53 protein-coding genes and 1 tRNA gene (1 of these 54 only partly in view) are annotated in these 55653 nt (G+C 71.9%); 28 read left to right on the top strand and 26 right to left on the bottom strand.

From position 1 onward, the window contains the following. Together ACWGQ1_RS07860 and ACWGQ1_RS07855 are read left to right on the top strand one after the other, a co-directional pair. Positions 1 to 960 carry the 3' portion of a kynureninase gene (locus tag ACWGQ1_RS07860; RefSeq protein WP_136035429.1) on the top strand. It extends 282 nt beyond the left edge of the window, so only the last 960 of its 1242 coding nucleotides appear in the window; its start codon lies beyond the left edge, outside the window; the stop codon is at positions 958 to 960. Continuing rightward, complete coding sequence (locus tag ACWGQ1_RS07855; RefSeq protein WP_452312721.1) at positions 950 to 1822, top strand: PaaX family transcriptional regulator C-terminal domain-containing protein; 873 nt, start codon at positions 950 to 952, stop codon at positions 1820 to 1822. The genes ACWGQ1_RS07860 and ACWGQ1_RS07855 overlap by 11 nt, the downstream gene beginning before the upstream one ends. A gap of 27 nt (positions 1823 to 1849) precedes the next feature. On the opposite strand, the gene ACWGQ1_RS07850 is transcribed toward ACWGQ1_RS07855, so the two are convergent. Further along, complete coding sequence (locus ACWGQ1_RS07850) at positions 1850 to 2341, bottom strand: FBP domain-containing protein (protein WP_452312720.1); 492 nt, start codon at positions 2339 to 2341, stop codon at positions 1850 to 1852. A gap of 293 nt (positions 2342 to 2634) precedes the next feature. On the opposite strand from ACWGQ1_RS07850, the gene ACWGQ1_RS07845 reads away from it, so the two are divergent. Next, entirely contained in the window at positions 2635 to 2982 is a 348-nt protein-coding gene (locus ACWGQ1_RS07845; protein WP_136034834.1) for a hypothetical protein, read from the top strand. A 19-nt stretch (positions 2983 to 3001) separates the two neighbouring features. Here ACWGQ1_RS07845 and ACWGQ1_RS07840 read toward each other — a convergent pair whose 3' ends face one another. Then, a complete protein-coding gene (locus tag ACWGQ1_RS07840) occupies positions 3002 to 3403 on the bottom strand; it encodes a hypothetical protein (RefSeq protein WP_136036669.1) in 402 nt (133 codons plus the stop codon). 192 nt (positions 3404 to 3595) lie between these two features. On the opposite strand from ACWGQ1_RS07840, the gene ACWGQ1_RS07835 reads away from it, so the two are divergent. Beyond that, a complete protein-coding gene (locus ACWGQ1_RS07835; protein ID WP_136034830.1) occupies positions 3596 to 3802 on the top strand; it encodes a CsbD family protein in 207 nt (68 codons plus the stop codon). A 70-nt stretch (positions 3803 to 3872) separates the two neighbouring features. On the opposite strand, the gene ACWGQ1_RS07830 is transcribed toward ACWGQ1_RS07835, so the two are convergent. Beyond that, positions 3873 to 4037, bottom strand: a complete 165-nt coding sequence (locus ACWGQ1_RS07830) for a hypothetical protein (protein ID WP_017829325.1) — start codon at positions 4035 to 4037, stop codon at positions 3873 to 3875. Between the two features lie 121 nt (positions 4038 to 4158). Here ACWGQ1_RS07830 and ACWGQ1_RS07825 point away from each other — a divergent pair, with 121 nt between their 5' ends. The 5 genes from ACWGQ1_RS07825 to ACWGQ1_RS07805 all read left to right on the top strand — a co-directional run bounded on the left by ACWGQ1_RS07825 (position 4159) and on the right by ACWGQ1_RS07805 (position 8366). Then, the gene (locus tag ACWGQ1_RS07825; RefSeq protein ID WP_136034827.1) at positions 4159 to 4425 is read left to right on the top strand and encodes a DUF7218 family protein; all 267 of its coding nucleotides are present in this window, start codon (positions 4159 to 4161) and stop codon (positions 4423 to 4425) included. Positions 4426 to 4431: 6 nt separating this feature from the next. Beyond that, positions 4432 to 5508 carry a carboxylate-amine ligase gene (locus ACWGQ1_RS07820; RefSeq protein ID WP_136036668.1) on the top strand — a complete coding sequence of 359 codons (1077 nt, stop codon included), beginning with the start codon at positions 4432 to 4434 and terminating at the stop codon, positions 5506 to 5508. A 38-nt stretch (positions 5509 to 5546) separates the two neighbouring features. After that, the gene (locus ACWGQ1_RS07815) at positions 5547 to 6962 is read left to right on the top strand and encodes an MFS transporter (RefSeq protein ID WP_452312719.1); all 1416 of its coding nucleotides are present in this window, start codon (positions 5547 to 5549) and stop codon (positions 6960 to 6962) included. A gap of 130 nt (positions 6963 to 7092) precedes the next feature. Beyond that, positions 7093 to 8136: an iron-containing redox enzyme family protein gene (locus ACWGQ1_RS07810; RefSeq protein ID WP_452312718.1), complete on the top strand. Its 1044-nt coding sequence runs from the start codon at positions 7093 to 7095 to the stop codon at positions 8134 to 8136. Then, complete coding sequence (locus tag ACWGQ1_RS07805) at positions 8133 to 8366, top strand: CDGSH iron-sulfur domain-containing protein (RefSeq protein WP_136034818.1); 234 nt, start codon at positions 8133 to 8135, stop codon at positions 8364 to 8366. Before ACWGQ1_RS07810 ends, ACWGQ1_RS07805 begins: the two co-directional genes overlap by 4 nt. Here the strand turns inward: ACWGQ1_RS07805 and ACWGQ1_RS07800 are convergent. After that, complete coding sequence (locus tag ACWGQ1_RS07800; RefSeq protein WP_136044787.1) at positions 8348 to 9127, bottom strand: YggS family pyridoxal phosphate-dependent enzyme; 780 nt, start codon at positions 9125 to 9127, stop codon at positions 8348 to 8350. The two genes, ACWGQ1_RS07805 and ACWGQ1_RS07800, sit on opposite strands and share 19 nt — an antisense overlap. 76 nt (positions 9128 to 9203) lie before the next feature. On the opposite strand from ACWGQ1_RS07800, the gene gabT reads away from it, so the two are divergent. Beyond that, positions 9204 to 10547 (top strand): 4-aminobutyrate--2-oxoglutarate transaminase, encoded by a 1344-nt coding sequence (gene gabT, locus ACWGQ1_RS07795; RefSeq protein ID WP_452312717.1) that lies wholly within the window; start codon positions 9204 to 9206, stop codon positions 10545 to 10547. A gap of 28 nt (positions 10548 to 10575) precedes the next feature. After that, positions 10576 to 11295: a glutamine amidotransferase gene (locus tag ACWGQ1_RS07790; RefSeq protein ID WP_452312716.1), complete on the top strand. Its 720-nt coding sequence runs from the start codon at positions 10576 to 10578 to the stop codon at positions 11293 to 11295. A 43-nt stretch (positions 11296 to 11338) separates the two neighbouring features. Here the strand turns inward: ACWGQ1_RS07790 and ACWGQ1_RS07785 are convergent, their stop codons facing one another. Beyond that, entirely contained in the window at positions 11339 to 11884 is a 546-nt protein-coding gene (locus ACWGQ1_RS07785; RefSeq protein ID WP_136034809.1) for a carboxymuconolactone decarboxylase family protein, read from the bottom strand. Between the two features lie 119 nt (positions 11885 to 12003). On the opposite strand from ACWGQ1_RS07785, the gene ACWGQ1_RS07780 reads away from it, so the two are divergent. Continuing rightward, positions 12004 to 12855, top strand: a complete 852-nt coding sequence (locus ACWGQ1_RS07780) for an AraC family transcriptional regulator (RefSeq protein ID WP_136034807.1) — start codon at positions 12004 to 12006, stop codon at positions 12853 to 12855. Between the two features lie 2 nt (positions 12856 to 12857). On the opposite strand, the gene ACWGQ1_RS07775 is transcribed toward ACWGQ1_RS07780, so the two are convergent. From ACWGQ1_RS07775 to ACWGQ1_RS07755, 5 genes are all read right to left on the bottom strand, one after another. Beyond that, entirely contained in the window at positions 12858 to 13970 is a 1113-nt protein-coding gene (locus ACWGQ1_RS07775) for a DegT/DnrJ/EryC1/StrS family aminotransferase (RefSeq protein WP_206252763.1), read from the bottom strand. 42 nt (positions 13971 to 14012) lie between these two features. After that, a tRNA-Cys gene (locus ACWGQ1_RS07770) sits at positions 14013 to 14086 on the bottom strand. Positions 14087 to 14100: 14 nt separating this feature from the next. Beyond that, positions 14101 to 15333 (bottom strand): aminotransferase class I/II-fold pyridoxal phosphate-dependent enzyme, encoded by a 1233-nt coding sequence (locus tag ACWGQ1_RS07765; protein ID WP_136044791.1) that lies wholly within the window; start codon positions 15331 to 15333, stop codon positions 14101 to 14103. Continuing rightward, positions 15330 to 16685 (bottom strand): aminotransferase class I/II-fold pyridoxal phosphate-dependent enzyme, encoded by a 1356-nt coding sequence (locus ACWGQ1_RS07760; RefSeq protein ID WP_136036659.1) that lies wholly within the window; start codon positions 16683 to 16685, stop codon positions 15330 to 15332. Before ACWGQ1_RS07760 ends, ACWGQ1_RS07765 begins: the two co-directional genes overlap by 4 nt. A 42-nt stretch (positions 16686 to 16727) precedes the next feature. Beyond that, on the bottom strand, positions 16728 to 16877 hold the full coding sequence (locus ACWGQ1_RS07755) for a hypothetical protein (RefSeq protein WP_168387185.1): 150 nt from the start codon (positions 16875 to 16877) through the stop codon (positions 16728 to 16730). Positions 16878 to 17047: 170 nt separating this feature from the next. Between ACWGQ1_RS07755 and ACWGQ1_RS07750 the strand changes: the two genes are divergently transcribed. Further along, positions 17048 to 17737 (top strand): DedA family protein, encoded by a 690-nt coding sequence (locus tag ACWGQ1_RS07750; protein ID WP_136034800.1) that lies wholly within the window; start codon positions 17048 to 17050, stop codon positions 17735 to 17737. A gap of 18 nt (positions 17738 to 17755) precedes the next feature. On the opposite strand, the gene ACWGQ1_RS07745 is transcribed toward ACWGQ1_RS07750, so the two are convergent. From ACWGQ1_RS07745 to ACWGQ1_RS07710, 8 genes are all read right to left on the bottom strand, one after another. Then, complete coding sequence (locus ACWGQ1_RS07745) at positions 17756 to 18844, bottom strand: alkene reductase (RefSeq protein WP_136036658.1); 1089 nt, start codon at positions 18842 to 18844, stop codon at positions 17756 to 17758. 39 nt (positions 18845 to 18883) lie between these two features. Beyond that, positions 18884 to 19378 carry a MarR family winged helix-turn-helix transcriptional regulator gene (locus ACWGQ1_RS07740; protein WP_136036657.1) on the bottom strand — a complete coding sequence of 165 codons (495 nt, stop codon included), beginning with the start codon at positions 19376 to 19378 and terminating at the stop codon, positions 18884 to 18886. A gap of 61 nt (positions 19379 to 19439) precedes the next feature. Continuing rightward, positions 19440 to 19895: a MarR family winged helix-turn-helix transcriptional regulator gene (locus ACWGQ1_RS07735; RefSeq protein ID WP_136034793.1), complete on the bottom strand. Its 456-nt coding sequence runs from the start codon at positions 19893 to 19895 to the stop codon at positions 19440 to 19442. A gap of 1 nt (position 19896) precedes the next feature. Continuing rightward, the gene (locus tag ACWGQ1_RS07730) at positions 19897 to 21525 is read right to left on the bottom strand and encodes an MFS transporter (RefSeq protein WP_372490598.1); all 1629 of its coding nucleotides are present in this window, start codon (positions 21523 to 21525) and stop codon (positions 19897 to 19899) included. A gap of 173 nt (positions 21526 to 21698) precedes the next feature. Then, the gene (locus ACWGQ1_RS07725; protein ID WP_136034789.1) at positions 21699 to 22067 is read right to left on the bottom strand and encodes a hypothetical protein; all 369 of its coding nucleotides are present in this window, start codon (positions 22065 to 22067) and stop codon (positions 21699 to 21701) included. 56 nt (positions 22068 to 22123) lie between these two features. Next, on the bottom strand, positions 22124 to 22288 hold the full coding sequence (locus tag ACWGQ1_RS07720; protein ID WP_168442898.1) for a hypothetical protein: 165 nt from the start codon (positions 22286 to 22288) through the stop codon (positions 22124 to 22126). A gap of 128 nt (positions 22289 to 22416) precedes the next feature. After that, entirely contained in the window at positions 22417 to 23736 is a 1320-nt protein-coding gene (locus ACWGQ1_RS07715; protein WP_452312715.1) for an FAD-dependent oxidoreductase, read from the bottom strand. A 91-nt stretch (positions 23737 to 23827) separates the two neighbouring features. Continuing rightward, positions 23828 to 25303, bottom strand: a complete 1476-nt coding sequence (locus ACWGQ1_RS07710; protein ID WP_136044799.1) for an MFS transporter — start codon at positions 25301 to 25303, stop codon at positions 23828 to 23830. A 159-nt stretch (positions 25304 to 25462) separates the two neighbouring features. On the opposite strand from ACWGQ1_RS07710, the gene ACWGQ1_RS07705 reads away from it, so the two are divergent. The 6 genes from ACWGQ1_RS07705 to ACWGQ1_RS07680 all read left to right on the top strand — a co-directional run bounded on the left by ACWGQ1_RS07705 (position 25463) and on the right by ACWGQ1_RS07680 (position 34962). Next, a complete protein-coding gene (locus tag ACWGQ1_RS07705; RefSeq protein WP_247982153.1) occupies positions 25463 to 26089 on the top strand; it encodes an RNA polymerase sigma factor in 627 nt (208 codons plus the stop codon). Further along, positions 26076 to 27212, top strand: coding sequence for a hypothetical protein (locus ACWGQ1_RS07700; protein WP_452312714.1), 1137 nt, complete (start codon positions 26076 to 26078; stop codon positions 27210 to 27212). The genes ACWGQ1_RS07705 and ACWGQ1_RS07700 overlap by 14 nt, the downstream gene beginning before the upstream one ends. 122 nt (positions 27213 to 27334) lie before the next feature. Further along, positions 27335 to 27769: a redox-sensitive transcriptional activator SoxR gene (gene soxR / locus ACWGQ1_RS07695; RefSeq protein WP_136034779.1), complete on the top strand. Its 435-nt coding sequence runs from the start codon at positions 27335 to 27337 to the stop codon at positions 27767 to 27769. 332 nt (positions 27770 to 28101) lie between these two features. Further along, positions 28102 to 32223, top strand: coding sequence for a DUF7927 domain-containing protein (locus ACWGQ1_RS07690; RefSeq protein WP_452312713.1), 4122 nt, complete (start codon positions 28102 to 28104; stop codon positions 32221 to 32223). A gap of 259 nt (positions 32224 to 32482) precedes the next feature. Continuing rightward, positions 32483 to 33511, top strand: a complete 1029-nt coding sequence (locus tag ACWGQ1_RS07685; RefSeq protein WP_136034775.1) for a fatty acid desaturase family protein — start codon at positions 32483 to 32485, stop codon at positions 33509 to 33511. Positions 33512 to 33561: 50 nt separating this feature from the next. Next, positions 33562 to 34962: a threonine/serine exporter family protein gene (locus tag ACWGQ1_RS07680; RefSeq protein ID WP_136036643.1), complete on the top strand. Its 1401-nt coding sequence runs from the start codon at positions 33562 to 33564 to the stop codon at positions 34960 to 34962. Between the two features lie 15 nt (positions 34963 to 34977). Here ACWGQ1_RS07680 and ACWGQ1_RS07675 read toward each other — a convergent pair whose 3' ends face one another. After that, positions 34978 to 35493, bottom strand: a complete 516-nt coding sequence (locus ACWGQ1_RS07675; protein ID WP_136045644.1) for a GNAT family N-acetyltransferase — start codon at positions 35491 to 35493, stop codon at positions 34978 to 34980. A 68-nt stretch (positions 35494 to 35561) separates the two neighbouring features. On the opposite strand from ACWGQ1_RS07675, the gene ACWGQ1_RS07670 reads away from it, so the two are divergent. After that, positions 35562 to 36395, top strand: a complete 834-nt coding sequence (locus ACWGQ1_RS07670; RefSeq protein WP_136034769.1) for a zinc-ribbon domain-containing protein — start codon at positions 35562 to 35564, stop codon at positions 36393 to 36395. 77 nt (positions 36396 to 36472) lie between these two features. Then, on the top strand, positions 36473 to 37267 hold the full coding sequence (locus ACWGQ1_RS07665; protein WP_452312712.1) for an alpha/beta hydrolase fold domain-containing protein: 795 nt from the start codon (positions 36473 to 36475) through the stop codon (positions 37265 to 37267). A 611-nt stretch (positions 37268 to 37878) separates the two neighbouring features. Here ACWGQ1_RS07665 and ACWGQ1_RS07660 read toward each other — a convergent pair. After that, positions 37879 to 39195, bottom strand: a complete 1317-nt coding sequence (locus ACWGQ1_RS07660; RefSeq protein ID WP_452312711.1) for an MFS transporter — start codon at positions 39193 to 39195, stop codon at positions 37879 to 37881. A gap of 105 nt (positions 39196 to 39300) precedes the next feature. On the opposite strand from ACWGQ1_RS07660, the gene ACWGQ1_RS07655 reads away from it, so the two are divergent. The 6 genes from ACWGQ1_RS07655 to ACWGQ1_RS07630 all read left to right on the top strand — a co-directional run bounded on the left by ACWGQ1_RS07655 (position 39301) and on the right by ACWGQ1_RS07630 (position 45975). After that, positions 39301 to 39726, top strand: a complete 426-nt coding sequence (locus ACWGQ1_RS07655; protein WP_452312710.1) for a VOC family protein — start codon at positions 39301 to 39303, stop codon at positions 39724 to 39726. A 68-nt stretch (positions 39727 to 39794) separates the two neighbouring features. After that, positions 39795 to 40799, top strand: coding sequence for a substrate-binding domain-containing protein (locus tag ACWGQ1_RS07650; RefSeq protein ID WP_452312709.1), 1005 nt, complete (start codon positions 39795 to 39797; stop codon positions 40797 to 40799). A gap of 140 nt (positions 40800 to 40939) precedes the next feature. After that, positions 40940 to 42637: an alpha-amylase family glycosyl hydrolase gene (locus tag ACWGQ1_RS07645; protein ID WP_452312708.1), complete on the top strand. Its 1698-nt coding sequence runs from the start codon at positions 40940 to 40942 to the stop codon at positions 42635 to 42637. 39 nt (positions 42638 to 42676) lie between these two features. Continuing rightward, a complete protein-coding gene (locus tag ACWGQ1_RS07640) occupies positions 42677 to 44047 on the top strand; it encodes an ABC transporter substrate-binding protein (RefSeq protein ID WP_447653209.1) in 1371 nt (456 codons plus the stop codon). A 6-nt stretch (positions 44048 to 44053) separates the two neighbouring features. Continuing rightward, on the top strand, positions 44054 to 45019 hold the full coding sequence (locus ACWGQ1_RS07635) for a carbohydrate ABC transporter permease (protein ID WP_205812595.1): 966 nt from the start codon (positions 44054 to 44056) through the stop codon (positions 45017 to 45019). Further along, on the top strand, positions 45016 to 45975 hold the full coding sequence (locus ACWGQ1_RS07630; RefSeq protein ID WP_452312707.1) for an ABC transporter permease subunit: 960 nt from the start codon (positions 45016 to 45018) through the stop codon (positions 45973 to 45975). The genes ACWGQ1_RS07635 and ACWGQ1_RS07630 overlap by 4 nt, the downstream gene beginning before the upstream one ends. A gap of 36 nt (positions 45976 to 46011) precedes the next feature. Here ACWGQ1_RS07630 and ACWGQ1_RS07625 read toward each other — a convergent pair whose 3' ends face one another. The 6 genes from ACWGQ1_RS07625 to ACWGQ1_RS07600 are packed head-to-tail and all read right to left on the bottom strand — an operon-like array spanning position 46012 to position 53279. Next, complete coding sequence (locus tag ACWGQ1_RS07625; RefSeq protein WP_452312706.1) at positions 46012 to 46539, bottom strand: hypothetical protein; 528 nt, start codon at positions 46537 to 46539, stop codon at positions 46012 to 46014. A gap of 30 nt (positions 46540 to 46569) precedes the next feature. Continuing rightward, the gene (locus ACWGQ1_RS07620; protein WP_247982165.1) at positions 46570 to 47727 is read right to left on the bottom strand and encodes an ROK family protein; all 1158 of its coding nucleotides are present in this window, start codon (positions 47725 to 47727) and stop codon (positions 46570 to 46572) included. Between the two features lie 3 nt (positions 47728 to 47730). After that, positions 47731 to 48618: a carbohydrate ABC transporter permease gene (locus ACWGQ1_RS07615; RefSeq protein ID WP_247982166.1), complete on the bottom strand. Its 888-nt coding sequence runs from the start codon at positions 48616 to 48618 to the stop codon at positions 47731 to 47733. Next, entirely contained in the window at positions 48611 to 49549 is a 939-nt protein-coding gene (locus tag ACWGQ1_RS07610; RefSeq protein WP_452312705.1) for an ABC transporter permease subunit, read from the bottom strand. Before ACWGQ1_RS07610 ends, ACWGQ1_RS07615 begins: the two co-directional genes overlap by 8 nt. Next, positions 49546 to 50799, bottom strand: coding sequence for an extracellular solute-binding protein (locus ACWGQ1_RS07605; protein ID WP_452312704.1), 1254 nt, complete (start codon positions 50797 to 50799; stop codon positions 49546 to 49548). The genes ACWGQ1_RS07610 and ACWGQ1_RS07605 overlap by 4 nt, the downstream gene beginning before the upstream one ends. A 44-nt stretch (positions 50800 to 50843) precedes the next feature. Continuing rightward, positions 50844 to 53279: a glycoside hydrolase family 97 catalytic domain-containing protein gene (locus ACWGQ1_RS07600; protein ID WP_452312703.1), complete on the bottom strand. Its 2436-nt coding sequence runs from the start codon at positions 53277 to 53279 to the stop codon at positions 50844 to 50846. A gap of 118 nt (positions 53280 to 53397) precedes the next feature. Between ACWGQ1_RS07600 and ACWGQ1_RS07595 the strand changes: the two genes are divergently transcribed. Then, a complete protein-coding gene (locus ACWGQ1_RS07595) occupies positions 53398 to 55539 on the top strand; it encodes an alpha-galactosidase (protein WP_452312702.1) in 2142 nt (713 codons plus the stop codon). The last annotated feature ends 114 nt before the right edge of the window (positions 55540 to 55653 follow it).

Here is a 55653-nt window from a genome sequence, read left to right as displayed (position 1 = left end):
GCCGCCGGGCAGACCGTGGTGGCCGACTCGACCAGCGTGCTCATCTACAAGCTCATGCGCGCCGCGGCCGCCGCCGACCCCGCCCGCACGGAGCTCGTGATCGAGACGGGCAACTTCCCCACCGACCGGTTCCTCGCCGAGGGCGTCGCCGCCGAGACGGGGCTGACCATCCGCTGGCTGGAACCCGACCCGGTGCACGGCGTGACGGTGGACGACGTGACGGCCGCGGTGTCCGACCGCACCGCGCTCGTGTCGCTCAGCCACGTGGACTACCGCTCGGGCGCGCTGGCGGACATGCCGGGCATCACGGCGGCGGCGCACGAGGCGGGGGCGCTCATGATGTGGGACCTGTGCCACTCGGCCGGCGTCGTGCCGATGCAGCTGGACGCGTGGGGCGTCGACCTCGCGGTCGGCTGCACCTACAAGTACCTGAACGGCGGCCCGGGCTCCCCCGCGTTCGCCTACCTCCGCCACGGGCTGCAGGGCGTGCTCCGGCAGCCGATCCACGGGTGGTGGAGCGCGGAGGACATCTTCGCGATGGGGCCGGAGTACGTGCCGAGCGGCGACATCCGGCAGCTGCTCAGCGGCACGCCGCCCGTCACCTCGATGCTCGCGATGCAGGGGATGCTCGACCTGATCGAGCAGTCGACGATCGCGGGGGTGCGGGCCAAGTCGCAGTCGCTGACCGATCTCGCGGTGCGCGCGTACGACGAGGTGCTCGCCCCGCTCGGCGTGCGGCTGCTGAGCCCCCGCGACTCCGCGCGACGCGGCGGGCATGTGACGATCGGCCACCCCGACTTCCGCGACGTCACCCGCCGGCTCTGGGCGGACGGCATCATCCCCGACTTCCGCTTCCCCGACGGCATCCGCCTCGGACTCTCCCCGCTCAGCACCTCGCACGTCGAGACGATCACGGGCGTGCTGGCCGTGCGCGACGCCCTGGAGTCCGATGACGACTGAGGCGGCGGCGACCGCCGTGCGCGACGACATCGATGCCCGCCCCGGCAGCACGGCGTCGCTGCTGCGGACGCTGATCGGGCTGTATCTGCGGCGCCTCGGCGGCTGGATCTCCGCCGCGCATCTCGTGCACCTCGCGGGCGAGCTGGGGATCCCGGCCGCCCAGGCCCGCACGGGCGTGACGCGCCTGAAGCAGAAGGGGCTGCTGCTGGCCGAGCGCGGCGAGACCGCGGGATACCGCCTGAACCCGGAGGCGCTGCCCATGCTGGAGCGCGGCGACCGGCGCATCTTCACCATGCGGCAGATGGGCGACACCGACCTGTGGTGCCTGGTGTCGTTCTCGATCCCGGAGAGCGCCCGCAGCGTGCGGCATCAGCTGCGTCGCCGGCTGCAGTGGATCGGCGCGGGCGTGGTGTCGCCCGCCCTGTGGATCTGCCCCGGTCACCTGCGCGACGAGGCGACGCAGATCCTGGAAGAGCTCGGCGCGCGGCAGTGGGCGACGCTGTTCGACGCCGTGGCCCCCGCTCCCGCCGGCACCCTCGTGGAGGCGGCAGCGCAGTGGTGGGACCTGGGTGCGCTGCGGACGGAGCACCTCGCCTTCCAGGCGTCGCTCAGCACGCTGCCGCCCGAGCCGTTCGCCGCGTATGTGCACCTGCTCGACCGGTGGCGCGTGCTGCCCTACACCGACCCCGGGCTGCCCGCGTCGATGCTGCCGGCGGACTGGCCCGGCGCCCGCAGCGTGGAGCGCTTCACGGCGCTGTCGGCCGAGCTGTCCGCGCCGGCGCTGGCGCACGTGCGCGCCGTCACGGCGGCCGGGGTGGCTCGGGCGGACACCCCGGACCCGGCGGTGGCGGACCGGCGCTGAGGACGCACCGGCCCGCCGCCCACGGCCTCAGGCGGTCCCGGCCACCTCGGCCAGGAACCCGGTGACGTGCTCCTGCAGCCGGATGATCCGCAGGTCGCGCGCGAGCTCCCGGTCGTAGCCCTGGTACGCGAGGGGCGGCAGCATCCGCACCGAGCGGTTGCACTCGAACCCGGCGCAGGCCAGCACGCCGACCGAGTCGCCCTTGCGTCCGGCCGGACCGGCCTTGCGGGCGACGAACAGCTGCACGTCGTTGCGGAGGGTCACGTCTTCGCACCACGAGCACTGGGCGCGGGCGAGCACCCGCTGTTCGGCGCGCTGCAGCAGCACGCCCACCGGGGCATCGTCGACCCAGGTCACGACGTAGGCGCGACGGGGCTGCTTGGGGTCGGTCCAGCCGAGGAAATCGAGCCGATCGAAGTCGATGTCGGCGAAACCGGCGGGCAGGGTGAGGTCGGAGACCTGCTTGCGGGAGGCGTTGAGGAAGGAGGCGCGGATGTCGCGCTCGTCGAGGGGACGCATGGGTGTGTGCTTTCGGACGGTCGCCGTGCGGCGAGTCGGTTCAGGTGGAGGACCCCGGACAGGAGCCGGGTACGGTGCAGCACCGGGGACGGGGGTTCCGCCTCCGGCCGGTCCTCAGCCTCTGCCCGCGGCGCTGAACGCGCCTGCGGCTCCGCTCCGCGCCCCGAGGGCGCTCATCGACGACAGCACCCGGCGAGCCTACACCCGATTGTTTCGCCCGATGTCGCCCGCCCTCGCGTCCCGCCGCCCGCGCCGCCTACTGTGGCCGGAACGCCGAACCGAAGGAGACCACCGTGTCCACGTCGCCCCACCGCCTGTCACCCCTCGAGGTGAGCGAGCGTGCGACGTGCATGTGCCGCGCGGGTGGCCGCTGCTCCTCGATCGCACCGGGACACGCGCTGCACCTGATCCAGGCCCGCCTGGCCGCCGCCACGCCCGCCGACTGGGCAGACGCGCTGGTCGAGTCCGCCGATCCGGTGACCGGCGACCTGGTCGTGCGCACCCTCGACGGCACCGCGCACGCCCTGTGGAACGGCTCCGGCGCCGCGCTCGAAGCGGCCGTCGGCACCCCCGTCGCCCTCCACCTCCCCTACGGCGTGCTGGCCGTGGGAGACGCGCGCTTCAACGTCGCCACCGTCTGACGGCGACCGTCCTGCCGCGTCAGGCGCTCGCCATCATCATGTCGCGCACGGCCATGCACGCGTTCATGCACGCCTGGCACGCCTGCGCGCAGAGGCGGCAGACGTCGCTGTGATCGGCGTGCTGCATGCACTCGTCCATGCACATCTGGCACATGGCGATGCACGCGTCGAGCATCGCCATCATCGTCGCGGGGGTCATGCCCTGCATCCGCAGCATCGACCGCATCATCGTGTGGCACATGTCGGCGCAGTTCATGCACGCGGGCGCGCAGTCCATCAGCTGCGTCGAGCACACGGTGCACGCCTGCTCGCACGCGGCGCACGCGTCCATGCAGGCCTGCAGCACGGCCATGTCCATCATCGCCATGTCGGGCATCGACTCCATGCTCTTCGACATCGCGCCCATCATCGTCGCGTCCATAGGGCTCCGCTCCCTTCGTCGAGGACAGCGGGCAGGACCACCCGCCTGGCGCCAGGCTAGCCGCTGCGGGGGCTCGCGTCGATGGGGGCGGAACGCTGACACGGCAGGGAGCGATTGTCAATCCCGTGGACCCTCGTCGCGGCCGATGCGAGGCTCGGAGAGCAATCGATCCGCCGAGGAGAGGAGCCCCACATGAGTGGCGCAGACGACATGAAGAACTCCGCCGAGAAGCTGGGCGGGAAGGTCAAGGAGGGCGTGGGCAAGCTCACCGACAACGAGAAGCTCGAGGCCGAGGGCCAGGCGGATCAGGTGAAGGCCGACGCCAAGCAGGCCGGCGAGAACGTGAAGGACGCCGCAGGCAAGGCCGGCGACAGCGTCCGGGACGCGTTCGACCGCTGATCCCGCCCCGCTGATCCCATGAAGAGGGGGAGGCCCGCCGGACCGGCGAGCCTCCCCCTCCGCATACGGGTCAGACCTTGCGGCTGCCGCTGATCGCTCGGATCAGCCAGGCGATCACGGCGATAGCCAGGAGCACCAGACCGACCCACAGCAGGAACTGGAGCGACTGCACCAGTCCTCCGGTGATCGCGAGGATCACGGCGATGACGATGACGATGATCAGGAGGATGTTCATCGGTCTTTCCCTTCTCTGGGGGCGCGGGCGCCCGACTGCGGTGCCCTCACGCTAGACCGCACGGACACCCTCGTTCGAGGGGGTTGACTTCCACCCTCCGAGTGCGCGAAGGAGCAGAGCAATGCCAGGAGCACGCAACAACTCCCTGAAGGACCCGGAGCTGTACGAAGAGCTCCGCGACGACGGGGCTTCGAAGGAGAAGGCCGCACGCATCTCCAACGCCGCCGCCAGGGACGGTCGCAGCACGGTCGGCCGCCGGGGCGGGAAGCACGGCGACTACGAGGACTGGACGGTCGCCGAACTGCGCAAGCGGGCCAAGGAGATCGGACTGACCGGCTACAGCGGGAAGCGCAAGGCGGAGCTCATCTCCGCTCTGCGCAACCACTGAGGCGGGATGGCGCGCTTCGGGATCGAGGAGGAGTTCCTCCTGCTCGATGAGAACTCGCTGCTGCCCGTCGGCCTGTCCGGCGACATCCTGGAGCGCATCGGCGACCGCCCGCTGACCGGGCGGGTGACCACGGAGTACCTGGCGTCGCAGCTCGAGTGCCTCACCGAGCCGGTGTCGACCCCGGAGGCGGCGCGACGCCAGTTGCGCGGCCTGCGCGGCCTGCTGGGCGAGCACGCACGCGCCCTCCACGCGGTGGCCGCCCCGACCGGGAGCCCGTTCACCACCGCGCGCTCGCCCCGGCTCTCCCCGTCACCGCACTACGACGACGTGGCCCGGCGGCTCGCGCACCTGACGCGCGAGCACGAGGTGAACGGCCTGCACGTGCACGTCGAGGTGCTCGACGAGGAGGAACGGGTGCGCGCGCTCAACCGCCTGCGCGGCTGGCTCCCGCTGCTGCTCGCGCTGAGCGCCAACAGCCCGTTCGCCCACGGCCTCGACGCGGGCTTCGCGAGCTGGCGGAGCATGCTCATCCGGCGACTGCCCTCATCGTGGTGCCCGCCGCGGTTCCACGACCTCGACGACTACCGCGCCCGGGTCGGGCAACTGCTCGCCCTGGGCACGATCGGCGAGGCCAGCTCGTTGTCGTGGGCGGTGCGGCTGTCCGAGCGATACCCCACCGTCGAGGCACGGATCGCCGACGCGCAGCTCACCGCCGACGATGCCGTGCTGTCGGCGCTGCTGTGCCGGGCGATCGCGCTGAGCACCGAGCAGTGGCTGGCCGAGGAACGCATGGACGCCCTGGACGCGTCGGTGTGGACGGCGGCGCGGGCCGGGATGGGCGCGCGCATCGTCGACCCGCTGTCCGGCGAGGTCGCCGACGCGTGGGCCGTCGCGGAGGGCCTGCTCGCCGAGATCCGCCCGGTGCTGCAGCAGCTCGGTGACGAGGCCGCGGTCGACGAGGCCCTGGGACGCCTGCGCGCGGAGGGAACCGGCGCCGAGCGGCAGCGGACCGCCTACCGCGACGGCGGTCGCGAGGGGCTCACGGAACTGCTCCGCGCGGGGACGGCGACCGCGTCGGCCTGACCCGCCCCGGCGTCCGCGGCCGGGAGTAGGGTCGGCTCGTGGCCTCCTTCGCCCCCCTCCAGCGGCTCGTCATCGCGATCGCGGTGCTCGCGTCCTTCGTGACCTTCCTCGACGGCACGGTGGTGAACGTCGCGCTGCCCGCCATCAGCCGTGAGCTCGGCGGCGGCATCACCACGCAGCAGTGGGTGGTCGACGCCTACCTCATCACCCTGAGCGCGCTGATCCTGCTGGCGGGGTCGCTGTCCGACGCGTATGGCCGGGTGGTGGTCATGCGTATCGGCCTGATCGCGTTCGGCATCGCCTCGATCGCGGTCGCCGCGGCGGTCGACCCGCTCATGCTGATCGTCGCCCGCGCGGCCCAGGGAGCGGCGGGCGCCCTGCTCGTGCCGAGTTCCCTGGCACTGATCACGGCCACGATGCGCGGCGACGTGCAGGCGAGGGCCATCGGCGTCTGGACGGCCTTCACGACCGCGGCGCAGCTCGTCGGGCCGCTGCTGGGCGGGCTGTTCGTCGACTTCCTGTCGTGGCGGTTCGTGTTCCTCATCAACGTGCTGCCCATCGGCGTGACGCTGCTGCTGCTGGCTCGACTCCAGCTGCCCGAGCGGCCCCGCGGCGTCGGGGTGGACTGGTGGAGCGGTGCGATGTGCGCCGTGGGACTCGGTGCGGTCGTGTTCGCCCTGATCGAGCAACCGAACCTCGGATGGGGCTCGCCCGCGATCTGGGTCCCCGCAGTCGCGGGCGCCGCCCTGTTCGCGGCGTTCCTGCTGCGCCAGCGCCGCTCGGCCGCCCCGCTCATGCCGCTGTGGCTGTTCCGCGTGCGCGACTTCGGCTGGGGCAACCTCGCGACGCTGTTCGTGTACGCCGCGCTCTCGCTCAACGGCTTCGTGGTCGGGGTGTACCTGCAGCAGGGCGCCGGGCTCAGTGCCACCGCCGCGGGTCTCGCGAGCCTGCCGATGACGATCCTCATGATCCTGGTGAGCTCGCGCGCGGGAGGGTGGGCGGGGCGCTGGGGTCCGCGCATCTTCATGACGATCGGTCCGCTGATCATGGCGGCCGGTGCGCTGATGCTGCTGACCGTGTCCGCCGAGTTCGACTACTGGTGGCAGGTGCTTCCCGCCATGGTCGTGATGGGGCTGGGCCTCTCGCTCACGGTCGCTCCGCTGACGGCCGCGATCCTCGGCGCGATCGACGAGAACCACTCGGGCATCGCCTCGGCCGTGAACAACGCGGTCTCGCGCGTGGCCGGGCTCCTGGTGGTGGCGATGCTGTCGACGATCGTCGGCGGCGCCCTCGACCTCGACGGTTTCCACAGCGCCGCCTGGGTCACGGCCGCGCTCCTGGTGCTGGGCGGCGTGGTGTCGTGGATCGGCATCCGTCGCAACCCGTCCGAAGACCCGACGGCCTCCGCGGAGGGCGCCCCGGCTCCGGCCCCGCCCGTGCCCGGTCGCGGCTGAGAGCACGAGACGTCCGCGCGCAGGAGCGCGGTCGCTGCATGCCTCCCCGACGGCTCGGCGTCAAGTCCCTGGCTCCGTTCGCGCGCTCGCGCGATGATGCCGGTGATCGATCCGATGGGAGCCCCTCCACATGACCGTCTCCACCCTCGACACCGACACCGCCGTCGGATTCTCCCCGCGCGGCCCGCTGTCGGCCGCCGTGCTGTCCTGCCTCGTCCACGGCGACGACAGCGTCGACCTGCCGGAGCTCGCGGCGACCGCCGTGGCCGAGACCACCGACGTCGTCCGCGACGACGACATCCAACTCGCCCTGTTCGTGCTGTACGCGTCGTCGTACGGATCGCTTCCCGCGCTCGACGCATCGCGGGAGTGGGACGCGGGCGTCATCACCGCCCGCCGCCTCCTGGAAGACGCGTTCGAGGCGGCCCTGCGCGAGACCGTGCCGGTGCCGGAGCTGCCCGAGCCGACGGTCGACGCGGTGGGCCGGGCCCTGTTCGCGCTCGCCGCCGCCGACACCGGACCGAGCGTGGCGCGCTACATCGCCAAGAAGGCCACGCGGGAGCAGGCGGAGGAGTCGCTGATCCTCCGCTCGATCTACACGCTGCGCGAAGCCGACCCGCACTCGTGGGCGATCCCGCGTCTGACCGGTCGGGCGAAGGCGGCCCTCGTCGAGATCCAGTCGGACGAGTACGGCGGCGGCCGGCCGCAGCGCGTGCACGCGGAGCTGTACGCCAGGGCCATGCGGGCCGCCGACCTCGACGACACGTACGGCGCCTACGTCGACGACGCCCCCGCGATCACGCTCGCCTCGCACAATCTGATGACCCTGTTCGGGCTCAACCGCCGGCTGGTCGGCGCGATCGTCGGGCACCTCGCCGCGTACGAGATGACGTCGTCGATCCCGTGCCGCTTCTACGCGGACGGGCTACGGCGCCTCGGCTTCACCGACGAGGTGGCCGCCTACTTCGACGAGCACGTGGAGGCCGACGCGGTGCACGAGCAGATCGCGGCGCGCGACCTCGCCGGCAGCCTGGCGGAGGATCGCCCCGAGGTGCTCGGCGACATCGTGTTCGGGGCCGCCTCGTGCCTCACCGTGGACGGCTGGGCGGGACAGCACATGCTCGACGCGTGGGCGGCCGGCGCCTCGGCGCTGCGCGGGCGGGAGTCGTCATGAGCGGTCGCGACGAGCCGGTCACCGTCACCCCCTACCCGGACGGGCCCCTGCTCGTCCGCGGCGACATCGAGCTGCGGTCCGCGGACGGCGCGCTGATCGACCCCGGCCGCCGCACGGTCGCGCTGTGCCGCTGCGGCCTGTCCGCCGTGAAGCCGTTCTGCGACGGCACTCACAAGGCGGCCGGCTTCCGGACCGACGACGAGGGGCCGCGTCAGCCCTCCGGCCAGTAGTAGCTGTCGGGCAGGGCGCGCGCGCCGAAGATCGCCTGCCCGACCCGCACGCACGTCGCCCCCTCCTCGACCGCGATCTCGTAGTCGCCCGACATCCCCATCGACAGCTCCCCGTCGCCGATCAGGTCGGGATCGTCCGCCCTGGCGCGGTCGCGGAGCTCGCGCAGCACGCGGAAGCACGCGCGCACCCTGGTCTCGTCCGGGGTGAGGATCGCGAGCGTCATGAGCCCGCGCACCCGCAGCGACGAGTACACCGGCAGTGCCTTCAGGAACCCGGACAGCTCCGCGGGCGGCATGCCGAACTTCGAGTCCTCCGCGGAGGTGTTCACCTGCACGAACACGTCGAGACCGCGACCGGCCGCCTGCAGCCTTCGGTCCAGCGCCTCGGCGACCCGGAGCCGGTCGAGTGCCTGGAACTCGTGCGCGAACGCGGCGACATCGCGCGCCTTGTTGGTCTGCAGGTGTCCGATGATCGCCCACGAGACGTCGAGGTCTTCCGTCTCACGGTGCTTGCGCACGGCCTCCTGCACCTTGTTCTCGCCGAGGAGCCGCAGCCCGGAGTCGATCGCGATGCGCACCCGCTCGGTCGGCACGGTCTTGCTGACCGGCAGCAGCCGCACGCTCGCGGCATCGCGCCCGGCGCGGTCGGCGGCGGCGTCGATGCGCGCGCGGACGGCGGCGACGTTGGCTCGGAAGTCGGCGACGGTGGTGGCCGTGGGGTAGCGGGCGGAGGTGTTCTCCTCGTCGACTGACTTTGACATAGGCCAAAATCTAACATAGCTTCGAGTCACGCCGCGCGCCCGCCGGCCGTCGCCCTCCCTCCGAAGGAGTCCGCCCATGACCGTGCCCGGCCTGTTCTCCGACACCGCCCTGATCACCCCGCGCCTGCGCACCGAGGTGCCCGGCCCCCGCAGTCGCGCGCTGCACGAGAGGCGCCTGCGCGTCGTGCCCCGCGGCGTCGGCAGCGTGCTGCCGGTCTACATCGAGCACGCCGACGGCCCCTGGGTCACCGACGTCGACGGCAACCGCTTCCTCGACCTGGGCAGCGGCATCGGCGTGACCACGATCGGGCACACCAACCGCGCGGTGGTCACCGCGGCGGCGGATCAGCTCGACCGCGTCACCCACACCCCCTTCACGGTCACCCCCTACGAGGGCTACGTGCACCTCGCGGAGCTGCTCGCCGCGCATACCCCCGGCGACCACGAGAAGCGCACGATGCTCGCGAACTCCGGCGCCGAGGCCGTCGAGAACGCCGTGAAGATCGCCCGCAGGCACACCGGCCGCCGCGCCGTCGCCGCCCTCGATCACGCGTTCCACGGCCGCACGAACCTGGCACTCGCGATGAACCACCGGGCCGTGCCGTACGGGGCGGGCTTCGGCCCGTTCGCGCCCGACGTGCACCGCGTCCCCAACTCCTACCCGTACCGCGACGGCCTGAGCGGCGCCGAGGCGGCGGCCCGCACGATCGGCTACCTCGAGCAGCGGATCGGCGCGGGCGACCTCGCCGCCGTCATCGCCGAACCCATCCAGGGCGAGGGCGGCTTCGTCGTGCCCGCCGACGGCTACCTGCCCGCGCTGCAGGAGTGGTGCACGCGCCACGGCGTGGTCTTCATCGCCGACGAGATCCAGACCGGCCTGGGCCGCACGGGCACCTGGTTCGCGAGCGAGCACTTCGGCCTCGTGCCCGACCTCGTGCTCACCGCGAAGGGCATCGCGGCCGGACTGCCGCTCGCGGGAGTGACCGGCCGTGCCGAGATCATGGACGCACCGGACCCCGGCGGGCTCGGCGGCACGTTCGGCGGCAACCCCGTGTCGATCGCCGCGGCCGTCGCGGTGTTCGACGAGCTCGCGGAGGGCGAGTTCTTCGACGACGCGGCCCGCATCGGCGCGCACCTGCGGGCACGGCTGACCGAGCTGGCGTCGCGCCACCGGATCATCGGCGACGTCCGCGGGATCGGGGCGATGCAGGCGTTCGAGCTGAGCGAGCCCGGCACCACGCGGCCCCTCGCGGGTGCCGCGACGGCCATCGCGGAGTTCGCCGCGCAGCGAGGCATCCTGCTCCTCACCGCGGGCAGCGACGGCAACGTCATCCGTTTCCTCCCCACGCTCACCACGACCGACGCGCAGCTCGACACGGCGGTGAGCGTGATCGACGACGCCCTCGCCGCACTCGGCTGACCGCGACTCCCACCCGACCAGGAGACCCATGAGCGCATCGACCCTCACGCGCACCGCCCTCGCTCTGCGCCATGTCGCGTTCGAAGACCTCGGCATCCTCGCGCCGCTGCTGGAGGAGCGCGGCTACCGCGTCCTGTATCACGACGCCGGCGTCGACGAACTCGACCGGGCCGAGGTCGCCTCGGCTGATCTGGTGGTGGTGCTCGGCGGCCCCATCGGCGTGTACGACGACGACCGCTACCCGCTCCTCGCCCCCACGAAGGACGCCCTGTCGGCACGACTCGCGGCGGACCGTCCCACGCTCGGGATCTGCCTCGGCGCCCAGGTGCTCGCCGAGGCGCTGGGGGCTCGGGTCGCCCCGACGGGCGGCGTCGAGATCGGGTACGCGCCGGTGGACCTCACCCCGGACGGGCGCACCTCACCGCTGTCGGCGCTGGACGGCGAGCCCGTGCTGCACTGGCACGGTGACGCCTTCGAGATCCCCCCGGGCGCGCGCCACCTCGCCCGCACGCCCGGCTTCCCGCACCAGGCGTTCTCGCGGGGTCGTGCACTCGGGCTGCAGTTCCACGTCGAAGCCGACCACCGCACGATCGAGCGCTGGCTGATCGGCCATGCGCACGAGCTGCACCACCGCGGCATCGACCCCCGCTCGATCCGGAGACAGGCGGCCGCGCACGGCCCCCGACTCGAGCACCGCGCGCGTACGGCGATCGGAACCTGGCTCGACGAGGTCGAGCCCGCGCACTGAGAAGGGGCCGGATCCCCCGCGGATCCGGCCCCTTCCCGCGTCGTCACGCGGCGCGACGCAGCGGCACCGTCGGGAAGTCGATCGGCACGTCGAGCGCGAGGTTCACGTAGTTCGTGAACAGGTTGAGCGCCACCTGGCCGATCGTCTCGACGATCTCCTCGTCGCTCCAGCCCTGGGCGCGCACGGCGTCGACCTCGGCGGAGCTCACCTGCCCGCGCTGCTCGACCACCGCGAGCGCGAAGGTCAGCAGGGCCGCGGTGCGCGGGTCCTCCGAGGTGCCCTCCTGCGCCGCGGCGAGCGCGTCGGCGGAGAGCCCGGCCTTCTTGCCCAGCGCGGTGTGCGCCGCGAGGCAGTAGCCGCACGAGTTGCGGTTGGCGACGGCCACCGCGATCTGCTCGCTGAGCGCGGCTCCGAGCGAACCGCCCCCGTAGGCGCCGAACGCGCTCCACATGCTGGTCAGCGCGGCCGGGGAGTTCGCCACGGCCCGGAACATGGCGGGGACGGCGCCGAACGCGGCACCGATCTGGTCGAGCTGGTCCTTGACGGGTCCGGTGGCGGCGTCACGGTCGATGAGAGGGACATTGGGCACGGGATGCTCCTTTGTTCGATCGGGCCGGGTGTCGACCCGCCCTCAGTCTTCTCGAATCCCCCGGACGATACGCATCACCCGGTCTTGCATTCACCGCAGATCGTCCAGAGAATGAAGAGGTGCCACCCCTCGACCGCCTCACACCCCTGCTCGATCGGTTCCGCGTGCGCACGCGGCTCTTCCACACCGGGCCCCTGTGCGGAACCACGGAGTTCGCGGCGAGCCGAGGACAGGGGTTCCTGCACGTGCTGCGCCGCGGCGAACTGGAGCTGACGTATCCGCGCGTCGACGGCGGCCGTGCGCGCGAGCGCATCACCCGCCCGAGCCTGCTGTTCTTCCCCCGCCCGCTCGACCACACGTTCCTCAACGCCCCGACCGCGGAATCCGACTTCGCGTGCGCCACGATCGACGTCGACGGCGGTGCCACCCACCCCCTCGTCCGCACGCTGCCGCCCGTGATCGTGCTGCCCCTCGACGAGGTCGCCACCCTCTCCCCCGCGCTCGACCTGCTGTTCGCCGAGGTCGACAACGTCCGCTGCGGTCGCCCGCTGCTCGCCGACCGCCTCTTCGAGGTCGTGCTGATCCAACTGCTGCGGTGGATGCTCGACCACCCCGACGGCCTCGCCCTGCCGCCCGGGCTGCTGCCGGGCCTCGCCGACGAGCGGCTCGCCCCCGCCCTGGTCGCGATGCACGAGGCCCCCGGAGAGGCCTGGACGCTGGAGGCCCTCGCCCGCCGCGCCGCCCTGTCGCGCAGCGCCTTCGCGGCCCGCTTCAAAGAGGTCGTCGGCCGGGCGCCGGGCGACTACCTCACCGAGTGGCGGCTCACGATCGCGCAGGAACAGCTCCGCGCGGGCATGACGGTCAGCGCGGTCGCCGCGGAGCTCGGCTACGCGAGCGCCTCCGCGTTCTCCCGGGTGTTCACGCAGCGTCTCGGCCACTCGCCGCGTGCGTGGCTGGGTCTCGCCGCGTAGCCTCAGCCGCCCGCCGACATCGTGGCGGTGAGCCCGGAGACGACGCGGTCGAGCTCGCCGTCCGTGAGCGAGGGATGCACGGGGATCGACAGCACCTCGGCCGCGGCCCGCTCGGTCTCCGGCAGCTCCACGCCCTGCGCGTAGCGCGTGAGAGACGGCAGTCGGTGGTTCGGGATCGGGTAGTACACGCCCGTGCCCACGCCGTGCTCCTCGCGCAGCGCCTCCCGCACGCGGTCGCGCTCCCCGTCCGCGATGCGCACGGTGTACTGGTGGTACACGTGCTCCGCCCCCTCCGCGACCCGCGGCACGGTGAGCCCGTCGATGCCGTCGAGCGCGGCATCGAGCACGGCCGCGTTGCGCTGCCGCTGCGCCGTCCACGCCGCGACCTTGCGCAGCTGCACCCGGCCCACCGCCGCGTGCACCTCGCTCATGCGGTTGTTGTAGCCGACGATCTCGTTGGCGTACTGCGTCTCCATGCCCTGATTGCGCAAAAGCCGCACACGGCGGGCGATGCCCTCGTCCGCACAGGCGACCATGCCGCCCTCGATCGCCGTCATGTTCTTCGTGGGGTACAGGCTGAACATCGCGAACGACCCGATCGTGCCGGCAGGGCGACCCCGCCACGACGCGCCGTGCGCCTGCGCGGCGTCTTCGAAGATCGCGAGGCCGTGCGCCGCGGCGACCTCTTCGATCCCGTCGACCAGGAACGGGTGGCCGTACAGATGCACCGGCATGACGCCCTTCGTGCGCGGAGTGACGAGTGCGCGCACGTGCTCCGGGTCGAGGGTGAAGTGCACGGGCTCGATGTCGGCGAACACCGGGGTGGCGCCGGCGAGCACGACCGAGTTCGCGACGGCGGCGAACGTGAACGACGGCACGATCACCTCATCCCCCGGCCCGACGCCCGCCGCGATCAGTCCCAGCAGCTGCCCGCTCGTCCCGGAGTTCACGGCCACGGTCGTGCGCCCGCGGAGGAACTGGGCGGCGAACTCCTCCTCGAACGCCGCGACCTCGGCGCCCTGCGCGAGCATGCCGCTGCGCAGCACCCGCTCGACCGCAGCCACCTCCTCATCGCCGATCAGGGGTTTCGCGGCGGGGATGAGCTGGTCGTGCATGGCGGTGTCCTTCGTCGTCTGGTCGGCTCGGGCGAGCCGGTCTGGAGGTGGAGGCAGGAATCGAACCTGCGTGCACGGTCTTGCGGACCGCGACCTGGCCACTCGGTCACTCCACCGGGTCTCTACGGCGTCAGCTCCCCGGCGGAGAGTAGCCCTGGAGGAACCCGCCGAAGCGCCGCAGTGCATCCACCAGCACCGGCGCCTCCGGCAGGAACGCGATCCGCAGGTGGTCGGGCCGCGGCCAGTGGAACCCGCGGCCGTGCGCCAGGAGGATCCCCTCCGCGTCGAGCAGGTCGAGCACCAGACGCTCGTCGTCGAGCACCGGGTAGCGCGCGGGGTCCAGCCGCGGGAAGAGGTAGAGCCCGCCGCCCGCCTCCGTCACCTCGACACCGGGGATTGCCCGCAACGCGGCGGTGGCGGCGTCGCGCTGCACCGTGAGCCTGCCGTCGGCGGCGACCAGGGCGTCGAGCGAGGTGTCGTGCTCCAGCGCCGCGGTGATCGCGTGCTGCGCCGGCACGGAGGCGCACATGCGCAGCGAGGCCAGCAGCCGCAGTCCGGACAGGAACGGGTCGTCGGGCGCGAAGCCGCAGGTCACCGCCCACGCGGCGCGGTACCCGGCGACGCGATGGGTCTTGGACAGTCCCGCGAACGTCACGCACGGCTGATCCGACGCGACCGCCGCCATCGACAGGTGCGCGTGCCCGGGATAGACGACCCGGTCGTAGATCTCGTCGGACAGCAGCAGGAGCCCGTGCCGTCGCGCCAGCTCGGCGATGCCCTCCAGCGTGCGCCGGTCGTACACCGCCCCCGTGGGGTTGTTCGGGGTGATGACCACGATGGCCACCGTGCGCGGGCCGATCAGCGCGGCCATCGCGTCGAGGTCGGGCAGCCAGCCCTCCTCCTCGACGCAGGGGTAGTGCACCGCGGTGCCCCCGGCGAGCACCGTGGACGCCGTCCACAGCGGGTAGTCCGGACTCGGCACGAGCACCTCGTCACCGGGTTCGAGCAGCGCCTGCAGCACGAGGCCGACCAGCTCGGAGACGCCGTTGCCCACCGTGACGTCGTCGAGGTCCACCCGCGGGAAGCCCGTGCGCCGGGCGTAGTGCGCCGCGATCGCCTCCCTGGTCTCGACCAGGCCGAGCGACTCGGAGTATCCGTGCGCGTGCGGCAGGGCGGCCCGCAGCGCCTCCACGATCACCGTCGGCACCTCGAACCCGAAGGGCGCGGGGTTGCCGATGTTGAGCCGCAGGATCTCCTCCCCGCGGGCCTCGAGCTCCGCGGCCCGCGCGGCCACCGTGCCGCGCAGGTCGTACTGCACGCCGTCGAGCCGCGACGAGCGCCCGACGCGCAGCACCCCGGTCATCCCGCGGACTCCCGCCCCGCGACCGTGACGACCGCCGCGACATCGTCGGCCAGGCGCTGCAGGTCGTCGTCGTCGAGGTCGTGCACCGTGAGGCGGAGGTGGCGGGCGCCCGGCCCCCCGTGCTCGAGCGCGAAGTCTGCTCCCGAGCGTACGAGCCAGCCGCGCGCGGCGAGACGTTCGGCCGCGCGCGCGGCATCGTCGTGCGCGTCGAGCCACACGTTGAGCCCGGCCCCGTCGTCGGCCGCGATCCCGCGCTCGCGCAGCAGTGCGACGAAGTCGGCGTGGCGGGCGGCGTAGTGCGCGCCGGCCCTGGCGATCTGCTCCCGCACATCGGCATCGCGCAGCATGCCGGCGGCGAGACGCTGCATCACGTGACTGACCCACATCGTGCCGGGGCTCAGTCGCAGGGCCAGGCGTCCGGCCGTGACCGGGTCGGACGCCGTGACAGCGAGACGCAGGTCGGGTCCGAGGAACTTCGACACCGAACGGACCAGGGCCCAGCGCTCATGGGTGGGCGCGATGATGCTGGCGTAGGGCGCGGGGGCGAGCAGCGAGAAGTGGTCGTCCTCGATCAGCAGCACGTGCGGGTAGGGGGCGAGCACGGCGCGCAGTTCGGCCGCGCGCGCGGGGGTGATGCTCGCGCCCGTCGGGTTGTGGGCGCGGGGCGTGCAGACGATCGCGCGCACCCCGCTGTCGAGGGCCGCGCGCACGCCGTCGACCGTCATCCCCTCGGCATCGACCGGGATGGCGACGGGGGCGTACCCCGCGAGCCGCGCGGTCTGGATGCTGGAGAGGAAGCACGGGTCCTCCAGCCCGACGCGGTCACCCTGCACGAGCGTCTGGGCGAGGAGCCGCTCGACCGCGTCGACCGCCCCCGCCGTGACCGAGAGCCGGAACGGGCGCGGGTGGTCTTCGGCGATCCACGTGGTCGCCCATTCGGCGAGCTCGGGGTCGATGACGGACTCGCCGTACAGCACGTGTTCCGGGCGCACGGTCGCGAACGCCGCGGCGAGGTCGGGCAGCAGCGCCGCCTGCGGGTTGCCGCTGCCGATGTCGCGCAGCACGGTGCCCGGCGTGAAACCCTCGTCGGGACCGGTCCCCGGGCCGAGCACGGTGGTGCCGGTGCGCCCGCCGGTGGCCGCGATGCGCGCGACGACGAGGGCCCGGTAGGCCGCCAGCACCGTGTTGCGGTTGACGCCGAGGCGCTCGGCGAGGGTGCGCACGGGCGGCAGCTGGTCGCCGGCGGCGAGGGCGCCGCGCTCGACGAGGTCGCGGATGCTGTCGGAGATCTCAGCGGCGGTCGACCCGGCGATCCGGTCGTGGAGGGGATCGCGCGAGTCTTCCGAGGCCATGCCTCGACCGTAGGCCAGATATTGACCTATGTCAAAGTCGGGCTAAGGGCGGTCGTCCACCTCCACGCCGTCCTCCCGCTCCTCCTCACCGAGGTCGGTGACGTCGACCTCCGGGGCGTCGCCCTCGCCGTTGTTCGCCGTCGGCGGTTCACCGTGGAACCCAGTCGTCTCGTCGCGTCGCTGATCGGACATGTCTCCTCCTCGGGGTCGGATGTCCCAGCATCGGCCGACCGGACCTGCGCGCACCAGCACCTTGACAGGAGGCGCGAGCGTGCGGCACCCGCGCAGGTGGAGTCCAGGGAGGGGCGATACCGTGCAGGGGACCCCCGCACGATCACCGCGATCCCCCGACAGAGGACACGATGACCCACGGCACCCTCGCCCTCGCCGCCCCCCAGTCCGGATACGAGGGCTTCATCGGCTGGGTCCTCAGCCTGATCGAGTCGCTCGGCGAGATCGGCGTCGGGCTGGCCGTGCTCATCGAGACCTTCGTGCCGCCGATCCCCTCGGAGGCGATCCTCCCCGCCGCCGGCTTCCTCGCGTACGACGGACGCATGAGCGCGTGGGGCGCCTGGGCGGCCGCCACGATCGGCGGTCTCGTCGGGGCCTGGATCTGGTACGCGATCGGTGCCGCGATCGGCCGGGACCGCACACGACGTCTCGTCGGTCGCATCCCCCTGCTCGACCACGACGACTTCGACAAGGCGGAGGCGTTCTTCCAGCGGTGGGGTGGCCGCGCGGTGCTGCTCGGCCGGTGCGTGCCGCTGGTGCGCTCCTTCATCTCCATCCCGGCCGGCATCGAGCGCATGGCCCTGTGGCGCTTCACGCTCTACACCATGGTCGGGTCGGCGGTGTGGAACGGCATCTGGATCGGCCTGGGCTTCGCGTTCGGCCCCGCGATCCGCCCGATCCTGGAGCAGTGGAGCGGCCTGCTCTCCGACATCGCGGTCGGCGCCATCGTTCTGCTGCTCGTGGTCTTCATCGCGCTGCGCATCCGGCGGCGGATGCGCGAGGCGGCCGCGCGGCGCGAGCAGGAGGAGGGGCCGGCCTGACGCCGACCCCTCCCGCCATCAGTTCCCGGAGCGCACGCCCTCGAGCGACGGGTAGTCCACGTACCCCTCGGCCGTGGAGCCGTAGAAGAGCTCAGGACGCGGCTCGTTCAGCTCCGCGCGGGTGCGCCAGCGCTCCACCAGGTCGGGGTTCGCGATCACCGGGCGGCCCGCCGCGACCGCGTCGGCCCACCCCTCCGCCACCAGCTCCTCCGCGGACTCCCGCGTGGTGGGCACGCCGAAGCCCGTGTTGACGATCAGCGGCGCGCCCGCCACCCGGCGGAGGTGCTGCACGAGGTCGCCCGACGGCTCGGCGTGGAGCACGTCGAGGAACGCGAGGCCGAGCGGCGCGAGCCCCTCGGCGACCGCGGTGTAGGTGGCCCGCACGTCATCCGCGTCGTCTTCCAGAACACCCTGGATGCCGTGCTGCGGCGACAGACGGATACCCGTGCGGTCCGCGCCGACTGCGGCCGCGACGGCCGCCGTGACCTCGATCGCGAAGCGCGCGCGGTTCTCGGGCGACCCGCCGTAGCGGTCGTCGCGCACGTTCGACACCGGCGACAGGAACTCGTGCACCAGGTAGCCGTTCGCGCCGTGCACCTCGACCCCGTCGAAGCCCGCGGCGATCGCGTTGCGCGCGGCCTGCGCGAACTGCTCCACGACCACGGGGATCTCGTCGAGCGTGAGCGCGTGCGCGACGGGAAGGTCGCGCTTCCCCTCCGGCGTCCGGGTCTGGCCGGGGGCGGCGAGGGCGCTCGGCCCCACGACGCGCGGCTCACCCGAGATGGCGGGGTGCCCGACGCGTCCGCCGTGCATGAGCTGCATCACGATCGTGCCGCCGGCCGCGTGGACGGCGTCGGTGATGCGACGCCACCCCTCGATCTGGGCGGGGGTGACGATGCCCGGCTGACCCGGGTAGGACATGCCCTCACGGGCGGGCCAGGTGCCCTCGGAGACGATGAGGCCCTGCCCGGCCCGCTGGCGGTAGTACTCCTCCATGACCGGCGTCGGCACGCCGTCGCCGGCGGCACGGGTGCGCGTGAGGGGCGCCATGACGACGCGGTTGGACAGCGGCAGGGCGCCGAGGACGGCGGGGTCGTAAAGAGTCACAGTGGGGACCAATCCCCGCAGCGCCCGCGGTATTCCCGTTCAGCCGCCGCCGAGGTCGGCCAGCAGGGTCGCGAAGTGGTCGAGGTCGGCGGTCGACCACTTCCGCAATCGTTCGCCGATCCGCCCCTCGTAGCGGGAACGCGCGAGTGCCACCCGCTCCTGCGCGAGGGGCGTCGCCACGAGCCGACGCGCACGGCGGTCCTCCGGGTCGGGAATGCTCTCCACGAGTCCGAGCTGTTCGAGCTGCCGCACCTGCCGGCTGACGGCGGACTTGTCGGTCTGGAGCCGCTCGATGAGGGCACCGGCCGTCGCCGCCTTGCCCGACAGGATCGAGGTGAGCACCTGATAGCCGAGCGGCTGCAGCTCGGGGTGCACCGTCACCGCGGCCTCGCGCCAGGCGACGCGGATGCGGGCGATCAGTCGCCCGAGCTCGTGCTCGACGCGCACCACGGCGGCGTGATCGACGTCGATCTCCGACGACGCGGAGGTGTCGACGGCGCCCTCGCCGGGGGCGGGGTCGGACGGGGCACTCATGCCGCCAGTGTACGGCGAAGCCCCGCCACCTCCGGGGTGGCGGGGCTTCGGGCGGGCGTCGTCACACCTCCGACAACAGCCGGAAGGCCTTGGACGCGGCCTCGATCTCGCGCGGCGTGAGCTGGTCGATCACGGCCCGCAGCCGGGTGCCGTACTCGCGACGGACCTCGGCGAGCGCGGTGCACGCCCCCGGGGTCGCAGTGAGCACCCGCAGCCGGCCGTCACGCTCGTCGGGGTGGGAGTCCAACAGCCCCAGCTCCTCCAGCATCCGCACCTGGCGGCTGACGACCGACTTGTCCATGTCGAAGCGCTCGGCGAGCTCGTGCGCATTGGCCGACCCGGCCCTGTCGATGAACGTGAGCAGCTTGTACCCCGCCACCGGGAGCTCCGGGTGGACCCGGGCTGCGGATTCCTTCCACAGCGACCGGGTCCGCGCGAAGATCAGGTTGAGGTGCGCCTGCAGGTCGCTGAGCGCCGTGTCGACGTCGGCAGTGCCGACCGCGTCGGGGGCGATCATCTCAGCGCTCCCGCGTCCGATCCTCGCGCTCGAGCACGCCCACCGTTCCCGTGGTGGTCGCCGGCTCGGCCCGCGTGGTACGGATCGTGCCCGTGGAGAGCGAGGCGCCCACCTCGGCCTCCGACACCTCGATGACCGACTCCTCGGCCTGCTCGCGCAGCTGCTCCGCGGCGTTCTTGGTGGACAGCGGCTTGTTCTTGATGAACGCGATCGCGATGATCGAGATCACGGCGAGCGGGATGGCGATGATGAACGCGTCGGCGATACCGTGGCCGTAGGCGCTCTCGACGATCGAGCGGATGGCGTCGGGCAGCTGGCCCACCTTCGGCACGTCGCCCGAGGCGAGGTGCTTCAGCGCGTCGACCTCCGCCTGACTCGACGGCGTGAAGCCCTCGAGCCCGTCCTTGACGTACGTCGCGACGCTCGAGGAGAGCAGCGATCCCATCACGGTCACGCCGATGGTGCCGGCGATCGTGCGGAAGAAGTTGACGTTCGACGACGCGGCGCCGAGCTGACGCGGATCGGTGTCGTTCTGCACGATGAGGGTGAGGTTCTGCATGACCATGCCGAGGCCGGCCCCGAGCACGAACATGTAGACGGCGACCAGGATGAACGGGGTGTCGTAGCGCAGCGTGGACATGAGGCTCACGCCGACCGTGGCGAGCACGGAGCCCGTGAGCATCCAGCCCTTCCACTTGCCGAAGCGGCTGACCAGCTGGCCGATGATGATCGACGCACCCATCTGCCCGATGATCATCGGGATGGTCATGAGGCCGGACTCGGTGGGCGTGGCGCCACGGGCGAGCTGGAAGTACTGCGCGAGGAACACCGAGGTGGCGAACATCGAGACGCCGATCGCGATGGAGGCGATGACCGACAGCGTGAACGTGCGGTTGCGGAACAGCGACATCGGCACGATCGGCTCCTTCACGAAGAACTCGACCGCCACGAACCCGGCGATGGCGACGCCGGCGATCACGGCGAGCACGATGCTCGTCGAGGAGTCCCAGTCGAACTGGTTGCCACCCATCGACACCCAGATGAGGAGGCTGGACACGCCCACGGCCAGGAGCACGATGCCGAAGTAGTCGATCGACACCTTCGTGTCGCGCTGCGGCTTGGGCAGGTGCAGCGTGAACTGCAGCAGCACGAGCGCGACGATCGCGAACGGGACGCCGACGAAGAAGTTGGCGCGCCAGCCCCACGCGTCGGTGATGACGCCGCCGAGCAGCGGGCCGCCGATGGTGCCGAGGGCCATGATCCCGCCGACGACGCCCATGTACTTGCCGCGCTCGCGCGGCGAGATGATGAGGGCGACCGCGATCATGACCAGCGACATGAGCCCGCCGACGCCGATGCCCTGGATCACCCGCACGGCGATGAGCATGTTCGTGTCGGTGGAGAACCCGGCGATCACGGTGCCGACCGTGAAGAGGATCAGCGAGATCTGGATGAGCACCTTGCGGTCGACGAGGTCGGCGAGCTTGCCCCAGATCGGGGTGGAGACGGCGGTGGCCAGCAGGCTCGCGGTGATGACCCAGGTGTACTGGGACTGCGTGCCGCCGAGGTCGGCGATGATGACCGGCATCGAGGTCGACACCACGGTGCCCGAGAGCACGGCGACGAACATGCCGACGATGAGGCCGGAGATCGCGGTGAAGACCTCGCGGGCCGAACGCGTGGCGTCGGCCGGAGAAGAAGAGGTGTGTGACAAGGGGGAACGCTCCTGCGTAGAAAGTTGATCGAGATCAACCATACGCCGATGGTTGCGAAAACGCAACTATCCCGGGAGCCCCGTCCGCGTCAGCCGCAGAACGCCCCCAGCGACTCGTGCAACTGCTCCACGGCCTGGATCGTCTCCGGAGACTGGAGGTCTCCCAGTCCATCGATCTGATCGGCACCCGAGGCGATCACGTCCCCCAGGTGGCCGTCGATCCCGGCCGCCAGATCGTCGAGCGTCGCCACCAGCCGATCGCGCGCCGCATCCGCCTGTTCCGCGGTCGCCCCACCCTGGTCGAGCAGACCCTGGTACTGCGCGTAGGCGTCGTCGATCGTGGCGCACGCGCCCTGCACATCGACCCCGAGGGCGTCGCCGGCGGCCTGGGTGACCTGCGAGCAGCCCGCGAGGAGCCCGGCGGCGAGGAGGAGGGGGACGACGGCGAATCGGCGCATGACCCGAGGGTAACCCGGGCCACCTGGACCGATCCTGACCCGCCGCCCCCGCGGGGTCAGCCGCCCGACGGGTTGTCGAGCGGGCGCCCCTGGTCGTCGGTGGTCTCGCGCTCCAGCACCTCGTCCGTCGTGTCGCCGCCCTCGTCGGGAGCGCCACCCGAGGCGGTGTCGGCCTCTTCGTCGGCCCCCGGCGTGCCCTGCGTGTTCTGCGGATCACTCATGTCGTGCCTCCTCTGTCTGGTGCCCCGACGCTACGCGCGCGACCACGGCCGAGCGCAGGGGCTTGACCGCCGTCACGCCAGGCCCCACACTCCCGCGAGCACGAGCCCGCCCGTCGAGCACCCAGGGGTCAGTCGGCCCAGAGCCGCTCGATCGGGACGGCCGCGCCCAGGATGCGCTCGGCGGCGCGGTGACCGGACAGCATCGCGGCCGGCACGGTCGCGGGGTCATCTGTCCAGGTGGCCTCCCCGGCGAGGTGCAGCACTCCCCCGATCGGCGTCGCGAGATCGTCGTGGTCGGCGGTCGTGGAGCCGAGCGTCATGTACGCGTACGAGCCGTGCGCGAACGGGTCGTCCTGCCACGCGGTGCGGTGCACGGCCACCGGCTCCACGGCCCGGTCGCCGTACAGCCGCCGCAGCTGCGCCATGACCGAGGCCACGACCTGCTCGTCTGCCCAGTCCCTCGTCGCGGTCGCCGCCGGCCCCGCCGCGAAGGTCAGCAGCGTCGGACGCCCGTGCGCCGCGGTGAGGTCGTACCAGGAATGCCACCAGCGGCCCTCCGGGCCCTGCTGCCGGATGGCGTAGACGCCCTCGTCCCAGAACCGCTCGGGAAAGCGCAGGAACACCTTCTCGAACGCGTTCATGCGCAGCCGTCCGAGCGCGTCGGCGTTGGCCGAAGGCAGCGGGGGCACGATGTCGACCGCCCCGGAGTGGAGCACCCCGACCGGCAGCGTCACCACGGCGGTGTCGCCCGCGAACACGCCGCGCCCCGTGTGCACCAGCACCCCGTCGGTCCAGTCGACGCCCGTCACCACGTGGCCGAGCCGCACGTCGAGACCCTGCGCCAGCCGTTCGGGCAGCACGCCGTAGCCGTCGGGGAACACGACCTCGTCGCCGTCGATCTGGTCGTCGTCGAGCCCGTGCGCCGCGAGGTCCTCGATCCACGCGCCGTACTGCTCCTCCGCGCGGTGCTCCAGATACTCGCGCACGCGCTGGGTGCGGTCCGCATCCCACCCCTGCCGCGCCAGGGCCTCCTCCGTGGCCTCGCGGTACGAGGCCTCGGGCGCCGACGCCGCGATGACCTCGGGCAGGACGGCATCGACCGCGTGCACGTCGGCCGCGAAGGCACGGGCGGCCTCATCGGGCAGCCGCCGCCCGTCCACGCCGTAGTTCTCGATCGGACGACCGTCGACCTGGTAGCCGCCCACCGTGAACTCGACCGTGCGCATGCCGAAGGCCGCGGCCGCCGCCGCCACCGGGCTCCCGTCGACGCCGTGGATCCACGAGGCGCCGAGGTCGGTGGCGCCGTCCGTCCGATCCGTGTGCACGCGACCGCCGACGCGGTCCCGAGCCTCCAGCACGACCACCGTGCGCCCGGCATCCTGCAGCAGCCGTGCCGCGGTCAGTCCCGCGACCCCGGCTCCGACCACGACCGTGTCGACCCGTTCCATGATTCCTCCCGCGGCGGGACATCGGCGTCCTCGCCTCGACGATACCCATCGCCGCCCGCCGCCACCGCCCCATCACCTCGACGGACGCCGGTCACCCCGCGTCCGGCGCCCGACGCGGGACCGCCGTGGTGGCGGGCGTCGCGTCGTCCGCGTCGTCTGCGTCCGCGCGCAGCCCGATGCCCCAGCTCGCTCCGCGCGCCAGCATCATGCCGAGCACGGACACGACCGCGAAGGTCAGCATCAGCAGCCGCGCCGAGCCGACCATGTCCGGCAGCGCCAGGTTCACGAGCACGCCCGCCATCGCCGCGCTGAAGGCGCTCGCGATGAGGAACACCGTGTTCACGGCGGCCGCTGCCTTCGCCCCCTCCTCCTCATCGCGCGTGCTGCCGAGCGCCGCGACCGTGAGGTGCGGGAAGCCCAGGCCAATCCCCGCGCCGGCGACGAACAGCGTGACGAACCACAGCGCGACGACGAGTGCCGACGGCCCCTCGTGCTGGAGCAGCCCGTACGCGGCGAGCCCGAGCGCGACCGTGAGCGGGCCGACCGTGATGAGCACCCGCCGGGACCGGACCCCCGTGGCGTTCGCGGTGAACATCTGCGTGACGGACCACCCGAGCGACAGCGCCGCACCGAGCAGCCCGGCGACGAACGGCATCAGTCCCCCGATCTCCTGCCCGAAGAGCGGGATGAACGCCTCCGTGCCGATCGCGAAGGCCAGCACCGCGACCGTCAGGTACACCCACCCGAGGGAGGAGCCGCGCACGAACGTGACCCGGGGGAGGATCCCGACGCGGCTGCGCTTCTCGTGCCGCACGAACCACAGGGCGAGCACGACGCCCACGACCAGCGCGACGCCCGTGCCGACACCCGCGGGCACGACGCCGGCGACCCCGACCGCCGCCACCCCGCCGGCGAGCAGCACCAGCGACCCCCACGGCACCGACTCGCTCGAGCGGGCACGGGCGGTCTGCGGCAGCGCGCGGACCACGACCAGTCCGATCAGCGCCGACAGGACGGCGAGTCCGACGAACGGCGCGCGCCACGCGTCGAGCTGCGCGAAGATCCCGCCGACGACGGGGCCGACGATGTTGCCCACGCCCCACATGGCCGACACGAGAGCAGCGCCGCGGGCCCAGAGCCGCTCCGGCAGGGCACGCTGGATGAGCGCATAGCCGAGACCGGCGAGCAGGCCGCCGCCGAGCCCCTGCACGGCGCGCCCGACGAGCAGCGCCGACATCCAGGGGCTCACCGCGCACAGGAGCGAGCCGAGGGCGAACAGCCCGAGCGCCAGCAGGTAGGCCCGCACGGCCCCCTGACGGGTGAGGATGCGGCTCACGAGCATCGCGCTCACGACCGACGCGAGCAGGAAGGTCATCATCGTCCAGGCGTAGAACTCGGCCCCGCCGATGTCGCCGACGATCGTGGGCAGGAGGCTCGTGGTGAGGTAGACGTTGCTCGCCTCGAGCAGCACGCCGCCGGCGAGCACGGCGGCGATCGGGGCGTAGCGACTGCTCAGCAGCTCGCGCCAGCTCCCGCTGACCGGTGTGGACGTCTGTGGTGAGGACATGAGCATTCCTTTGCAGCGTCGGCGGAGGTCGATCACCTCCGTGGCGCCGGTGCTCGGCGGCCTTCCGTCACGGTATGACCTCAAGTAATGTTGAGGTCAAGCGGCAGCGCCGCGCGGACCGGTTTGGAACCGGATGCGGCCGGGATGCGGATACCTCTTGTGACCAACGACAACGACATCATCCGTGACTCGATCACGTCGGCGGAGCGCTTCGCCGAGATCTTCGAGCGACATATCACCGCCGTCACCGCCTACGTCGCGCGGCGGGTCGGCCCCCACGCCAGCGACGACATCGTCAGCGAGACCTTCCTCGCCGCGTTCCGCCGGCGCAAGCGCTACGACATGACCAGGACCTCCGCGCTCCCCTGGCTCATGGGGATCGCGACCAAGGTGCTCGCGCAGCACCGGAGGGCGCAGGCCACGCACTGGCGCGCACTGCACGCCGCGTTCGGCGCCGGCGACGAGGACACGGTCGACGACCTCGACCGCTCGATCTCCCGGCTGGACGCCTCGGCCCAGCTGGAGGATCTGTTCCCCCGGATCGCCGCGCTGTCGGCCAGGGACCGCGAGGTGCTGTTCCTGCACGCCTGGGGCGATCTGACCTACCCGGAGATCGCCGCGGCGCTCGGCATCCCCATCGGCACGGTGCGCTCCCGGCTGAGCCGCATCCGCGCGAAACTCTCCGCGCCCCCACCGCCGGCACCCGCGCGCCTCGCGCACGCCCCCCGCTCGGCCACCACACACATCCGCTACGCAGAGACGGAGTCCGCTCATGGACATCTTTGACCAGGTCAGGGAGATCCGGCCCACCTATCCCACCTCCCCCCAGGCGCCCCGCCGGGCGCTGCACCAGGAGATCGCCCGCTCCCGGCGCTCGCGCCCCCTCCGCCACATCGCGGTGGTCTCGCTCGGCGGCGCCGCCGTCGCCGCCGCCGTCGTGACCGCCATCGCCGTGGCGCCGCCCGGGGTCGTCAGCCAGCCGCAGGCCGCGTCGGCCGCCGAGTACCTCACCGAAACCGCCGCGTCCATCAGGGCCGCCGCGGCCGCGGCCCCCGCCTCGGAGACGACCGCGGTCACCATCACCACCAGGCACCTCGGGATGGTCGGCGGCCCGAACACCGTGTTCGCACCCTTCGGCGACATCCGCGCCGGAGCCACCGGCGCCGTCGTGTCGCAGTGGAGCGGCACATACCGGCTCGACGCCGACGGCACCCTGCACGTCACCGACCAGATCCGCTTCCACTCCACCGACGTCTACGGAGACGAGGCCGCCGTGGCGGCCGCATGGAACGACTACTACGGCAGCACGGAGATCGGTCCCCTCGGCACGCCACCCGTGGCCGAGGACCCGCACTCGGCGGACTCGCCGCCGGAGACGCTCCCCGTGTCGCCCGCGGACTTCCCGCACGATCCCGCCGCCTTCCTCGAGGCCTGGACCAAGGGCATGAGGGATCTGATGGACGCGGAGATCGCCGAGTCCGCGGATCTCGTCGACGGCGACCTGGAGGCGAGCGGGATCCTCGACCGGACGTACGAGCGGTACGACGTGCCGGCCGCCGAGCACATGCTCTCCACGCTCTCCACCTCGACCCTGCTGCACACGGGATCGCCGGAGTACCGCGCGACCTTCCTCGAAGCCCTCGCCCTCGCTCCGGGCATCACGGTCGAGGAGGACTCCACGGCGGTCAAGGTGCTCGCCTACGCCTCCGACGAGCAGCGCTATCGGCTGTCGATCGACCCGGCGGCCGGTGCCGTCGTCCAGATCGACGAGTTCCTGCTGGCCGTGCCGGGACAGCTGTGGAACCGCCACACGAAGGACGACCCGCCCGTCGAGGTCGGCTCCGCCCCATTCCTGCCCGACGGCATCCCCTCCCGGTCGAGCACGTTCCGCTCCGCTCCTGCGAGCTGAGCCGTCCTCACCCCACGGCGCCCCTCCCCGTTCTCCGGTGGAGGGGCGCCGTCCTCGCCCCACGGCGCCCCGCACCCGCGCAGACCTCATCTATTGTTGAGGTCGAGCGAAGGGAGCGCACGATGGAACCCGAAGACCTGCTTCCGATCGGCGAGGTCACCCGGCGCACCGGCGTCGCCCCCTCCGCGCTGCACTTCTACGAGCAGCTCGGCCTTATCTCGTCGACGCGCACCGCGGGGAACCAGCGCCGCTACCGCCGGCACATGCTCCGCCGCGTCTCGCTGATCGTCGTCGCCAAGCGCATCGGCATCCCGCTCAGCGAGGTGCAGGAGCTGTTCCAGACGCTGCCCATCGACACGCCGCCCTCGCACGCCGACTGGCGCCGGGTCGCGAAGCTGTGGCGCACTCAGCTCGAGGAGCGTCGCACCCAGCTGGAACACCTGCAGCGCGAGCTCACGGGGTGCATCGGCTGCGGCTGCCTGTCGCTCAAGGCGTGCCGCCTGCTCAATCCCGACGACACCCTCGGCGACGACGGTCCGGGCCCCCGCCGCATCTGACCGGGCACGCCGCGCTCGACGTTCGTCCAGCGCGGATCCGACGATCGGCCAGACCTCTGCGTCGGGCCGCCAGGCCGTCCGAACGGCGTTGTGCCGGTAACGAGTAACCCTTTACCTTCTAGACGGCACACGTCCATCCGTGTTGCCGTCCTCACGGTCGCGGGCTGTCCCGACAGCCAGGCGCGGGTGCGCGTCCGCGAGGGAACCGATCATCACGTCGTCGCACGGTGTCGTCGCGCCGGCGTGATCGACCAACCATTGAAGGGATACCCGTGGATTCCACAGCAGCAGTACTCTCGCGACCACCCGGTCGCGTGCGCCGATTCACGAGCATGCTCCTGGCATCGCTCTTCGTCACCTCGGCACTGGTCGGGGTGAGCACGCTCGGAGGCCCCGCTCCGAGCGCCGAGGCCACCCAGAGCTGGGGCACGACGACGCTTCGTCAGACCAACCAGTTCTTCGCCTACGTCAACGCCGGCGAACAGCTCACCGGCGACATCTCGAAGCTCGTGCGAGGGGTCGGATCCCAGTCGGCCACGCTCCGGGCCACATCGCCGTCCGGTGAGACGTTCGAGTGCACCGTGGCCGCCGACGCGGTCGTCGGCACCGCCTGCACGTTCGGCACCCAGACGGCGGCGGTCAGCGGCATCTGGACGATCGACTTCGTCCGTCCCGTCGCCGACTCGCAGGCCGCCGCCGGCACCTTCCAGTGGAACATCACCGTCAGCTCGGGCGGCACGCCGATCCCCGGCCGCGTGTGGTCCGACGACTTCATCATGGAAGACACGGAACCGGCGACCTTCGACCTCTGGTACGTCGGCTCGACGGGCTACCAGTACCGGTCGACGTACTCGGACTTCCGCGGCATCTCGAGCCGGTTCCAGGTGAACCAGTTCGGCAACGTGATGCCAGGGACGTGCACGCCGTACTACGGCAGCGCGGCCATGGGAGCGCCCACCGGCTCGGAGATCCCCGGCATCGAGCCGAGCGACTCGTGCGGTGTGCCGTACCACATCTTCTTCGAGACGCCCGCGGCCGACCTCCCCGCGTCGGCCTCTGCCGTGGACGGCAGCCACTTCGTGCTGCCCGCGCCGGAAACACCGGACATCTCCGGCTTCGCGTTCGCGCCCGCCGGCAACGACACGCGTGCCGGCACGTTCACCTTCACCACGAGCGGTCACGTCGGCTCGGTCGACCTCTGGGTCGACGCGGACGCCGACGGCTTCTACGGAACCGCGGGCGATCGCCTGATCACCGTGGCGGTCAACGGGGACGGCGCGCAGACGGTGTCCTTCGACGGACTCGACGCCTTCGGAGCACCGATTCCCGCGACGACGCAGTTCGCCGCGCGCGCCGGTATCTCCAAGGCGGGTGAGATCCACTTCGTCAACTCCGACATCGAGAGCCGCGGCGGCATCTCCGTGACCGCGATCAACGGCCCGGCGGCCGGGTCGTCCACCCTGTACTGGAACGACACGACCCTGGAGCTCGCGAACCACCGCACGGACTGCCTTCCGCCCGTGATGGACGGACGGGCGGGGACGGCGAGCGCTGTCCCCGGCGGCGTGCACGGCTGGCCCTGCGACATGAGCATCCAGCCCAACAACGCGAACAACGGCGTCGACGGCCCCTGGGGCGACGTGCGCCACATCGACGACTGGACCTTCACGCCGGTCGACGAGCAGGAGCAGATCATCGTCGCACCCGCGGCGAACTACACCGTGGTGAAGTCGTCCGACCCGGCCGACGGCGAGTCGGTCCAGTCGGGTGACGTGGTGACCTACACGATCGACGTGGCACAGGTGGGCAACGTCCCCGCGGACGCCACGCTCACCGACGACCTCGCGAACGTGCTCGACGACGCCGCGTACAACGGCGACGTCGCCGCCAGCACGGGAACGGTCGACGTGACCGGAACCACCCTGTCGTGGAACGGCACCCTCCCCGTGGGCGGGACGGCGACGATCACCTACTCCGTGACCGTCGACGACATGTCCGACCTGCCCGCGGGCGACTACAGTCTCGGCAACGTGGTCACCAGCCCCGGCTGTGCGACCGCGGACGACTGCTCGACGGTGCACCCGATCGGCGCGTACTCCGTGGTGAAGACCTCGGACCCCGCGTCCGGCACGACCGTGTCCGATGATCAGAAGCTGACGTTCACCGTCACCGTCACCGAGACCGGTCAGGGTTCCGTGGACGGCGCGACGCTGACCGACGACCTCTCCGACGTGCTCGACGACGCCACCTGGAACGACGACCTCGTCGCCTCCGCCGGCACGGTGTCCTTCGACCAGGACAGCGAGCAGCTGGACTGGTCGGGCGACCTGGCCCCCGGCGCCGTCGTGACGATCACCTACTCGGTGACCGTCACCGGAGACGGCGACCAGTCGCTGATCAACCAGGTCACCAGCCCCGGGTGCGCCTCGCCCGAGACGTGCGGCACGACGCACCTGTACGGCACCTACTCGGTGGTCAAGGAGTCCGACCCCGCGTCGGGCACCGACGTGGCCCCCGGTGACACCATCACCTACACGGTGACCGTCACCCAGGCGGGTACGGGCGCGGTCGACGCCGTGCTCACGGACGACCTGACCGGGGTGCTCGACGACGCCGTGTGGAACGGCGACCTGGCGGCCGACCTCGGCACCGCGTCGTTCGATCCCGCGACGAACGCCTTCACGTGGAACGGCACGCTCCAGCCGGGCGAGGTGGCCACGATCACCTACTCGGTCGGGGTCAGCGGCGCCGGAGACACCGACCTGCTCAACGTCGTCACCAGCCCGGGCTGTGCCACCGCCGACGTCTGCTCCACGGAGCACTTCGTCGGGGCGTACTCCGTGGTCAAGACGTCCGACCCCGCACCGGGGACGGCCGTCCAGCCGGGGGACGTCATCACCTACACGGTGACGGTGACGCAGACCGGCAGCGGGGCGGTGCAGGACGCCGTCCTCACCGACGAGCTGCCCGAGGTGCTCGACGACGCCACGTGGAACGACGACGCGGAGGTCTCCGCCGGCGACCTCGACTACGACGAGGACACGCAGGAGCTGAGCTGGACCGGCGACCTGGCCGTGGGCGACGTCGTCACGATCACCTACTCGGTGACCGTGACCGCCGCGGGCGACACCAGCCTGACCAACACGGTCACCAGCCCGGGCTGCCTCACGCCGGAGGACTGCACGACGAACCACCTCGCGGGTTCCTACTCCGTCGTGAAGGACTCCGATCCTGCCCCGGGCACCGACGTCGCCACGGGTGACACGATCACCTACACCGTGACCGTCACCCAGTCCGGCCTCGCCGCCGTGACGGGCGCGACGCTCACGGACGACCTGTCCGAGGTGCTGGACGACGCCACGTGGGACGACACGATCACCGCCACCAGCGGTGCCGCGACGTTCGACCCGGCGACGGCACAGCTCGCCTGGACGGGCGACCTGGTTCCCGGCGCCGTGGTGACGATCACCTACTCGGTCACCGTCGTCGAGGGTGGCGACACGACGCTCACCAACGTCGTGACCAGCCCCGGCTGCGAATCCGAGTCGGTGTGCACCACCGAGCACTACACCGGCACCTACGCCGTCGTGAAGAGCTCGGACCCGGTGTCGGGCACGACGGTCGCGGCCGGCCAGGTGATCGACTACACGATCACGGTCACGCAGGACGGTGCCGGGTCGGTGGCCGCACTGCTGTCGGACGACCTGACCGGTGTCTTCGACGACGCGTCGTACAACGGCGACGTGGCGGCGAGCCTCGGCACGGTGGCGATGGACGGCGCGAACCTCTCCTGGAACGCGACGCTCGCGCCCGGCGAGGTCGCGACGATCACGTACTCCGTGACCGTCGGGGCGATCGGATCGGGTGACGGGCAGCTGCCCAACGTGGTCACGAGCCCGGGCTGCCAGAGCGAGACCGACTGCGCCACGGTGCACCAGGTCGGCGCGTACACCTTCGAGAAGACATCGGACCCCGCACCGGGACGGGTCGACCGCGGCGACGTGATCGACTACACCCTGACGGTGCGCCACACCGGCGTCGGACCGATCCCCGGTGCGCGGATCCTCGACGATCTGACCGCGGTGCTCGACGACGCCACGTACAACGACGATGCGGTCGCGTCCGCGGGGACCGTGACCCGTGACGGCGTGGACCTCACCTGGACCGGCGACCTCGTCGCGGGTGACGTGGTGACGATCACCTACTCGGTGACCGTCACGGGCAATGGTGATGGCGACATCGACAACGTCGTCACCACCGACGACCCGCGCGGCGGCTGCGCGGCCAACGAGCCGTGCCGCACCGAGCACGACGTGCCGCCGATGCCGGGCCTGGCCACCACCGGTGGCGAGCTGCCGGTGTGGTCGGTGCCGATCGCGCTCCTGCTCCTGCTGATCGGCAGCGGCGTGTACGTCGTCGCCCGCCGTCGTCGGAGCGACATGAACGCCGAGTAGTCGACGGTGCTCGACGGGAGCGGGGTGGCCATCCGGCCACCCCGCTCTCGTCATCTGCGGAGCCGCTTCGACGCATGCCGTGCGGCGTATGCGGGCCGGGTTAGCCTGAGGACAGCGATCGGCATCCGCCCTTGGCTTCCACAGCTCAAGGGCTCCCGATCGACAGGAGAGCATCATCTCTCTCACCCGAACCGCCTCCCCCGCCTCCACCCTCGGCCCCGTCCGCCAGACCTACGCGGGCACCGCCGAATTCCCCCCGATGACACGGGCGTACCGCGACGTGCAGCAGGTGGTGAAGGAGACCGGGCTGCTGCAGCGCACCCCCGTGTTCTACTCGCTCGTCGGCGGCGCCCTGCTGCTGGCCCTCGCTGGCTGCGTCACCGGCTTCCTGCTGCTCGGCGACAGCTGGTTCCAGCTGCTCATCGCGGCGGCGCTCGGCATCGTCTTCACGCAGATCGCGTTCCTCGCGCACGAGGCAGCGCACCGGCAGATCCTGTCGTCCGGTCCCGCGAACTTCCGCCTCGCGCGCATCCTCGCCGGGATCGTCGGCATGAGCTACCACTGGTGGGACTCGAAGCACACCCGCCACCACGGCAACCCGAACCAGGTCGGCCGCGACCCCGACATCGAGGTCGACACGATCTCCTTCCTCGAGACCGATGCCGCGCAGTCCCGCGGCCTCGTGCGGCTGATCACCCGCAAGCAGGGCTGGCTGTTCTTCCCGTTGCTCACGCTCGAGGGCCTCAACCTGCACTACATCGGCCTCAAGCACCTGCTCACCCGCAAGAACGTGAAGGGCCGCTGGATCGAGCTGTCGCTCATCGTCGCCCGGTTCGCGATCATCCTGATCCCGGTGTTCCTGATGCTGCCGCTCGGGATGGCGTTCGCGTTCCTCGGGGTGCAGCTCGCGGTGTTCGGCGTGTACATGGGCGCGTCGTTCGCCCCCAACCACAAGGGCATGCCGATCATCGCGCCCGACGCCAAGCTCGACTTCTTCTCCAAGCAGGTGCGCACCTCGCGCAACATCCACGGCGGCCGCTGGGTCACCTGGCTCATGGGCGGCCTGAACCACCAGGTCGAGCACCACCTGTTCCCCAACATGTCGCGCCTGCACCTGGCGAAGGCGCGGGAGATCGTGCGCGACTACTGCGCCGCCAACGGCATCGCGTACACCGAGACGAGCCTCGTGCGCTCCTACGCGATCGTGATCGACTACCTCAACCGGGTGGGGCTCGCCGCGCGCGACCCGTTCGACTGCCCCGCCGCCGCCCAGCTGCGCCGCGCCTGACCGCCGCCGGCCGACCGGGGGCGCCCTCGCGGCGCGGGAGAATGGACTCCATGTCCGCGCGTTCTCCCCAGCGACTGCTCTCCTCGGTCCGCCGGCTGCTGCACACCGACCCGTCGAGCGTCGCGCACACCGAGGCCCTGCCCGTCATCGACGAGCGCACCGTGCCGCGCGTGCTCGACCTCGCGACCCGCATCGGCGAGTCGATGTTCGCGGTGGGGGCGTCCGCGCACGAGGTGACCCTCGCGATCACCCGCGTGTGCGAGGCGTACGGGCTCAAGGGCGTGCAGGTCGACGTCACCTACAACTCGATCACGGTGTCGTTCCACCTCAGCGGGGAGGTGTGGCCGGAGACCCTGGTGCGCGTGGTGCGGGTCGCCGCCCCCGACCACGCCAAGCTGCAGCGCGTGCAGGCCCTGGTCGCCGACATCGACGCCGGGCTCGACCTGGAGTCCGCCCGCACCGCCTTCCGCGTGATCCGGCGGATGCCGTTCCGCTACCAGCAGCCGGTCGTGATCGTGGCCCGTGCGCTGCTCGCGGTGGGCGTGAGCATCATGCTGGGCGCCTCCCCGATCATCGTCGGGCTCACGTTCGTCGCGGCCCTGTGCGCCGCGCTCACCCAGGCCGGGCTCGCGCGGCTGCGGGTGCCCCTGTTCTTCAGCCAGATCGCGGGCGGGTTCGTGACGACGGTCGTCGCGGTCGCGGTGTCCGCGCTGGGCAGCGCCGGCGTCGAGCCCTTCGTGGGCATCCGGCCGTCGATCATCGTCGCGTCCGGCATCGTGCTCATGCTCGCCGGACTCACCGTGGTCGGTGCCGCGCAGGACGCGATCGACGGTTTCGCGCTCACCGCGGGCGGCCGCATCCTCGACCTCACGATGCAGACCCTCGGGGTCGTGATCGGCATCCTCGTCGGACTGGAGCTGGGCGGCGTGCTCGGCTTCACGATGGGGCTGCCCGACGACCCCGCCCCGTTCGGGCCGCTGCTGAACCAGTTCGCCGGTGCCGTCATCATCGCGGTCGCCGTGGCGGTGTTCAACGGCGCGGGACTGCGGATCATCCTGGTGAGCGCGCTGCTGAGCGCCCTGACGCTCGCCGGGTACGCGGGCACCGTGGCGCTGCACCTCCACCCCGCGGCGGCGAGCGCGGTCGGCGCGCTGCTGGCGAGCTTCGTCGGCATGCTGATCGCGCACAACCTGCACGTGCCCTCGGTCGCGGTGACGACGGCGGCGATCGTGCCGCTCGTGCCCGGGGTCGCGGTGTTCCAGGGGCTGCTGGAGATGGTGCACGCGGCGGGCACCTCCGCCGGGATGCTCGCCACGGGCGGCTCGCTCATCGACGCCGCGGTGATCGGCATCGCGCTCGCCTCCGGCGCCTCCCTCGGCCTCTACCTCGGCACCCCCGTGCGGGCGACCCTCGCGGGCGTCGCGAAGACCAGGGCGCGCGTGCGGCGCTGACGCGGGCGCGGCGGCTCAGGTCGCGCGAGGGGTCGCGGTGAGGTCGAGCGCCCACTCGTTCACGGTGAGGTCGGCCCCGCGGAACCGCTCGGTCGCCACGCCCACGAGCTCGAACCCGCCGCGGCGGCACACCGCGTTGGAGGCCGGGTTGTCGACCGCGGGGAACGCGAGCAGCAGCTTCCGGCCCTCGTGGTGCTCGCGCGCCTCCGCGACGAGGAGGGACAGCGCCCGCGCGGCGACCCTCCGCCCCTGCGCCGCGGGCAGCACGAACCACCCGGTCTCCCACGAGGGGCCCGCGCTCCCCTCGACCTTCCACCGCCCGATCGAGCCGAGCGGCGTACCGCTCTCGTCGACGATCGCGAACATCCGCGCCTCGCCGTCGCGCTGCAGCCGGAGGTACCGCTCGTGACGCGCCAGGATCTCCTCCTCGCTCTCCGGTCCGTTGAGATGCGCGGTCATCTCCGGGGTGTTGGCGGCGTGCAGCAGCGGCAGGTCGGCGGGCGACCACGGCCGCAGGGCGAGGGTGTCCATGCGGGGAGTCTGCCGTCGACCTCCGACATCCGCGACCGATGTCGGAGGTCGCGCCTACCGTCTCCCGCATGCCAGATCCCGTGCCGACGTGGTGGGCGAGACGCCAGTTCTCGCGCGGTGCCGCCGTGCCCTACGCGGTGGGCACCTACCGGTCGGCGTGGTCGGCGTATCCCGAGCTCGTCCGCCAGTACCACCCGGAGCTGAACCACGGCATCGCGCTGTCGCAGGTGCCGCTGGCCGCCGACGTGCTGCTGTGCTGGGAGTGTCCGCTCGGGCACCGGTTCGCGGCCACCCCGACCGAGCAGCGCGAACGACCGGGGCGCGTGCGGCGGCGTTCGTCGTGGTGTCCGGAGTGCTCCGCGCTCGCCCGCCCGCAGCCGGTGGTGCTGGGCGAGGCTCGCGCGCTGCCCGCCCGCCCGAAGAAGCCCGCCCCCGCGCTGTGCACGAAGACCCCCGACCTGCCGAAGGGCACCCCGTTCCTCAGCGCGTGCGCGCCGAAGCCCGCGTCGGCGGCCGAGGCGAAGCTGCGCGCGATGCTGCGCGACCGGCTGGAGTTCACCGATGGCCTCAACGCGATCAAGGTCGTGCGGCCGTTCTTCCGGCACACCGAGGTGTGGCCCGACATCCTGCTGCCCGAGCTGCGGGTCGCGATCGAGTACGACTCCGTCGGCCGTCACGGGCTCGAGCACGTCGGCAAGCGCGAGGAGGCCGACCGCCGCAAGGACCGCGCGGTGCGGGGCGCCGGCTGGGAGGTCGTGCGGCTGCGCACCGGTCCGCTCGAACCCCTCGGCCCGTACGACGTGCAGCTCACGGGGCTCGGCCGGGCGGCGATCGATCGGCTCGTCGAGCGGCTCCGCGAGATCCGGGGCCCGCTCCTCGTCGACCCGTATCTGCGCGCGTGAGCGCCGCGCTCCCCCGGCGACGTCCCGCGCTTGGTAGCCTGACGACCACCCCGCCCCCACCCCGAAAGGCCGCCCCGATGCTCGGCGAGACCGTCACCCTGAACGCCGAGCGCGGCGTCACGCTCACCTGCTACGTGCAGCCCGTCGACGGCGAGTTCGCCGGGGTCACGGCCCGCCCGGCCGTGCTGATCCTCCCCGGCGGCGGCTACCAGTACTGCAGCGACCGGGAGGCGGATCCCGTCGCCTACCCGTTCCTCGCGGCGGGGTATCAGGCGTTCGTGCTGCGCTATTCGGTCGGCGATCAGGGAGCCTGGCCGCGCCCGCTCGACGACTACGAGCAGGCGATGGCACAGCTCACGGCGAACGCCGAGGCGTGGCACCTCGACCCGACGAAGATCGCCGTCATCGGGTTCTCCGCCGGCGGGCACCTCGCGGCGGTCGCGGCGACCATGGCCGAGCACCGGCCCGCCGCCGCGATCCTCGGCTACCCGGTGATCCTGCCGGAGATCGCCGACCGCTGCCGACCGGGCATGCCCTACCCGGCGGAGCACGTCACGGCCGACACCGCCCCCACCTTCCTCTTCCACACGCGCGACGACGACGTGACGGTCGTGGAGAACACGCTCACCTTCGCCTCCGCGCTGGCCGGAGCCGGAGTGCCCTTCGAGGCCCACGTCTACTCGTACGGTGCCCACGGTTTCTCGACCGGGGCGGCGCACCTGAACCCGCGCCCCCTCTCGCCGCGCGCCCGGAGCTGGGTTCCCGAGAGCATCGCGTGGCTCGACGAGACCCTCGGTGCCCTCACCGCCTCCGGCATCGGCGAGCCGCGGCTGTCGTCCGATGGAGCGACGGGCGGGCGCACACCCGCGTGATTCCGGGACTGGCCGAACGGTCGAGTCCGCACTTCCCCGGGATGTTGAACCGCACGCCACCCGCGCGCTTGACTCGGCGTCATGACACACAGCGCCAAGCAGGACTTCGGTGACTTCGTCGCCGAGCACCGCCGCGTTCCGGCGGCGGTCCGGCAGCTGAACGTGCTGCTCACGCTGGTCGTGGGCACCGTCGCGATCCTCCTGTTCCTGCTCATCCTGCTCGCGGCGCTCGGCCGGGCCGACCGCTGGGCGACCGTCGCCGTCCCGATCGCCGCGATCGCGCTGATCCCGGTCTGGATCGCGGCGCTGGTCATCCGCTACCTCCCGCTGAACGGACTCGGGATCGCCGCGATCGTCACGGCGATCGCCGCGGTCGCGACGCTCGTGCTCGATCCGGCGATCACGTCGATCCTCGGCGACCCCGCCCCCCCTCCCGGCCGATCTGTCGCGCTGGCAGTCCGACACGATCGACGCGAACGTGCTGTTCCTCGTGGTCGCGGGGCTGGTGGTGGTGAGCGCCGCGCTGGGCGTCACCTCCGTGGTCCAGGCGCGCATCACGCGGGCCGAGGCCAGGGCGCTGCGCACGCCATCGGGTCGGGTCTGACGCGGAACTACTCGGACGCGGACCCCCGGGCGGAGGGTGCCGTCCGTCCGCCCGCGGACTCGTCCGGCGGTGTCGCCTCGACCGCAGCGTCCGCGGCGTCGGCAGGGATCTCCCGCACCCGGCGCAGCGCCGAGAGCAGGACGTAGCCGAGCTGCGCGGCGAACACCCCGGCGCACAGCACGATGCACGCCTCGACTCCCACCCCGGCGGCGACCACGGCCCCGAGCGCCGCGCCGACCGGGCGGGCCCCGTACGTGGCGACGACCAGCACCGACGACACCCGGCCGATCATCGACACCGGGGTCACCGCCTGACGCAGCGACGTCGTGCCGATGGTCCACAGCACCGGCCCGAGCCCGAACAGCAGATACGCCGCGAACGCGAACGCCGGCGCCGGCACCCACAGCGTCGCAGCCATCAGGAGCGCGGCGGCGAACCCGCCGAGCGGCCCCAGCATCGTCAGAGCGCCGAGCGCGAACCGTCGCGACAGCACCGGGGCGAGCAGTGCGCCGATCACCATGCCGCCGCCGTACACGGCCATCGCGGCGCCGACCGTCGCGGGGGTCATGCCGAGGCGGTCGAGCGCGTAGACCACGAACACCGACTGCAGCAGAAACCACCCCACGTTGAACACGAAGGAGGTCACGATCATCGGCCGCAGCAGCGCATGCGAGAACGCGAAGCGCAGTCCCTCGCCGATGTCGCGCCAGGGTGTCGTGCGGGGTGCGGCCACGCGGGCGGGGATGTCGGTGCGCGCGAGCACGGCCAGCGCGGCCAGGCAGGCGACGGTCGCCACGACGAACGCGGTGTCGGCGCCGCCCAGCGACACGATCGCACCGGCGACGGCCGGCCCCCCGATGAACGCCGCACTGCGCCCGAGCTCCAGCCACCGGTTCGCGTCGACCAGGCGATCGCGCGAGACGGTGCGCGGAACGGCGGCGGGCACCGCGACACTGATGCCCATGGTGCCCACGGCTCCCGCGAAACCGAGGGCCAGCAACGACTCGAAGCGCAGGGCGTCGAGGGCGAGGAGGACGATCACCGCCACGAGCGTGCTCGCGCGCAGCGCCTCGGACAGCAGGAGGAGCCGGCGCGGAGACGTACGGTCGACGAGGAGCCCGAACGGGATGGCGAGCAGCAGGAACGGGAGGGTCTGCGCGACCTGGAGCAGCGCCGTGCCCGCGGCGTCGGCGCCCAGCAGCAGCACGGCAGTGAGCGGGACGGCCACCAGGGCGATCTGCTCGGCGAACTGCGTGAGGACGCTCGACCAGGACAGTCGCGTGAACGCCGGAGGCAGCGGAGGGCGGGGGGCTCGCGGGTGCATCCCCGCAGCCCAGCAGCCCGCCGCCCGGAGTTCTGGCGGGTATCGGACGCGGCATTCCCCACGGCGGCCGCGGATAGGTTGGGAGTCCCACCCGGAAGGACACCCATGACCCCCGTCGTCACCGCCCTCGACCATGTCCAGCTGCCCGCGAAGAACCTGGACGAGGCCATCGGCTGGTACTCGGACGTGCTCGGTTTCCGCGTGCTCACGCACTACGGGACCTACGCCATGCTGCGCCTGGACCCCGGCCTCGACCTCATGCTCTGGGAGGCGGCGGAGTACACGCCGATGCGGGTCACCGTGGACGGCGACACGAAGCCGGCCCTCTTCCTCGAGACGGAGCGCTTCGACGACCTCGCCGCGCGGCTGCGGGCGTCCGACACGCGGATCGCCAGCATCGAGGACCTGGGCTTCGCGCGGTTCCTGAAGTTCTCCGACCCCAGCGACAACTTCCTGGGCGCGATCGCGTTCGCGGGGGATCCGTCCAACGGCAGCGAGAGCGGAACGTCCGCGGGCGCAACGTCGGAGTGAGTTCGAGCCCCGGCGGGTGAGCGCAACCCGCTTGCGCGATCTTGCAAGGACTTGCGTACACTGAGCGCATGTCGAAGCGTCTGGCAGAGGTGGCCCGCAAGGTCGGCGTGAGCGAGGCGACGGTCAGCCGCGTGCTCAACGACAAGCCCGGCGTCTCGGAGGCCACCCGCCAGGCCGTGCTCACGGCGCTGGACGTGCTGGGCTACGAGCGGCCCACGAAGCTGCGCGGCGAGCGGGCACGCCTGGTCGGTCTCGTGCTGCCGGAGCTGCAGAACCCGATCTTCCCCGCGTTCGCCGAGATCGTCGGCGGTGCGCTCACCCAGAACGGCTACACGCCCCTGCTCTGCACGCAGAACGCCGGCGGGGTCACCGAGTCCGACTACGTGGATCTGCTGCTCGCCCAGCAGGTGTCGGGCGTGGTGTTCCTCGGCGGCAACTACACCCAGGCCGACGCCGCCCACCAGCACTACGAGCGGCTGCGGGCGGTGAACCTGCCGACCGTGCTCGTGAACGCGCGCGTGCCGGAGCTGCCGTTCCCCACCGTCTCCACCGATGACGTCGCGGCCGCGGAGCAGGCCGTGCTCCACGTGCATCAGCTCGGGCACCGGCGCATCGGTCTGCTGCTCGGGCCGGACGACCACATCCCCTCGCGCCGCAAGCTCGACGCCGCCCGCCGACTGCTCGACCAGCTCGGCTCTCCGCTCAGCGACGAGCTCGTGGCGCGCGGCCTCTACTCGCTCGAGTCGGGCCAGGCGGGGGCCGCGCGACTGTTCGCCGCCGGAGCCACGGCCCTGGTGTGCGCGAGCGACCCGATGGCGCTCGGGGCCGTGCGCGCCGCCCGCCGAGCCGGGCTGTCCGTGCCGGGCGACGTGAGCGTGGTCGGCTTCGACGACTCGGCGCTGATGAGCTGCACCGAGCCGCCGCTGACCACCGTGCGCCAGCCGATCGAGTCGATGGGCCGGGCCGTGATCGAGCTGCTCCTCGCGCAGATCGCGGGCACGCCGCAGGCCGCCGACGAGCTGCTGTTCGAGCCCGAGCTCGTGCTGCGCGCCTCCACCGGTCCGCTGCACTGAATCGGCGGCGTTGCGCCGCTCCTCCCCCGCGGGCTCCCCCGGGGGCTTTCGCACGTGCTTGAGTCCTTTCTATTTTTCATTCTTTTGTCCGGTTCTTGCGTTAATCTCTTCGGAAAGCTACATTCAACTCATCACCGCCGATGAGGAGACCTGTGGACACCGACGTTCTGCGCAGCACCGCCCCCGCTTCCCGGCCCGTCCCCCCGACGGACGAGGGCTGGTGGCGCACCGCGGTGATCTACCAGATCTACGTGCGCAGCTTCGCCGACGGGAACGGCGACGGCATCGGCGACCTCGCCGGCGTCCGCTCCCGCCTCGGGTATCTGAAGAGCCTCGGCGTTGACGCCCTCTGGTTCACCCCCTGGTACCGCAGCCCCCTCGCCGACGGCGGCTACGACGTGCAGGACTACCGCGCCATCGACCCGCGCTTCGGCACCCTGGAGGAGGCCGAGCTGCTGATCGCCGAGGCACTCGAGCTCGGCATCCGCACCATCGTCGACATCGTGCCCAACCACATCTCCGACCGCCACGAGTGGTTCCGGCAGGCACTGGCCGCCGGCCCCGGCAGCCCGGAGCGGGAACGGTTCTGGTTCCACCCCGGCCGCGGCGCCGACGGTTCCGGCATCCCCACCAACTGGGTGTCGAGCTTCCAGGGCGAGACCTGGACGCGCACCCGCAACGCCGACGGCACACCGGGCGAGTGGTACCTGCACCTGTTCACGCCGCAGCAGCCCGACCTCAACTGGAACCACCCCGACGTGCGCCGCGAGCACGAGGAGGTGCTGCGCTTCTGGTTCGACCGCGGCGTCGCCGGTGTGCGCATCGACTCCGCCGCCCTGCCGGCGAAGGACCCCGCGCTGCCCGACCTGCCCGCAGGCTCCGCCCCCGCGGAAAACCACCCGCACATCGACCGCGACGAGCTGCACGACATCTACCGCGAGTGGCGGGCCGTGGCCGACGACTACGCCGGAGAGCGCGTGCTCGTCGGCGAGGTGTGGCTCGACGACGCCGAGCGCTTCGCGCGGTACCTGCGACCCGGCGAGATGCACACGGCGTTCAACTTCGGGTTCATGACCCAGCCGTGGGACGCCGCGGCCATGCGCGCCTCCATCACCCGCACCCTCGCCGAGCACGCACCGGTCGGCGCCCCCGCCACCTGGGTGCTGTCGAACCACGACGTCACGCGCCCCGTCACCCGCTACGGGCAGGCCGACTCGTCGTTCGCGTTCGAGCGCAAGCGCTTCGGCACCGCGACCGACACCGCGCGCGGGCTGCGGCGAGCGCGCGCCGCAGCCCTCCTCGTGGCGGCGCTGCCCGGCAGCCTGTACGTGTACCAGGGCGACGAGCTGGGGCTGCCCGAGGTGGAGCTGCCGCTCGACGCGATCGAAGACCCGATGCACTTCCGGTCGCACGGCGTCGACCCCGGCCGCGACGGGTGCCGGGTGCCGCTGCCGTGGGCGGGCGACGCGAGCCCGTACGGGTTCGGCGGTGCCCCGTGGCTGCCGCAGCCCGCCGACTGGGCCGGGCTCACGGTCGACGCGCAGGAGCTCGAGCCCGCCTCCACCCTGCACCTCTACCGCGCGGCCATCCGGCTGCGCCGCGAGGTGCGCGACCTGGCGAACGGCGAGCTGTCGTGGCTCGAGCTCGGGTCCGACGTGCTCGCGTTCCGCCGCGGCGACGACACCGTCAGCATCACCAACCTCGGTGCGACGCCGATCCCGCTCCCCGCCCACCACGCGGTGCTGCTGTCCAGCACGCCGCTCGACGGCACCCTCCCGGCCGACGCCACCGCGTGGCTCACGCTGCGCCCGGCGCGCACCGGTCGCGCGCCCCACTGACCCGCACCACCCGATCCGCATCACATGGAAGGACAGACGATGAAGTCACCGAAGAAGGCCCTGGTCGCCGGGATCGCCGTGCTCGCCACGGCGGGCGCACTGGCCGGATGCTCCGCGAACGACGCCGGTTCCGGCTCCGACGGCAGGCTCGAGCTGCGCGTCGCGACGTTCCCGCCCGGCGCCGACGCCGCCGCGTACGACGCGTTCGCCGCCCAGGAGAAGCAGTTCGAGAAGGAGCACCCCGACATCGACATCATCGGTGTCGAGTACGAGTGGGAGGGTCCGACGTTCGCCGTGCAGCTCGCGGGCGGCAGCCTCCCCGATGTGTTCACCGTGCCGTTCACCGACTCCAAGACGCTGCTGGAGAACGGCCAGCTCATGGACGTGACCGACGCGATCGACGAGCTCGGGTACACCGACAAGTTCAACCCGATCATCCTCGAGGGCGTCACGGGCGACGACGGCAAGATCTACGGCTTCCCCCGCCAGGCCTACGCCGCCGCGCTGCACTACAACCGCGACCTGTTCGAGCAGGCCGGACTCGACCCCGACGACCCGCCGCAGACGTGGGACGAGATCCGCGAGGCCGCCAAGGCCATCACCGACGCCACCGGTAAGGCCGGCTACGCGCAGATGGCGATCAACAACACCGGCGGCTGGCAGCTCACCTCGCAGACCGTCGCGCGCGGCGGCCGCACGCAGACCGACAACGGCGACGGCACCGCCGAGTCCACGATCGACAACGACGCCACCAAGGCCGCCCTCCAGTTCCTCCACGACGTGAAGTGGGAGGACGGGTCGTTCGGCTCCAAGGTCGACCTCGACTGGGGCACCATCAACCAGGAGTTCGCCGCGGGCAACATCGGCATGTACACCTCGGGCTCCGACATCTACACCGCCCTCGTGCGCGACTTCGGCATGGACTCGGAGATCTACGGCATGACGGTCGTGCCGATGGAGGGCGACGACCCCGGCACGCTCGGCGGCGGCGACATCGCGGTGATCAGCCCCACGGTCGACGACGCCACCAAGGACGCCGCTGTCACCTGGATCGACTGGTACTACATGCAGAAGCTGATGGACGAGGACGCGGCCGTGCAGGACGCGAAGACCCTCGACGAGTCGGGGCAGGCCGTTGGTACCCCGCTGCTGCCGGTGCTCAGCCGTGAGCTGTACGACGAGTCGCAGGTGTGGATCGCGGACTACATCAACGTTCCGGTCGACCAGATGAAGCCGTTCAGCGACCGCATCTGGGACCAGACGCCCGTAGGCGAGCCGAAGGTGAAGACCCAGGAGGTCTACGCGCTGCTCGACGCGGTGGTGCAGACCGTGCTCACCCAGCAGGACGCCGACATCGACGCCCTGCTCGCCCAGGCGCAGACCGACGCCCAGGCGAAGCTCGACGAGTAACGCTCCATGACGATGACGCTCCCCGAGCAGCGGGCGGCGGCGGACACCCCTCCGCCGCCCGCTGTGCGCCCGACCCGTCGCCGCTCGCCGCTCACGTGGCTGCGCGGCGGCGGGCTCGCGAACCTCGTGTTCGTGCTGCCGATGCTGTTCGTGTTCGTGTTCTTCTCGTGGTCGCCGATCGTGCAGTCCGTGATCATGAGCCTGCAGAAGACGAACCTGATCGTCTCCGAGTGGGTCGGGTTCGACAACTACCTCGCGGTGATCGGCGACCCGGAGCTCGGCCGCGCTGTGCTCAACACGCTGTGGTTCGCGGTGCTCGCGCTGCTGTTCGGCTTCCCGCTGCCGCTGCTGATGGCCGTGCTGATGAGCGAGGTGCGGCGCGGCAAGGGCATCTACTCCGCCCTCGCCTACCTCCCCGTCGTGATCCCGCCCGTCGTCGCGGTGCTGCTGTGGAAGTTCTTCTACAGCGCCGACCCGTCCGGCGTGTTCAACACCGTGCTCGGGTGGGTGGGCATCCCGCCGCAGCCGTGGATCCAGGACGCGGTGCAGGCGATGCCGTCGCTCGTGCTGGAGGCCACCTGGGCCGGGGCCGGCGGATCGATCATCATCTACCTGGCCGCGCTGCTCGGCGTGCCGCCTGAGCTGTACGACGCGGCGGAGGTCGACGGCGCCGGCATCGCGAAGAAGGTGTGGCACGTCACGCTGCCGCAGCTGCGCGGCATCCTCTTCATCATGCTGATCCTGCAGGTGATCGCCACCGCGCAGGTGTTCCTCGAGCCGTTCCTGTTCACGGGCGGCGGGCCGGCCGGCGCGACCAAGACCGTGCTCCTCTACATCTACGACAAGGCGTTCCGGAACAGCCTGGGCGGCGACTACGGCGAGGCCACGGCGGTCTCGGTGCTGCTGGCGATCGTGCTGGCCGTCCTGTCCTGGCTCTACTTCCGACTGACCGACCGCTGGAGCACGACGTGAGCCTCACCGCCCGCCTCACCACCCGCCTGTCCTCCCGCGCCGCGGAACGAGCGGCCGCCCGAGCCGCCGACGCCGTGGGCGACCGCACCGTGATCTCCGCCTCCGAGCGTCGGCGCCCCGGCATCCGCGTCGGCCTCACCCTCACGCACGTGTTCCTCGCGGTGGGTCTCGCGGTGGCCGGTCTCGGGCCGATCCTGTGGCTCGCGAAGTCCGCCGTGACCCCCACCCAGGACACCCTTCAGCAGCCGTTCGCGCTGTGGCCGAACGGCATCGACTGGGCGAACCTGGAGACCGCGTGGAACGACATCCACATCGACCAGTACTTCCTGAACACGGTGGTGATCGCGCTCGGCGCGTGGTTCGTGCAGCTGTTCGTCGCGACCACGGCCGGGTACGCACTGTCAGTGCTGCGACCCCGCTACGCGCCGATCCTGAACGCGCTCGTGCTGGCGACGCTGTTCATCCCCGGGATCGTGCTGCTGGTGCCGCTGTACCTGACGATCGTGAACCCGCCGCTGCCCGGCGACGTGAACCTGCTCAACAACTACCTCGCGGTGTGGCTGCCGATGGGGGCGAACGCGTTCAACATCCTGCTGGTGAAGCGCTTCTTCGACTCGCTGCCGCGCGAGGTGTTCGAGGCGGCACGCACCGACGGCGCCGGGCCGTTCCGGCTGTTCTGGTCGATCGTGCTGCCGATGTCGAAGCCCATCCTCGGCGTGGTGTCAGTGTTCGCGATCATCGCGGCGTGGAAGGACTACCTGTGGCCGATGCTGGTGCTGCCCGACCCCGCGGTGCAGCCGCTGTCGGTGCGGCTCCCGGCGGTGCAGTCGCAGACCGAGCTCGACGTGTTCCTCGCGGCCCTCGCGATCGCGACGCTCATCCCGATCGCGATGTTCCTGCTGTTCCAGTCGGTGTTCCTGCGCTCGGCGGGACTGGGCGGCGCGGTCAAGGGCTGACCGCGCCCCCGACGGCGCCGGCGCCGCGACCGTCGCTCAGTGCCCGTGTGCGAGCTGCTGCACGACGACGACGAGGGCGCCGAGCCCCACGAGGATCCCCATCGCGATCAGCTGCTTCCACCCGCTCAGGCCCGTGCGGCGGACCGCGACGTAGCCGATGACTCCCAGGATCGCCAGGTACACCACCGACGCGATGGTGAGCGCGGTCTGCAGCTCGATCCAGTCGAGCACCGCCGCCAGCAGGACGAGCAGCGGGATCGCGGCAGAGCCGATGGCGGTGCCGGTGAGCCGGAGCAGCTCCGTCAGCTCGGCCCCGCGCGGGAACGCACCGTGGGTCGCGAGGTGCGCGATCAGGTCGGCCGCGAACCCGGCGAGCGCGATCGCCACGATGCCGACCAGCAGGGTGACCGTGGCCCGCACGGCGCTGGGGTGCTCCGCGTTCGCGTTCTGTACGAGCACGATGGCGAGACCGGTGAACGTGGCGTACACGCGTTCCTTGAGCGCGGCCCGTTCGACGGCCTCGTCGCGCGGCGGCCGAGAGGGGGCGGGTTCCGGCGAGCTCATGTGCGGGATGCTACCAACACGGGACGGCGTTCAGGCGGCCTGGGTGGCCAGACCTCCGGCGATCACCTCGATCACGCACGCGGCGGCTCCCCTCGCCCAGTCGTCGAACCGGTGCGGGCGCAACTGGATGTCGCACTCGCTCGCGGCGCCGAAGGCGTGCTCCGAGAAGGCGGTGCGGAGGGCGTTGGCGTACAGGTCGTACTCCGTCACGTTCTCCCCGGCGATCACCACGGTCTCCGGTCCGACCAGGTTGACGAGCGCGGCCAGGGCGGAGCCGATCACCTCCCCCGCCTGCTCGAACGCGCGGCGCGCCACCGGGTCTCCGTCGTGCGCGAGGGCGAACGCGTCCTCCGTCGTGATGGACGGGTCGTCGTGCCCCGCACGCACGAGCTCGAGCACGGCCGGGGTCGACGCGACCGCCTCCACGCAGCCGCGGCGGCCGCAGCTGCACACCGCGTCGCGCGGACCGAGCGGCAGGTGACCGATCTCGCCGGCGACCCCGTGCGCGCCCTCCACCACCTTGCCGTGCAGGTAGATGCCGCAACCGATGCCCGTGCCGATCGTGATGACCGCGAACGAGCTGGCGTCGCGCGCCGACCCGAACAGCAGTTCGGTGACCGTGAGCGCCCGCACGTCGTTCTCGAGCAGGGCCGGGATGCCGGTGGCCGTCTCCAGCGCCTCGGCGAGCGCGACCCCCTTCCACCCGAGCAGCGGGGAGTCGCGCACCATGCCGCCCTCGCGGTCGACATCGCCGGACACCGCGACGCCCAGTCCGTCGATCGGGGTGGGCGAGGAATCGCGGAGCCGGTCGACGACGCTCGTCGCCGCGGCGATCACATCGTCGACCGCGGTGCTCGCGTTGTGCTCCTCGGTGCGCGCGAGCACGTTCGCCGCGAGATCGGTCAGCACGCCGTAGGTGCGCTCGGCGGTGATCTTGATCCCGATGATGTGCGCACGGTCGCGCGCCACGGCGAGCGGGCTGATCGGGCGGCCGACCACCGGGGTGGAGCGCAGCTCGTCGTCTTCCACCACGAAACCGGCGGTGATGAGCGGCGTGACGGCCTTCGTCACCGCGGCCTGGGAGAGGCCGGTGGCGCGCGAGATGTCGACGCGGCCGATCGGCCCGTGGGTGAGGATGCGCCGGAACACCGTGACGGAGGCGGGCGAGGAGACCGGTATGCGATTCACGTTTCAGCCTTTCAGTCCGCTCGAGGCGATTCCGGCGAAGAACTGCCGTTGCAGTGCGATGAATATCACGACGAGCGGGAGCGACGCCACCAACGACCCCGCCATGAGTGTGGGGTAGTCGGTTCCATACTGCCCCTGAAGGTTCGCCAGACCGACAGGCAGGGTCATCGTGTCCGGTGACGACGTGACGATCAGGGGCCAGAGCAGGTCGTTCCACGAGTACAGCGACGTGAGCACCGCGAGGGCCGCGACCGTCGGCCCGACCATCGGCAGCATGATGCGCCAGAAGATCTGGAGGGCGTTGGCGCCGTCCAGGCGCGCGGCCTCCTCGTAGTCGGCGGGGAGGGCGAGGAACGCCTGCCGCAGCAGGAACGTGCCGAACGCCGAGAACACGCCGGGGATCGCGATCGCGGGCACCGTGTTGAGCAGGCCCAGCGTCTTCATCAGGTCGAACTGGGCGATGAGGAACAGCTGGCTGGGCGCCATGAGCATCACCAGGAACAGCACGAACAGCACGTCGCGGCCGGGGAAGCGGAACCGTGCGAAGCCGTAGGCCGCGAGCGTGCACACCACCAGCTGTCCCGCGACCCGGAGGATCAGGGCGAGGGCCGACACCCCGAGCATGCTCCCGAACGGGACGGTGGCGAAGAAGCGCTCGAAGGCGCCGAAGTCGAGCTCGTCGGGGAGGAACACGGGCGGAACGGCGCGCGACTCCGACACGGTCTTGAACGCGGTGAGGATCTGCCACGCGAACGGGAACACCATCACGGCCGCGCACACCCCCAGGATCAGGTGCAGCGGCCACTGCGACCGGCGGCGAGCGCGCACCCGGGGCGCGGGCGGGCGCTGCACCTCGGGGTCGGCGAGGACGAGCGTGGCCGTGTCAGCCATAGAACACCGCCTTCCGCTGCAGCCGGAACTGCACGGCCGTGACCAGCATGATGAGCAGCAGCAGCACGATCGCGATCGCCGAGCCGTAGCCGCGGTCGAAGCGCACGAAGGTCTGCTGGAAGAAGTAGTAGACGATGGTCTGCGAGGCGGTCTCGGCCTGCGACCCGCGGATCAGCATCACGTAGATGAGGTCGAACATCTGCAGCGACGAGATGACCGAGAGCACCGAGACGAAGAAGATGCTGGGCGACAGCAGCGGCAGCGTCACCGCGAAGAACTGTCGGACCGGTCCTGCGCCGTCGAGCGCCGATGCCTCCAGCAGCTCGGGCGGCACGCCCTGGAGTCCGGCCCCGAGGATGATGATGCTCGTGCCCAGGCTCATCCAGATGCCGACGATCGAGACCGCGAAGATCGCGACGCTCGGGTCGGCGACCCAGCTCGGCCCGTCGATGCCGACCACCCCGAGCGCCTGGTTGAGCAGGCCGAACTCGCCGTTGAAGATGTAGCGCCAGACCATGCCGACCGCGACCGGGAGCGTGACGATGGGGAGGAAGAAGAGCACCCGGTAGACGTTCTTGCCGCGGCGGACGGCGTGGATGAGCGTGGCGATCACGATGCTGATCGGGATGCCGAGCAGCACGATCGCGGTGTAGATCGCACTGTTGCGCAGCGCGTTCCAGAACTGCGGGTCGGCGACCAGGGCCGCGTAGTTGTCGATGCCCGTGAAAGTCTCGCCGCCGAACGGCTTCGTCTCGGTGAAGCTGAGGTACACCGTGGTCAGCAGCGGGAGGATGTACAGCGCGAGCAGACCGACGAGCGCCGGTGCGATGAACGCGAGCCCGGGCAGCCCGGAGACGCGCGCGCGCCGGCCGGCGATGGTCGTGCGGGCGGAGCGCCCCGCGGCGCTCCGCCCTGTCGTGTGAGAGGTCATCGTTCCTTCGCGAGCACGTCGTTCATGGCGGTCGCGAGCCGGTCGGCCACGTCCTCCACCGGTTCGGTGCCGTTCCAGGCGGCGGGGAGGTAATCATCTTCGAGCGCGTTCCACGCCGCGGTGTCGGCCGAGACCGGGTAGACGACGCCGTCGGGAACCTGCTCGATGAACGCCTGGACGTTGAGCTCCGGCATCGAGTCGACCCAGGCCTGCTGCGTCCCCTCGTACGCGGGGATGACCGCGCCGGTCGCGGCCTGGATCTCCGCTGCCTCCTTGCCGCCGAGGAAGAGCAGGAACTTCTTCAGCTCCTCGGGGTGCTTCGTGCCGGCGAAGCCGACGTTCTGGATGCCGTTGATCACGGTCGCCCGCTCGGCTCCCTGCGGCAGCACGGTCACGTCGACCGCGGCGCGCAGGTCGGCGTTCTCGTAGAACCGCTGCGCGTAGAACGAGCCGCCGTAGTACATCGCGACGGAGCCGTTCTCGAACTGGGCGACGGCCTCGGTGTCGGCGAACTGCTCGAGCGTGGGCGAGACCCCTGCCTTCTGCAGGTCGGTCCAGAAGCGCAGGCCCTCCTGCGTCTTCGGGTCGTCGTAGCCGGACTTCCCGTCGTCGATGATGTGACCGCCGGCCTGCGCGACCGTGTTGTAGAAGCCCTCCTGCCGGTTGAGCGGCGCGGCGATGCCGTACACGCCAGCGGCCGGGTCGGTGAGCTGCGCCGCGGCGGCGGAGACGTCGTCCCAGGTCCACTGGTCGGTCGGGTAGGCGACCCCGGCGGCGTCGAACAGCGTCTTGTTGTACCAGAGGCCGACGGTGTCGAAGTCCTTCGGCAGGCCGTACAGCTCGTCATCGTAGGTGAACAGGTCGACCAGGGCCTCGGGGTAGACGCCGAGGTCGACCCCCGCGTCCTCGATCGCATCGCCCAGCGGCAGGAGCTGGTCGTTCGCGGCGTACACCTGGAACCGGTCGCCCAGCATCCAGAACGCGTCGGGGGCGGTGCCGCCCTGAGCTCCGACCTGCAGCTTGGTCCAGTACTCGGTCCACGGGTTGACCTGGAGGTCGACCGTGATGCCCGGGTTCTCCGTCTCGAAGGCGTCGACGAGCGCCTGCATCGTCTCGTCCTGGCTCCACACCCCGTAGGTGAGGGTGACGTCGCCCCCGGCGTCGTCACCGCTCGTCCCGGCGCTCGAACATCCGGTGAGCAGAGCGAGGGCGGCGACCGCCGCTACCCCGCCAGCAGTCCATCTGCGCATGTGAGTGGTCCTCCTCTTGGTCAGCCTGGCCACGATGCCAGGAGTCATTCGCTCAGCCGCAGCGTCAGCCAGTCGACGTGCGTCTCGTCGGCCGAGTCGGGCGACGTGCGCAGCGTCAGCAGCGACGCCCCGGTGACGTCGATGTCGAACGGCAGCGGTGCGGTCGTGGCGCTCGGCGTGAGCCGGGCGGCGGTCACTCCGTCGACGAGGATCTCGGCGACGGCCGCGGTGTCGGGGGTCTCGTCGTCCACGGCGACGGAGCCCGTGAAGCGCGTGGCGGATCCGGCCACGGCGATCGTGATCTCGGAGTCCTGTGAGACGCCGAGCCCGTCGGGGTACGACACGCCGCGCACCTGCAGCGGGCCGCCGTCCCTGGGGTCACCGCCGCCGTTGGCGCGCCCGCGCTCGACCGGTCCCACGGCGTTGCGCGCGGACACGAACGGCAGCCGCGACACGTCGTGCACGCCGCCGTCGAACGGGGTGAGCACCCGCACGTGCGACACGACGGCGACGCCGTCGTGGCCGGGGTTCTCCAGGGTGAGCACGGCCACGTCGCCCTGGTCAGGACGGTGCAGCGGCGCGACGATCCACTCGCCGTCGGCGCCGCGGTCGGCTGTCCACCCGGGGGGCGTGCGCACGGCGGCCGCGTCGGTGCCCACGGTGATCTCGGTCCCGCGCAGCGCGATCAGGCTCTCGGCGACGGTCGGCCGGGGGAGCTCGGCCCGCTGGACCGCCCGGCGCACGGGAGCGGCGGCGGGGGCGACGACCGCGACGAAACCGCCGCGCGGCGCGAGCGGGACGCGCATCCGGGTTCCGGGCTCGGGGGCTGCGAGTTCGGTCAGGGCGCCGTCGACGTCGCCGATCGCCCACACCGCGGCCGAGCCCCCGACGAGTGCTGCGGGGTCGAGCTCGACGACCGCGTCGGAGGTGTACGCACCGATCCCGCCGATGAACCAGCGGTCGCCGCTGCGCCGCGCCACGACCGCGTGCGTGTCGGGGTGACCGTCGAGCAGGCGCACCTCGTCCCAGGTCGCGGGCAGTTCGGCGAGGAACGCGGCGGCGAGCGGACGGGAGCGGTACTGGTCGGGGTCGTCGGCGAAGTGGGTGATGCCGCTCTCGTACACCACGCCGAGCGCGAGCTCGTGGGCGTCGGTGGTCTCCCGCTCCGGGGCGCTGAAGGTGACGGGGGTGTAGTCCATCGAGCCCACCACGTTGCGCGTGAACGGCTGGATCACGTTGTGCGCGGCGGTGAGCGGGTGCCCGTAGAACACGTAGTACTCGGCACCGCGGATGCCCTCGTAGCTGACGACGTGCGGGTGGGTCCTGGCCCAGCCGCGCGGGATGACCGATCCGTGGAAGTTGACGACGAGTCCGACGCGGGCGCTCTCGGCGATGATCGCGTCGTACCAGCGGTAGCGCTCCTGCGACTCCGACTCCATGAAGTCGACCTTGATGCCGGCGACGCCCCACGACCGCCACAGCGCGAGGGAGCGCAGGGCCTCCGCGCCGTCGAGGTCGCTCCACGCACTCCACAGGTGCACCTGGATGCCGCGGGCGCTCGCGTACGACACCAGCTCGGGCACCCAGGCGGCATCCCACCCGCAGTCCACGAGCACGTGCTCCCAGCCCTGCTCCGCGGCGAAGTCGGTGAAGCGCTTCTGCACGTCGAGGTAGGCGCCGGAGTACTGGCTCGACCACCACGACCAGGCGGCGCGCCCGGGCCGCGGCCGCGGTGCATCGGGCTGCGCGGCGGGGGCGAGCGCGTCGATCAGCTCGGTGGCGACGACCTCGGCGAGCGTGCCGGCGACGATCACGCGCCACGGCGTGCGGTGTCCTGGCTCGACCTCGATGCGGTCGTCCGCCGGGGTCACGCGGAACACGGTCCCGTCCCAGTCGACGTGCGCGCCGGAGCTGCGACCGTCGATGTCGGACTCGCTCAGCAGCAGGAACCGCTGCGGGTCGCACTCCACCAGCACGGGGAAGCCGTACGACCCGGGGGCGAGGTCGCGCAGGTCGCTGCCGAACCGCGGTGTCTCGTACCAGGTCTGGTACTCGAGCACCCAGGCGCGGCCGTGGTCGCCCGCGTCGATGCGGGTGTGCTCGGCGCCGAGCGAGGCCGCGGTGGCGGGGAGCACGTAGCGGAAGGCGAAGCCGTCGTCGCTCACCCGCACGACCACGGCCCAGGTCAGCGTGCCGCTGCGCAGCGTGACGGTGGTCTCGCGGTGCACGGCGGCGCGCGGCCCGGTGGCCTTGCCGAGCGCGGGGTCCCACTCCTCGCGCACCTCGCGGTCGTCGCTGCCGACGATCGCGGCCCCTGCGGCGAGGTCGGCACCGTCCACGTCGACCCCGAGGGCGATGCGGGCGAGCGGCGCCTCGTCGAGCAGGAGCTCCAGGGCGGGACGGCCGTCGGCGATCGCGAGGACGGCGCGGCGTCGGCCGGTGGAGATCTCGACGGCGGTGGCGGGGGTGGCGTGGCTCAAGGCACGGACTCCGTTGTCGTTCGGAAAAGTTCGGGTTGCGGGTTGTGTCGAGGATACGCATGATTAATTCATGACGTCAAGTATGAAACTTCACGATGAACAGAAAGTCCGGGACGGGGTGACGGTCACGCCGGAGTACGCCCACCTCTCGCGCTCCGGGACGAGCATCGTCTTCGCGTTCGACGTTTTCGGGCTCCCGTCCGTCGCGCACTGGGGGGCCGCCCTCCGCGACGAGGAGCTCGACGGCCTCCTCGCCAGCACCGCTCCCGCGGCCATGAACAGCTCTCTCGACCTGCCTCGCTCGTTCTCGATCGCCGCCTCCCGGGCGTTCGGCTGGTCGGGCACCCCCGCGCTCGACGTGCACGACGACGACGACGTCGTGATCGAGCGCTTCGAGCTCCACCGCGTCGAGCACGATGCCGACGGCGTCGTCTTCACGCTCCGCGACGAGAGCTCCTCGGTCGACGCGGCCTTCGCCTACCGCCTCGATGCCGCGGGCCTTCTTCACGCCGACATCCGCATCGACAACCTCACCTCCGACCGCTGGATCGACGTCGCCGCGGCCCGCGTGCTGCTGCCCCTTCCGGCGCGCGCGCAGGAGCTGCTCGACTTCACCGGCCGCTGGACGCACGAGCACCACCCGCAGCGGTCCGAGCTGCGCGACGGCACCTGGCTGCGCTCCTCCCGACGCGGGCGGCCGGGGCACGACTCCGCGTTCCTCACCGCGACGGGCACGCGCGGATTCCGGTTCCGCAGCGGAGAGGTGTGGGCCGCCCATCTGGCCTGGAGCGGCAACCAGGAGGTGCTCGTGGAGCGGCTCCCCGAGGGCGCCGGGGTGCACAGCAGCGTGCTCGGCGCCGGCGAACTCCTCGACCACGGCGAGGTCGGGCTCGGTCCCGGCGAGTCGTACCCCTCCCCCACGGCCGTGTTCGCGTGGAGCGACCGCGGGCTCGACGGCCTGACCGCGCGGTTCCACGAGGCGATCCGCGCCCGGCCCACGCACCCGCGGTCGCCGCGCCCCCTGCTGCTCAACACGTGGGAGGCCGTGTACTTCGACCACGACATCGACACCCTGCGCGAGCTCGCGCGCGTCGCCGCCGAGGTCGGCGTGGAGCGGTTCGTGCTCGACGACGGCTGGTTCCGCGGTCGCCGCGGCGACACCGCGGGCCTGGGCGACTGGTACGTCGACGAGACCGTGTGGCCGGAGGGACTGCGGCCCCTCGCCGACCAGGCGCACGGCCTCGGCATGCAGTTCGGCCTCTGGGTCGAGCCCGAGATGGTCAACCCCGACTCCGACCTCGCGCGCGCTCACCCCGACTGGATCCTCGGGGAGGACCCGCGGCTCGAGTCGCGGCACCAGTTCGTCCTCGACCTCTCGCAGGACGAGGTCGTGGCGTACCTCGTGGAACGCCTCGACGAGATCGTGCACTCCTCCACGGCGGACTTCCTCAAGTGGGACCACAACCGCGACCTCCACGCCGCCACCGGTGCACGCGGCGACCGGAGGGTGCACCCGCACACCCTCGGCGTGTACCGGGTGTTCGAGGAGCTGCGCCGTCGCCATCCGCACCTGGAGATCGAGTCGTGCGCGAGCGGAGGGGCGCGGGCCGACCTCGGCATCCTCCGCGTGACCGACCGCGTGTGGGCCTCCGACTGCAACGACCCGGTCGAGCGGCAGGCGATCCAGCGCTGGACGCAGACGCTCCTCCCGCCCGAGCTGATCGGCGCGCACGTCGGTCCGACCGAGTCGCACACGACCCACCGTCACGCGGACTTCTCGTTCCGGGCCATCACGGCGCTCTTCGGTCACGCCGGGCTGGAGTGGGACCTCACCCGCATCACCGCGGAGGAGAAGGCGCAGGTCGCCGCGTGGACGGCGCTGTACCGCGAGCTGCGCGGCCTGCTGCACGGCGGCACCACCGTGCGCGGCGATGAGGTGGACGACGGCGCCCTGCTGCACGGGGTGGTCGACACCGCGCAGACCGAGGCGGTGTTCGCGTGGGTGCGGACGGCGACGAGCGCGACAGCGCACAGTCCGCGCGTGCCGATCCCCGGGCTCGATCCCGCACAGCACTACCGCGTGCGGATCCGGGAGGAGGTGGGCGCGGCCAGCCGTCACCAGGTCGCCGACCCGGCGTGGGTGGAAGCCGCGCCCGAGCTGACGTTCACGGGAGCCGTGCTCGCGCAGGGCCTGCCGCTGCCGGTGCTCAATCCCGGGCAGGCGATGCTGCTGCACCTCACCGCGACCCCCGCGGACTGAGCACGGAAGAGGGGGGGGGGGGGGGGGGTGGGCGGGGGGGCCCCGTCTCCTCCCCCCCCCCCCCCACCCCCCAAAAACACCCCCCCACCCGATGTTGGGGCTGTTTTTGGGGAG

It is taken from the genome of Microbacterium sp. NPDC055599 (genome assembly GCF_053618975.1).
Note: the sequence above shows the minus strand (reverse complement) of the source record. Positions and strands in the feature narration are given on the sequence as shown.

What these genes read in the sequence shown, in the direction of transcription:
- ACWGQ1_RS07790 (WP_452312716.1), top strand. Translation starts at nt 10,576, where the DNA reads ATGAGCGCATCGACCCTCACGCGCACCGCCCTCGCTCTGCGCCATGTC.
- ACWGQ1_RS07660 (WP_452312711.1), bottom strand. Translation starts at nt 39,195, where the DNA reads ATGCACCCGCGAGCCCCCCGCCCTCCGCTGCCTCCGGCGTTCACGCGA.
- ACWGQ1_RS07675 (WP_136045644.1), bottom strand. Translation starts at nt 35,493, where the DNA reads ATGGACACCCTCGCCCTGCGGCCGTGGTCGCCCGCCGACCTGCCGCTG.
- ACWGQ1_RS07700 (WP_452312714.1), top strand. Translation starts at nt 26,076, where the DNA reads ATGGACATCTTTGACCAGGTCAGGGAGATCCGGCCCACCTATCCCACC.
- ACWGQ1_RS07800 (WP_136044787.1), bottom strand. Translation starts at nt 9,127, where the DNA reads ATGTCAAAGTCAGTCGACGAGGAGAACACCTCCGCCCGCTACCCCACG.
- ACWGQ1_RS07755 (WP_168387185.1), bottom strand. Translation starts at nt 16,877, where the DNA reads ATGTCCGATCAGCGACGCGACGAGACGACTGGGTTCCACGGTGAACCG.
- ACWGQ1_RS07750 (WP_136034800.1), top strand. Translation starts at nt 17,048, where the DNA reads ATGACCCACGGCACCCTCGCCCTCGCCGCCCCCCAGTCCGGATACGAG.
- ACWGQ1_RS07685 (WP_136034775.1), top strand. Translation starts at nt 32,483, where the DNA reads ATGACACGGGCGTACCGCGACGTGCAGCAGGTGGTGAAGGAGACCGGG.
- ACWGQ1_RS07720 (WP_168442898.1), bottom strand. Translation starts at nt 22,288, where the DNA reads ATGAGTGATCCGCAGAACACGCAGGGCACGCCGGGGGCCGACGAAGAG.
- ACWGQ1_RS07765 (WP_136044791.1), bottom strand. Translation starts at nt 15,333, where the DNA reads ATGACCGGGGTGCTGCGCGTCGGGCGCTCGTCGCGGCTCGACGGCGTG.
- ACWGQ1_RS07670 (WP_136034769.1), top strand. Translation starts at nt 35,562, where the DNA reads ATGCCAGATCCCGTGCCGACGTGGTGGGCGAGACGCCAGTTCTCGCGC.
- ACWGQ1_RS07615 (WP_247982166.1), bottom strand. Translation starts at nt 48,618, where the DNA reads ATGGCTGACACGGCCACGCTCGTCCTCGCCGACCCCGAGGTGCAGCGC.
- ACWGQ1_RS07805 (WP_136034818.1), top strand. Translation starts at nt 8,133, where the DNA reads ATGAGCGGTCGCGACGAGCCGGTCACCGTCACCCCCTACCCGGACGGG.
- ACWGQ1_RS07760 (WP_136036659.1), bottom strand. Translation starts at nt 16,685, where the DNA reads ATGGCCTCGGAAGACTCGCGCGATCCCCTCCACGACCGGATCGCCGGG.
- ACWGQ1_RS07855 (WP_452312721.1), top strand. Translation starts at nt 950, where the DNA reads ATGACGACTGAGGCGGCGGCGACCGCCGTGCGCGACGACATCGATGCC.
- ACWGQ1_RS07810 (WP_452312718.1), top strand. Translation starts at nt 7,093, where the DNA reads ATGACCGTCTCCACCCTCGACACCGACACCGCCGTCGGATTCTCCCCG.
- ACWGQ1_RS07665 (WP_452312712.1), top strand. Translation starts at nt 36,473, where the DNA reads ATGCTCGGCGAGACCGTCACCCTGAACGCCGAGCGCGGCGTCACGCTC.
- ACWGQ1_RS07735 (WP_136034793.1), bottom strand. Translation starts at nt 19,895, where the DNA reads ATGATCGCCCCCGACGCGGTCGGCACTGCCGACGTCGACACGGCGCTC.
- ACWGQ1_RS07740 (WP_136036657.1), bottom strand. Translation starts at nt 19,378, where the DNA reads ATGAGTGCCCCGTCCGACCCCGCCCCCGGCGAGGGCGCCGTCGACACC.
- ACWGQ1_RS07850 (WP_452312720.1), bottom strand. Translation starts at nt 2,341, where the DNA reads ATGCGTCCCCTCGACGAGCGCGACATCCGCGCCTCCTTCCTCAACGCC.
- ACWGQ1_RS07625 (WP_452312706.1), bottom strand. Translation starts at nt 46,539, where the DNA reads ATGAGCTCGCCGGAACCCGCCCCCTCTCGGCCGCCGCGCGACGAGGCC.
- ACWGQ1_RS07835 (WP_136034830.1), top strand. Translation starts at nt 3,596, where the DNA reads ATGAGTGGCGCAGACGACATGAAGAACTCCGCCGAGAAGCTGGGCGGG.
- ACWGQ1_RS07650 (WP_452312709.1), top strand. Translation starts at nt 39,795, where the DNA reads ATGTCGAAGCGTCTGGCAGAGGTGGCCCGCAAGGTCGGCGTGAGCGAG.
- ACWGQ1_RS07730 (WP_372490598.1), bottom strand. Translation starts at nt 21,525, where the DNA reads ATGTTCGTCGCCGTGCTCTCGGGCACCGTGGTGTCGACCTCGATGCCG.
- ACWGQ1_RS07710 (WP_136044799.1), bottom strand. Translation starts at nt 25,303, where the DNA reads ATGTCCTCACCACAGACGTCCACACCGGTCAGCGGGAGCTGGCGCGAG.
- ACWGQ1_RS07820 (WP_136036668.1), top strand. Translation starts at nt 4,432, where the DNA reads ATGGCGCGCTTCGGGATCGAGGAGGAGTTCCTCCTGCTCGATGAGAAC.
- ACWGQ1_RS07690 (WP_452312713.1), top strand. Translation starts at nt 28,102, where the DNA reads ATGCTCCTGGCATCGCTCTTCGTCACCTCGGCACTGGTCGGGGTGAGC.
- ACWGQ1_RS07610 (WP_452312705.1), bottom strand. Translation starts at nt 49,549, where the DNA reads ATGACCTCTCACACGACAGGGCGGAGCGCCGCGGGGCGCTCCGCCCGC.
- ACWGQ1_RS07715 (WP_452312715.1), bottom strand. Translation starts at nt 23,736, where the DNA reads ATGGAACGGGTCGACACGGTCGTGGTCGGAGCCGGGGTCGCGGGACTG.
- ACWGQ1_RS07605 (WP_452312704.1), bottom strand. Translation starts at nt 50,799, where the DNA reads ATGCGCAGATGGACTGCTGGCGGGGTAGCGGCGGTCGCCGCCCTCGCT.
- ACWGQ1_RS07775 (WP_206252763.1), bottom strand. Translation starts at nt 13,970, where the DNA reads ATGCACGACCAGCTCATCCCCGCCGCGAAACCCCTGATCGGCGATGAG.
- ACWGQ1_RS07645 (WP_452312708.1), top strand. Translation starts at nt 40,940, where the DNA reads ATGAGGAGACCTGTGGACACCGACGTTCTGCGCAGCACCGCCCCCGCT.
- ACWGQ1_RS07680 (WP_136036643.1), top strand. Translation starts at nt 33,562, where the DNA reads ATGTCCGCGCGTTCTCCCCAGCGACTGCTCTCCTCGGTCCGCCGGCTG.
- ACWGQ1_RS07725 (WP_136034789.1), bottom strand. Translation starts at nt 22,067, where the DNA reads ATGCGCCGATTCGCCGTCGTCCCCCTCCTCCTCGCCGCCGGGCTCCTC.
- ACWGQ1_RS07640 (WP_447653209.1), top strand. Translation starts at nt 42,677, where the DNA reads ATGAAGTCACCGAAGAAGGCCCTGGTCGCCGGGATCGCCGTGCTCGCC.
- ACWGQ1_RS07830 (WP_017829325.1), bottom strand. Translation starts at nt 4,037, where the DNA reads ATGAACATCCTCCTGATCATCGTCATCGTCATCGCCGTGATCCTCGCG.
- ACWGQ1_RS07655 (WP_452312710.1), top strand. Translation starts at nt 39,301, where the DNA reads ATGACCCCCGTCGTCACCGCCCTCGACCATGTCCAGCTGCCCGCGAAG.
- ACWGQ1_RS07635 (WP_205812595.1), top strand. Translation starts at nt 44,054, where the DNA reads ATGACGATGACGCTCCCCGAGCAGCGGGCGGCGGCGGACACCCCTCCG.
- gabT (WP_452312717.1), top strand. Translation starts at nt 9,204, where the DNA reads ATGACCGTGCCCGGCCTGTTCTCCGACACCGCCCTGATCACCCCGCGC.
- soxR (WP_136034779.1), top strand. Translation starts at nt 27,335, where the DNA reads ATGGAACCCGAAGACCTGCTTCCGATCGGCGAGGTCACCCGGCGCACC.
- ACWGQ1_RS07825 (WP_136034827.1), top strand. Translation starts at nt 4,159, where the DNA reads ATGCCAGGAGCACGCAACAACTCCCTGAAGGACCCGGAGCTGTACGAA.
- ACWGQ1_RS07840 (WP_136036669.1), bottom strand. Translation starts at nt 3,403, where the DNA reads ATGGACGCGACGATGATGGGCGCGATGTCGAAGAGCATGGAGTCGATG.